This is a genomic window from Achromobacter piechaudii NBRC 102461, assembly GCF_001571245.1.
Classification (GTDB): domain Bacteria; phylum Pseudomonadota; class Gammaproteobacteria; order Burkholderiales; family Burkholderiaceae_B; genus Achromobacter; species Achromobacter piechaudii.
Genome location: NZ_BCTK01000006.1, coordinates 399,533 through 457,203 on the forward strand (window position 1 = coordinate 399,533; position 57,671 = coordinate 457,203).

At 65.4% G+C, this 57,671-nt stretch carries 46 protein-coding genes and 2 riboswitches (2 of these 48 running past the window's edge); of the genes, 21 read left to right on the top strand and 25 right to left on the bottom strand.

Translation table 11 applies throughout. The annotated features are described in order from the left end of the window. On the top strand, positions 1 to 90 hold the final stretch of the coding sequence (locus API01S_RS13960) for a WG repeat-containing protein (RefSeq protein ID WP_061304878.1). It extends 534 nt beyond the left edge of the window; the window shows 90 of its 624 coding nt (coding positions 535-624); its start codon lies beyond the left edge, outside the window; its stop codon occupies positions 88 to 90. Here the strand turns inward: API01S_RS13960 and API01S_RS13965 are convergent. From API01S_RS13965 to API01S_RS13975, 4 genes are read right to left on the bottom strand one after another with little or no spacing between them, the layout of a single operon-like run. Then, the gene (locus API01S_RS13965) at positions 87 to 1,499 is read right to left on the bottom strand and encodes an aminotransferase-like domain-containing protein (RefSeq protein WP_006221772.1); all 1,413 of its coding nucleotides are present in this window, start codon (positions 1,497 to 1,499) and stop codon (positions 87 to 89) included. The two genes, API01S_RS13960 and API01S_RS13965, sit on opposite strands and share 4 nt — an antisense overlap. Positions 1,500 to 1,557: 58 nt before the next feature. Further along, positions 1,558 to 1,728: a DUF2474 domain-containing protein gene (locus API01S_RS28845; protein WP_084802427.1), complete on the bottom strand. Its 171-nt coding sequence runs from the start codon at positions 1,726 to 1,728 to the stop codon at positions 1,558 to 1,560. Beyond that, positions 1,728 to 2,735: a cytochrome d ubiquinol oxidase subunit II gene (gene cydB / locus API01S_RS13970; protein WP_061304880.1), complete on the bottom strand. Its 1,008-nt coding sequence runs from the start codon at positions 2,733 to 2,735 to the stop codon at positions 1,728 to 1,730. The genes API01S_RS28845 and cydB overlap by 1 nt, the downstream gene beginning before the upstream one ends. A gap of 4 nt (positions 2,736 to 2,739) precedes the next feature. Further along, positions 2,740 to 4,176, bottom strand: a complete 1,437-nt coding sequence (locus API01S_RS13975; RefSeq protein ID WP_061304882.1) for a cytochrome ubiquinol oxidase subunit I — start codon at positions 4,174 to 4,176, stop codon at positions 2,740 to 2,742. Between the two features lie 314 nt (positions 4,177 to 4,490). Here API01S_RS13975 and API01S_RS13980 point away from each other — a divergent pair, with 314 nt between their 5' ends. Beyond that, a complete protein-coding gene (locus API01S_RS13980; protein WP_006221768.1) occupies positions 4,491 to 5,165 on the top strand; it encodes a GntR family transcriptional regulator in 675 nt (224 codons plus the stop codon). 122 nt (positions 5,166 to 5,287) lie between these two features. On the opposite strand, the gene phbB is transcribed toward API01S_RS13980, so the two are convergent. Both phbB and API01S_RS13990 read right to left on the bottom strand, forming a co-directional pair. Then, the gene (gene phbB / locus API01S_RS13985; protein WP_061304883.1) at positions 5,288 to 6,034 is read right to left on the bottom strand and encodes an acetoacetyl-CoA reductase; all 747 of its coding nucleotides are present in this window, start codon (positions 6,032 to 6,034) and stop codon (positions 5,288 to 5,290) included. Further along, positions 6,024 to 6,494, bottom strand: a complete 471-nt coding sequence (locus API01S_RS13990) for a hypothetical protein (RefSeq protein ID WP_006221766.1) — start codon at positions 6,492 to 6,494, stop codon at positions 6,024 to 6,026. Before API01S_RS13990 ends, phbB begins: the two co-directional genes overlap by 11 nt. Positions 6,495 to 6,755: 261 nt before the next feature. Between API01S_RS13990 and API01S_RS13995 the strand changes: the two genes are divergently transcribed. Beyond that, positions 6,756 to 8,375 carry an EAL domain-containing protein gene (locus tag API01S_RS13995; RefSeq protein WP_322788523.1) on the top strand — a complete coding sequence of 540 codons (1,620 nt, stop codon included), beginning with the start codon at positions 6,756 to 6,758 and terminating at the stop codon, positions 8,373 to 8,375. Between the two features lie 53 nt (positions 8,376 to 8,428). Here the strand turns inward: API01S_RS13995 and kch are convergent, their stop codons facing one another. Both kch and API01S_RS14005 read right to left on the bottom strand, forming a co-directional pair. Next, positions 8,429 to 9,640 carry a voltage-gated potassium channel protein gene (gene kch / locus API01S_RS14000; RefSeq protein ID WP_061304887.1) on the bottom strand — a complete coding sequence of 404 codons (1,212 nt, stop codon included), beginning with the start codon at positions 9,638 to 9,640 and terminating at the stop codon, positions 8,429 to 8,431. A 439-nt stretch (positions 9,641 to 10,079) separates the two neighbouring features. Next, the gene (locus tag API01S_RS14005; RefSeq protein ID WP_061304890.1) at positions 10,080 to 10,892 is read right to left on the bottom strand and encodes a winged helix-turn-helix domain-containing protein; all 813 of its coding nucleotides are present in this window, start codon (positions 10,890 to 10,892) and stop codon (positions 10,080 to 10,082) included. Between the two features lie 606 nt (positions 10,893 to 11,498). Here API01S_RS14005 and API01S_RS14010 point away from each other — a divergent pair. After that, positions 11,499 to 11,897: a helix-turn-helix domain-containing protein gene (locus tag API01S_RS14010; RefSeq protein ID WP_081451582.1), complete on the top strand. Its 399-nt coding sequence runs from the start codon at positions 11,499 to 11,501 to the stop codon at positions 11,895 to 11,897. Here the strand turns inward: API01S_RS14010 and API01S_RS14015 are convergent. Then, positions 11,878 to 13,041, bottom strand: coding sequence for an acyltransferase family protein (locus API01S_RS14015; RefSeq protein WP_050729573.1), 1,164 nt, complete (start codon positions 13,039 to 13,041; stop codon positions 11,878 to 11,880). The two genes, API01S_RS14010 and API01S_RS14015, sit on opposite strands and share 20 nt — an antisense overlap. A gap of 308 nt (positions 13,042 to 13,349) precedes the next feature. On the opposite strand from API01S_RS14015, the gene API01S_RS14020 reads away from it, so the two are divergent. The 3 genes from API01S_RS14020 to API01S_RS14030 all read left to right on the top strand — a co-directional run bounded on the left by API01S_RS14020 (position 13,350) and on the right by API01S_RS14030 (position 15,612). Further along, positions 13,350 to 13,880: an META domain-containing protein gene (locus tag API01S_RS14020; RefSeq protein WP_006221759.1), complete on the top strand. Its 531-nt coding sequence runs from the start codon at positions 13,350 to 13,352 to the stop codon at positions 13,878 to 13,880. A gap of 87 nt (positions 13,881 to 13,967) precedes the next feature. Further along, positions 13,968 to 14,765 carry an META and DUF4377 domain-containing protein gene (locus API01S_RS14025; RefSeq protein WP_061304891.1) on the top strand — a complete coding sequence of 266 codons (798 nt, stop codon included), beginning with the start codon at positions 13,968 to 13,970 and terminating at the stop codon, positions 14,763 to 14,765. Between the two features lie 109 nt (positions 14,766 to 14,874). Continuing rightward, a complete protein-coding gene (locus tag API01S_RS14030; RefSeq protein ID WP_006221755.1) occupies positions 14,875 to 15,612 on the top strand; it encodes a sulfurtransferase in 738 nt (245 codons plus the stop codon). Between the two features lie 60 nt (positions 15,613 to 15,672). On the opposite strand, the gene metG is transcribed toward API01S_RS14030, so the two are convergent. Beyond that, positions 15,673 to 17,793, bottom strand: a complete 2,121-nt coding sequence (gene metG, locus API01S_RS14035; protein ID WP_255221301.1) for a methionine--tRNA ligase — start codon at positions 17,791 to 17,793, stop codon at positions 15,673 to 15,675. 217 nt (positions 17,794 to 18,010) lie between these two features. After that, a complete protein-coding gene (locus API01S_RS14040) occupies positions 18,011 to 18,286 on the bottom strand; it encodes a hypothetical protein (protein WP_006221752.1) in 276 nt (91 codons plus the stop codon). Between the two features lie 101 nt (positions 18,287 to 18,387). On the opposite strand from API01S_RS14040, the gene apbC reads away from it, so the two are divergent. Genes apbC through dcd form a run of 4 tightly spaced genes read left to right on the top strand, consistent with a single transcriptional unit; the run spans position 18,388 to position 25,938 of the window. Further along, positions 18,388 to 19,476: an iron-sulfur cluster carrier protein ApbC gene (gene apbC, locus API01S_RS14045; protein WP_006221751.1), complete on the top strand. Its 1,089-nt coding sequence runs from the start codon at positions 18,388 to 18,390 to the stop codon at positions 19,474 to 19,476. A 3-nt stretch (positions 19,477 to 19,479) separates the two neighbouring features. Then, entirely contained in the window at positions 19,480 to 21,375 is a 1,896-nt protein-coding gene (locus API01S_RS14050; RefSeq protein ID WP_050729569.1) for an autotransporter assembly complex protein TamA, read from the top strand. A 2-nt stretch (positions 21,376 to 21,377) separates the two neighbouring features. Further along, positions 21,378 to 25,331, top strand: a complete 3,954-nt coding sequence (locus API01S_RS14055; protein ID WP_082306069.1) for a translocation/assembly module TamB domain-containing protein — start codon at positions 21,378 to 21,380, stop codon at positions 25,329 to 25,331. A gap of 43 nt (positions 25,332 to 25,374) precedes the next feature. Further along, positions 25,375 to 25,938, top strand: a complete 564-nt coding sequence (gene dcd, locus API01S_RS14060) for a dCTP deaminase (protein WP_006221748.1) — start codon at positions 25,375 to 25,377, stop codon at positions 25,936 to 25,938. 19 nt (positions 25,939 to 25,957) lie between these two features. Here dcd and API01S_RS14065 read toward each other — a convergent pair whose 3' ends face one another. Further along, positions 25,958 to 26,809 carry a GNAT family N-acetyltransferase gene (locus API01S_RS14065; RefSeq protein ID WP_061304896.1) on the bottom strand — a complete coding sequence of 284 codons (852 nt, stop codon included), beginning with the start codon at positions 26,807 to 26,809 and terminating at the stop codon, positions 25,958 to 25,960. Positions 26,810 to 26,971: 162 nt separating this feature from the next. Here API01S_RS14065 and API01S_RS14070 point away from each other — a divergent pair, with 162 nt between their 5' ends. Next, on the top strand, positions 26,972 to 28,213 hold the full coding sequence (locus tag API01S_RS14070) for a GGDEF domain-containing protein (protein WP_061305573.1): 1,242 nt from the start codon (positions 26,972 to 26,974) through the stop codon (positions 28,211 to 28,213). A gap of 156 nt (positions 28,214 to 28,369) precedes the next feature. Here API01S_RS14070 and API01S_RS14075 read toward each other — a convergent pair whose 3' ends face one another. Continuing rightward, positions 28,370 to 28,888 (bottom strand): GNAT family N-acetyltransferase, encoded by a 519-nt coding sequence (locus tag API01S_RS14075; protein WP_050729566.1) that lies wholly within the window; start codon positions 28,886 to 28,888, stop codon positions 28,370 to 28,372. Between the two features lie 113 nt (positions 28,889 to 29,001). Here API01S_RS14075 and API01S_RS14080 point away from each other — a divergent pair, with 113 nt between their 5' ends. The 8 genes from API01S_RS14080 to gcvP all read left to right on the top strand — a co-directional run bounded on the left by API01S_RS14080 (position 29,002) and on the right by gcvP (position 39,882). After that, positions 29,002 to 29,454: a hypothetical protein gene (locus API01S_RS14080; protein WP_050729565.1), complete on the top strand. Its 453-nt coding sequence runs from the start codon at positions 29,002 to 29,004 to the stop codon at positions 29,452 to 29,454. A 240-nt stretch (positions 29,455 to 29,694) separates the two neighbouring features. Continuing rightward, complete coding sequence (locus API01S_RS14085; RefSeq protein ID WP_006221743.1) at positions 29,695 to 31,956, top strand: arginine/lysine/ornithine decarboxylase; 2,262 nt, start codon at positions 29,695 to 29,697, stop codon at positions 31,954 to 31,956. A gap of 24 nt (positions 31,957 to 31,980) precedes the next feature. After that, positions 31,981 to 33,183, top strand: coding sequence for a BaiN/RdsA family NAD(P)/FAD-dependent oxidoreductase (locus API01S_RS14090; RefSeq protein ID WP_006221742.1), 1,203 nt, complete (start codon positions 31,981 to 31,983; stop codon positions 33,181 to 33,183). A gap of 201 nt (positions 33,184 to 33,384) precedes the next feature. Next, complete coding sequence (locus API01S_RS14095) at positions 33,385 to 33,999, top strand: superoxide dismutase (protein WP_061304898.1); 615 nt, start codon at positions 33,385 to 33,387, stop codon at positions 33,997 to 33,999. Between the two features lie 29 nt (positions 34,000 to 34,028). After that, positions 34,029 to 34,922 (top strand): ZIP family metal transporter, encoded by an 894-nt coding sequence (locus tag API01S_RS14100; protein ID WP_050729562.1) that lies wholly within the window; start codon positions 34,029 to 34,031, stop codon positions 34,920 to 34,922. Between the two features lie 91 nt (positions 34,923 to 35,013). Beyond that, positions 35,014 to 35,109: riboswitch (glycine riboswitch) on the top strand. A gap of 34 nt (positions 35,110 to 35,143) precedes the next feature. Then, a riboswitch (glycine riboswitch) is annotated at positions 35,144 to 35,265 on the top strand. A gap of 91 nt (positions 35,266 to 35,356) precedes the next feature. Beyond that, positions 35,357 to 36,457, top strand: a complete 1,101-nt coding sequence (gene gcvT, locus API01S_RS14105) for a glycine cleavage system aminomethyltransferase GcvT (RefSeq protein WP_061304900.1) — start codon at positions 35,357 to 35,359, stop codon at positions 36,455 to 36,457. 101 nt (positions 36,458 to 36,558) lie between these two features. Next, a complete protein-coding gene (gcvH, locus tag API01S_RS14110; protein WP_006221737.1) occupies positions 36,559 to 36,936 on the top strand; it encodes a glycine cleavage system protein GcvH in 378 nt (125 codons plus the stop codon). A gap of 72 nt (positions 36,937 to 37,008) precedes the next feature. After that, on the top strand, positions 37,009 to 39,882 hold the full coding sequence (gcvP, locus tag API01S_RS14115; RefSeq protein ID WP_061304902.1) for an aminomethyl-transferring glycine dehydrogenase: 2,874 nt from the start codon (positions 37,009 to 37,011) through the stop codon (positions 39,880 to 39,882). Positions 39,883 to 40,019: 137 nt separating this feature from the next. Here gcvP and API01S_RS14120 read toward each other — a convergent pair whose 3' ends face one another. The 10 genes from API01S_RS14120 to API01S_RS14165 form a co-directional block, all read right to left on the bottom strand. Continuing rightward, positions 40,020 to 41,981 carry a DUF945 family protein gene (locus API01S_RS14120; protein WP_061304904.1) on the bottom strand — a complete coding sequence of 654 codons (1,962 nt, stop codon included), beginning with the start codon at positions 41,979 to 41,981 and terminating at the stop codon, positions 40,020 to 40,022. A gap of 237 nt (positions 41,982 to 42,218) precedes the next feature. Next, on the bottom strand, positions 42,219 to 43,694 hold the full coding sequence (locus API01S_RS14125; RefSeq protein ID WP_061304905.1) for a M81 family metallopeptidase: 1,476 nt from the start codon (positions 43,692 to 43,694) through the stop codon (positions 42,219 to 42,221). 27 nt (positions 43,695 to 43,721) lie between these two features. Beyond that, the gene (locus API01S_RS14130; RefSeq protein WP_061304907.1) at positions 43,722 to 45,131 is read right to left on the bottom strand and encodes an amidase; all 1,410 of its coding nucleotides are present in this window, start codon (positions 45,129 to 45,131) and stop codon (positions 43,722 to 43,724) included. Positions 45,132 to 45,167: 36 nt separating this feature from the next. Next, complete coding sequence (locus API01S_RS14135) at positions 45,168 to 46,859, bottom strand: ABC transporter ATP-binding protein (RefSeq protein ID WP_061305575.1); 1,692 nt, start codon at positions 46,857 to 46,859, stop codon at positions 45,168 to 45,170. A 5-nt stretch (positions 46,860 to 46,864) separates the two neighbouring features. After that, a complete protein-coding gene (locus API01S_RS14140; RefSeq protein WP_061304909.1) occupies positions 46,865 to 47,770 on the bottom strand; it encodes an ABC transporter permease in 906 nt (301 codons plus the stop codon). 9 nt (positions 47,771 to 47,779) lie between these two features. Continuing rightward, complete coding sequence (locus API01S_RS14145) at positions 47,780 to 48,721, bottom strand: ABC transporter permease (protein ID WP_006221729.1); 942 nt, start codon at positions 48,719 to 48,721, stop codon at positions 47,780 to 47,782. A gap of 27 nt (positions 48,722 to 48,748) precedes the next feature. After that, a complete protein-coding gene (locus tag API01S_RS14150) occupies positions 48,749 to 50,314 on the bottom strand; it encodes an ABC transporter substrate-binding protein (protein WP_050729557.1) in 1,566 nt (521 codons plus the stop codon). An 81-nt stretch (positions 50,315 to 50,395) separates the two neighbouring features. After that, a complete protein-coding gene (locus API01S_RS14155) occupies positions 50,396 to 51,904 on the bottom strand; it encodes a M81 family metallopeptidase (protein WP_061304912.1) in 1,509 nt (502 codons plus the stop codon). Positions 51,905 to 52,041: 137 nt separating this feature from the next. Beyond that, the gene (locus tag API01S_RS14160) at positions 52,042 to 53,535 is read right to left on the bottom strand and encodes a CoA-acylating methylmalonate-semialdehyde dehydrogenase (protein ID WP_061304914.1); all 1,494 of its coding nucleotides are present in this window, start codon (positions 53,533 to 53,535) and stop codon (positions 52,042 to 52,044) included. A gap of 113 nt (positions 53,536 to 53,648) precedes the next feature. Beyond that, positions 53,649 to 54,974, bottom strand: coding sequence for an omega-aminotransferase AptA (locus tag API01S_RS14165; RefSeq protein WP_061304916.1), 1,326 nt, complete (start codon positions 54,972 to 54,974; stop codon positions 53,649 to 53,651). A gap of 159 nt (positions 54,975 to 55,133) precedes the next feature. Between API01S_RS14165 and API01S_RS14170 the strand changes: the two genes are divergently transcribed. Continuing rightward, the gene (locus API01S_RS14170) at positions 55,134 to 56,552 is read left to right on the top strand and encodes an aminotransferase-like domain-containing protein (RefSeq protein WP_061304918.1); all 1,419 of its coding nucleotides are present in this window, start codon (positions 55,134 to 55,136) and stop codon (positions 56,550 to 56,552) included. Between the two features lie 130 nt (positions 56,553 to 56,682). Here API01S_RS14170 and API01S_RS14175 read toward each other — a convergent pair whose 3' ends face one another. Beyond that, positions 56,683 to 57,165 carry a dihydrofolate reductase gene (locus API01S_RS14175; RefSeq protein WP_061305577.1) on the bottom strand — a complete coding sequence of 161 codons (483 nt, stop codon included), beginning with the start codon at positions 57,163 to 57,165 and terminating at the stop codon, positions 56,683 to 56,685. Positions 57,166 to 57,267: 102 nt separating this feature from the next. Next, on the bottom strand, positions 57,268 to 57,671 hold the final stretch of the coding sequence (locus API01S_RS14180; RefSeq protein WP_006221721.1) for a putative bifunctional diguanylate cyclase/phosphodiesterase. Its footprint extends 1,660 nt past the window's final position; the window shows 404 of its 2,064 coding nt (coding positions 1,661-2,064); its start codon lies off the right edge, out of view; the stop codon is at positions 57,268 to 57,270.

Sequence of the window (57,671 nt, forward strand, 5' to 3'; positions counted from 1 at the left end):
GGCGTATTGGTCATGCCCTTGCGCGCCGACGTCGCCAACCTGATGCGCGAGGTCGAAGCGGCGCGCGCGGATCGTGCAACAGGCGGCTAACCGCCCGCCATCAGCTTGCCCAGCGTCGCCATGCCTTGTTCCATGTCGCCGCTCCACGGATGGCCGTGGTTCAGCCGCAGGAAATTTCCGAAGGCCCCCGACGACGAGAACAGCGGCCCCGGCGCGATGCTGATGCCGTGATCCAGCGCCGCGCGATGCACTTTCAGCGTGTCGATGTGCGCGGGCAATTCCACCCATACGAAATAGCCGCCTGCCGGGCGCGTGGCGCGCGTGCCCCTGGGGAAGTAGCGCGCCACGGCCTGCAACAGCTCGGCCTGCTGCAAGGCCAGCGTCTGGCGGAACTGACGCAGGTGGCGGTCATAGCCGCCTTTTTCCAGATAGGCCGCGATGGCTGCCTGCGTGGGCGCGGCGGTGGCCAGGCTGGTGGTGAGCTTGTTGCGCATGATCTGCCGTGTGTAGCGGCCGCCCGCCACCCAGCCCACGCGATACCCCGGCGCCAGCGTTTTCGAGAACGATGAGCAGTGCATCACGATGCCTTCCTTGTCGAACGCCTTGGCCGGGCGCGGCCGGGTTTCGCCAAAGTACAGCTCGCCGTAGACGTCGTCTTCGATCAGCGCGACGCCGTGGCGCGTCAGCAGTTTGACCAGCGCTTCCTTCTTGCTGTCGGGCATGAGGCTGCCCATGGGATTCTGAAACGTAGTCATCAGCCAGCAGGCGCGCGGCCGGTGCTGCACGATGGCCTTTTCCAGCGCTTGCAGGTCGATGCCTTCGCGCGGATGCGTGGCCACTTCGATGGCATGCAGCTGGTTGCGTTCCAGCGATTGCAGCGCGGCATAGAACGTGGGCGATTCGACGATGACCGCATCGCCGGGCTGCGTGACCGCCGCCAGGCTGAGGTTCAACGCGTCCAGCGCGCCGTTGGTGATGATGATGTCGTCCACCGGCACGGTCAGGCCGTCGGCCAGGTAACGCAGCGCGATGGCGCGGCGCAGCGCCGCATCGCCCGGGCTGAGGTCGTCGATGGAACCCCAGGGATCCAGGCGCTGCGCCGCCGACGCCATGAATTTTCCCAGCCGCGCGTAGGGCAGCAGCGACGGGCTGGGAAAGGCCGATCCAAACGGCAGCATGTCGCGGCGCAAGGTGGCGTTGAGCACTTGCAGCACGTTGTCGCTGACGTCCACCGGGTGGCGGCCGGCGGCGGCGCTGGACAGGCCGTCCGGTTCAGGCAGCGCGGCGTGCGGCGCGCGCAGCACGTAATAGCCAGAGCGGTCGCGCGCGCGGATCAGGCCGCGCGCTTCCAGCAGGTAGTAGGCCTTGAACACCGTGGACGGGCTGACGCCCCGGCTGGCGCTGGTCTGCCGTACCGAGGGCAGGCGATCGCCCACTTGCAGCAAGCCCGAGCTTATTGAGGCGGTGATGTCTTCGGTCAGCCGTTCATAGCGCTTCATGGCGATTCCGTTTCAAGAAGAAGGGCGGGTGGCAGCAGAGTATTCATCGTGCGTGCGCTCACAAGGACATGCCGACGGCGCGCATCAGTAGCCGCAACGCGTAGGCGGCCACACCCAGCGTGGCGACGCTGGCGGCCCAGATCAGCGCAAGCCAGAGCAGGCGGCGGCGCCACGATGGCGTCGCGGGTTTGAAGCGATCAGCGCGGGTGGCGGTAGCGGAAGTCGACATCAATGGAACTCCTCGCCAGTGCGGACCTTGCCGCGAAACACGTAGTACGACCAGGCGGTGTAGACCAGGATAATCGGAATGATCAGCAGCGCGCCGACCAAAGCGAAACCCTGGCTTTGCGGCGGCGCGGACGCCGTCCAGATCGAGATGTCTGGCGGAATGATGGCGGGCCAGATGCTGATGCCCAGGCCGGTGTAGGCCAGGAACACCAGCGCCAGCGACAGCATGAACGGGCCGGACGCGGGCGTGCCGCGCACGCGCCGGATCAGGTCGAAGCCGGCGGCGGCCACCAGCACCGGCACGGGAAAGAACCAGAACATGTTGGGCAGGCTGAACCAGCGCTGTGCGATGTGCGGTTGCGCCAGCGGCGTCCAGACGCTCAACACCGCGATCACGGCCAGCAGCCCCAAGGTCAGCGGCCGCGCGATATCGCACATGTGGCGGTGCAGCCGGCCTTCGGTCTTCATGATGAGCCAGGTGCAGCCCAGCAGCGCGTAACCGGCAACCAGCCCTAAGCCCGTGAACATCGAGAACGGGCTGATCCAGTCCCACGCGCCGCCCTGATAGGCGCGCCCCACGACGGGGATGCCTTCGATATAGGCGCCCAGCGTCACGCCCTGGAAGAACGTCGCCGTGACCGAACCGAACACGAAGGCGCGGTCCCAGTACGGGCGATGGTGTTCGTCCGCCTTGAAGCGGAATTCAAACGCCACGCCACGAAACACCAGTCCCAGCAGCATGAACACCAGCGGCAGGTGCAGCGCGCTGAGAATCACCGAGTACGCCAGTGGAAACGCCGCCATCAGGCCAGCGCCGCCCAGCACCAGCCAGGTCTCGTTGCCGTCCCAGACGGGCGCCACGGTGTTGACCATGACGTCGCGTTCTTCGCGGTCGCGGATCAGCGGAAACAGGATGCCGATGCCAAGATCGAATCCATCCATGACCACGTACATCATCACGCCGAACAGGATGATGACGGCCCAAATCAAAGCAAGGTCGATGCCCATGGCGTCAGACTCCCGAAGGCTTGCGTGGCGCGGGTTCGATGCCCGCCTGGGTTGACGCGGCGGACAGCGGGCGCGACGGCTGGCGCGGTTCGCCAGGCCCGCCCGACAGCGGCGCGTGTCCCGGCGCGGGGCTGGGGCCCATGCGGATCAGACGCAGCATGTACGACACGCCCGCGCCGAACACCAACAGGTACACCGCGACGAACAAGGCCAGCGTCAGCGTCAGTTCTCCGACGCCGTGCGGCGTGGCCGCATCGGCCGTGCGCATCACGCCATAGACGATCCAGGGCTGCCGGCCGATCTCGGTCACGTACCAGCCCGCCAGCATCGCCACCATGCCCGACGGCCCCATCCACAACGCAAAGCGTTGCAGCGCGCGCGACTCATACAGCCGGCCGCGCCAGCGCGTCCACAGCGCCCAGCCGGCCAGCAGGATCATCAGCATGCCCAGTCCGGCCATGATGCGGAACGACCAGAACACCACTGTGGCGTTGGGGCGGTCTTCGGGCGGATACGACTTCAGGCCGGGAAACTGGCCGTCCCAGCTATGCGTCAGGATCAGGCTGCCCAGCCGGGGCACGTCCAGCGCAAAGCGCGTTTCTTCGCGCTCCATGTCGGGCCAGCCGAACAGCGTCAGGGGTACGCCCGCGCCAGGTTCGTTTTCCCAATGCCCTTCGATCGCGGCGATCTTGGCCGGCTGATGCTTCAGCGTATTCAAGCCGTGAAAGTCGCCCACCACCGCTTGCAGAGGCGCCACCAGCAACAGCATGCCCATCGCCATGGCGAACATCTTCTTCACGGCCGGGCTGCGGTCGCCGCGCAGCAAATGCCACGCGCCCGATGCGCCCACCATCAACGCGGTCGCAAGGAACGCGGCGATGCCCATGTGCGCCAGGCGGTAGGGGAACGAGGGGTTGAAGATCACCGCGAGCCAGTCGGTGGGCACGACTCGCCCGTCCAGGATCTCGTAGCCGGCAGGCGTCTGCATCCAGCTGTTGGACGCCAGGATCCAGGTGGCGGACACCAGCGTGCCCAGCGCCACCATGATGGTCGAGAAGAAATGCAGGCCGGGGCCCACGCGCGTCCAGCCGAACAACATCACGCCCAGGAAGCCGGCTTCCAGGAAGAATGCGGTGAGCACTTCATAGGCCAGCAGCGGTCCGGTCACGCTGCCGGCGAAGTCCGAGAAAAAGCTCCAGTTGGTGCCGAACTGGTAGGCCATCACCAGCCCGGATACGACGCCCATGCCGAAATTGACGGCGAAGATCTTGGTCCAGAAGTGATAGAGGTCTCGATAGACGGGCTTGGCGGTGCGCAGCCACAGCCCTTCGAGTACGGCCAGATAGCTGGCCAGGCCGATCGTGATGGCCGGAAATACGATGTGAAATGAAATGGTGAACCCGAACTGTATTCGGGCGAGCAATAGCGCGTCGCCATGCATAGTGGTCTTCCTGATGAACGTGTGTCCTACGCTGGCAACAGTAGATCCGGCAGGTCGAGTAGTACAGATTCAGAAACCGAATAAAAAAGCGGATCAGTTGGCGGGCGAAAGCGCTCAGAGCGAAGCAGCACAAGGGGAAGCGGCCCTGTACTCGATGGGGACAGCATCGCGCCGATGGCGTCATAAAACAGTACAGGGGACATAGTGGGGCGGCCGCGCGGAGGGCGGTTTTCGATTCCGCTTCCTGGGCTACGATGGGAGCCCGCCGTTGGATCCCCCTTCATCGACGTTCGCCGCATAGGCACCCAGGAGTCATGAGCATCACCCAATCAAAGGGCAGGCCAGATCAGGCCCAAGCCCTGCCGCACCGCATCCGCGACCAGTTGCGCTATGAAATCCTGACGGGCGCCTTGCCCGCGGGCACGCCGCTCAAGCAGGATGCGCTGGCCACGCGCTTTCAGGCCAGCCGCATCCCGGTGCGCGAAGCGCTACGCCAGCTGGAAACCGAGGGCCTGGTGGCCTATCGCCTGAACCGGGGCGCGGTCGTCATTCACATGGACGTGGACCAGATCTGCGAATTGCTGGACATTCGCATCGCGCTGGAAGGCTTTGCGGTGCGCGCGGCCGTGCCCAACATGGCGCGGGCCGATCTGGACGCGCTGCAAGCCATTCTCGATGCCTACGACGAGGCCGATACTGTCGCGCAATGGGCCGAGCTGAACCGCCGGTTTCATCTGGCGCTGTGCGCGCCGGCGAACAACGCGCGGCTGCGCCGGCTGATCGAGGAATACGGTCTGAACACCGACCGCTACACGCACGAGATGATGTCGCAGGCGAGCGGCAAGGAAGGCCCGCAATCGGATCACCGCCGCATCCTGGAAGCGTGCCGCCAGCAGGACGGCGCACTGGCCGCGCGCCTGGTGGAGGCGCACATCATCGAGACCAAGAAGACGCTGGTTGCGATGCATCGCATGCGCCAGGACGGGTGAAGCCCCGCAGCGGCGGCATTGCGCGCAACGCGCAGACCTCCCCGCGCCCGGCCGCTGCCCCGCACTGAGCCGTTGCAAGCGCCCCGCTCATCGGATTCGCGAGCGGGCCCGACGCACGCCGATCAATACATGTGCTGGCCGCCGTTGATGGCGACGTTGCTTCCCGTCATGAAGCCCGCGTGCTCGCTGCAAAGAAACGCCACCAGCGCGGCGACTTCCTCGGGTTGGCCCAGCCGTCCTACCGGTATCTGCGGCAGGATCTTTTCCTTCAACACGTCTTCGGGCAAGGCCTGCACCATGCGCGTGTCCAGATACCCGGGTGACACCGTGTTGACGGTAACGCCCTTGCTGGCCAATTCCAGCGCCAGCGCTTTGGTGAAGCCATGGATGCCGGCCTTGGACGCTGCGTAATTGGTCTGGCCGAACGCACCCTTGCTGCCATTGACGGACGAAATGTTGACGATGCGGCCCCAGCCCCGGTCCGCCATGCCGCCACACAGCGGCTGCGTCATGTGGAACATCGAGTCCAGGTTGCTGCGCAGGACCTCGTTCCAGTTTTCCAGGCTCATCTTGCGCAGCCGCGCATCGCGCGTGATGCCGGCATTGTTGATCAGGATGTCGATCTGGCGGCCATCGTGATCCAGCTTGCGCATCAGCGTCTGGCACGACGCGTAGTCGCCCACGTCCACGGGGTACAGCGTGAAGCGGCGGCCCTGCGACGCCTCTTCTTCGGCCCACGCGCGCGCGGCGCTTTCATTGGTGTGATAGGTGGCGATGACGTCGTGGCCGGCCTCTTGCAGCGCGATGGCGATGGCGCGGCCCAGGCCGCCAGCTCCGCCCGTCACGAGCGCGGTGCGTTTATCCGTCATGGCGGTCTCCGGGTTGGTTGGCCTCGCGCATGGCCGCGCAGGCAGCGGCCATCTGGTCGGTCATCGCCGTGAAGATCTGCGACATGGGGAAGGGGGCCGGCGTGATGCCGCCGCCCGTGGCCAGCTTGAACCAGCCGCTCATGGCTTCGCCCAGGCCGGCGGTCAGCGCGGCCTGCTCTTGCAGCGCGGCATGGGTGATGGCCTGGCTGGCTTCCAGCTGCGCCTGCCAGTGCTTGCGTGTGATGTCGCCCAACGCGGGGGCAAGCGATTGCCAGTCGCCGCCTTGTTGCAGCGGGGCCAGCGTGGATTGCGTGTTAGCGGTGTGTTGATCGGCCAGACGGCGGCCCAGTTCGAGCCAGCGTTGCTGGCTTTCCTGGGCAAGCTGGGCCAGGCGCTGGTAATAAGCGGCGTTGGCGCCCGCGATTCCCGAGGGCGGCGAGGTGGTAGGTTTCTTCATCATCCATCCTTCTCAAAGTGGTAAGGGGTAACGAATCAGTCCTGTAAGCCGTCGGGGGCGCGGTTGGCTGGGCCACGCGCACGGCGTGGATCAACAATAGCCCAGCGCGGACCCGCAATACCAGCCCGGTTGCGCCGCCTATTTGTGCCAGCAAAGTAACTTGACGTTACCCCCGCGCTTGGTGTGTCATGCGACGAAGCGGCATTGGCGCTGCTAAGACTACTGAGCGAGGCGGTTTTGGCCACATCAGGAATGACGGTTCGCGTGCCGTCCTGGCGGTACCTGCCCGTGGCGCTCGCCTTGGTGCTTCCCGCCCTGCTTTGCCTGGTGGGAACCTGGATACACGCCAAGAAGCAGCAGCGCGCCGAAGCGGAAGCCGCCGCGCAGATCGTGCGCGTGCAGGTCGAAAGCATATTGGCGCAAGCCTGGCCAGTGCTGGACGAAGTCGCGGAATTGACGCCGCAGCCTTGCGCGCAGGCACTGCCGCTGCTGCGCCGCTGGGGCACGCTGAACCCGTATTTCCGCGCCTTGATCCTTGCCAACGAGCGGCACATCTATTGCTCGTCGATCGTCGGCGAGGTGGACGCCGAGCTGGGCGATTTTCGAAAATGGCCCATCGAAGGCACACCCGAGCGCTGGATGTTTTCGGTGGCGGGTACGCCGATGGCGCCGGATCGTCCGGCGATCCTGCTGGGCAAGCCCGGCGCGCCGGGATACAGCGGTGCGGTCGCGCTGGACGGGCGCTACGTGCTGGACCTGCTCAACGCCGTGGGCACGCTGGGCGACTACCGCCTTGAACTGATCGTGGGCAAGGGCGCGCCCATTCAAAGCGACTCCTGGAAAGCCGACGACGCCGAAGTCGAGCCCGTGTATGACGAGATCACGCGCAATGATGGCCGCGTGGCGCTGACGATCAATGTCAGGGCGCCCACGGCCAGCATGATGCACGCGTGGCAGCAGTTGCTATGGAGCTATCTGCCCGCCACCTTGCTGATCGGCGCGGGGCTGGCCTTTGCCGCGTATCGGCTGCAACTGAACCGGCTGTCGTTCAAAGAGCAGTTGCGCCGCGCGATGCTGGCTAATGAGTTCCAGGTGTATTACCAGCCCGTGTATGGACAGTTGACCGGGCAGTGCGAAGGCGCCGAAGCGCTGATGCGGTGGAACCGTCCGGGCGTGGGCTTCGTGCGGCCCGACATCTTCATCGCCGCCGCCGAAGCGGAGGGCATGATCATTCCGCTGACGCAGCACTTGCTGCGCCTGATCGAACGCGACATGCGTAGCTGGACGACGTCGCCCGACTTTCACATCGGCGTGAACATCGCGCCCGAGCACCTGTCCAGCAACGTGCTCGTGCCCGACATGCAGACCTTCCTGGCAAACGTCGCCGCGCGTCGTCCCTTGCTGGTGCTGGAGATCACAGAGCGCAGCCTGATCCAGGACAGCGGGCAGGCGCGGCGCAACATCGATGCGTTGCGCGCGGCCGGCGTGCGCGTGGCCATCGATGATTTCGGCACCGGGCATTGTTCGCTGTCTTACTTGCAGAAGTTTCCGGTGGATTATCTGAAGATCGATAAAGGCTTCGTGCAATCGATCCTGCCCACGGGTGAAGAGGCGCCCGTGCTGGATGTGATCATCACCTTGTCGCATCGCCTGAATCTGGCGGTGGTGGCCGAAGGCGTTGAAACGCAGGTCCAGTTCGACTACCTGACGGCGCGTGGCGTGGCGTTCATTCAAGGCTATCTGTTTGCACGGCCGATGCCGGCCGCCGAGTTCATGCCGTGGTACGCGCAGCACTCGCCGCCTGGCGCGACGTCGGTGGTCGCCGGGGGCGCGAAAGTCGGCATGTTGACCGATACGCAGCCGCCGGCCGCGCCAGCGGCGTAAACACTAGCGGGTTGCTCTGGTCGGGGCTCGGGGCTATGTGGCCGATGACGCGATCAGGTCGCCTTGGCCTCGGGTTCCACCTTGGCAAAGAACAGGTCGGCAATGGCCTGGCCGTCCATCGGTTCGCCATTGATGGCGCGCGCCAGTAATTCAGCCCCGAGCAACTGCACTGAAAAGACCAGGTCCGGTTGCACGCGCCGGATCTTTTCCAGGTGCTTGCTGGTGTTGACGAGCGCTACCGTCTTGGCGCCGCCTTCGCCGGTGGCCTCTTTGGCCGCCAATACGATGAATGCGTTTTCCGCATCGTCCGCGCGCAGCGCCAGCACGTAGCGGGCGCGCGAGATGCCCGCGTTGCGCAGCACTTCCACGCTGGACGGATCGCCTTCGATCAGATCGGCGGCAGCGGGATATTCGTGCGGCATGCCGGGCGGCACGATGACCGTGACTTCGTCGCCACGCCGGCGCAAGCCGTCGTAGACACTGAGCGCAAGCGGTGTGGCGCCCGCAACGATGATGTGGTTTTTTCTCATGGCGGTGGAGAACCTGCCTTTGACCAGCCGTTTCAAGTTGCCGCCGATCACCGGCCCGGCGATGGCGCTGATGGACGTGGCGAACACGGTAATGCCCAGGATGATAATCGACGCGGTGAAGAGCCTGGCGTTGATGGTGTGCGGCGTGATGTCGCCGTAGCCCACCGTCGACATCGACACGATGGCGAAGTAGAACGCGGTGCCCGCGTCCGTGACGGGCGGGTTGAACTCCGCGCCCATGTACAGCGTGCCGAAGACGGCGTAGATCAGCAGCGACATGATGCTGACCAGTGCGAACAGTGAGCCGGCCGTCACGCTGGCGCGGTCGAAGCGGCGCCAATACACGGCCAGCGCAATCACCAGCACCATTGTGTAGACGCCCAGCCCCACGCCGCCCCGGTTATCAAGAATCGCAAAAGTCCCGATGCCGATCAGCAGCACCAGCGAGAACGCCCACGCGATACGCGCTTTGAGGATCAGGCCGATGGCAATGACCTGCAAGCCCACGCCCAGCACCAGGCGCGGAAACTCCAGCAGGCCCACCACGCGCATGACCTCATGCCAATTGTCCAGCGCCAGCCAGAACGAATATTCGCGCGCGCGAACCTCGCGCAGCACGGGATGCATGAAAGCGTAGCCATCCAGCGCCACCAGGATCGCGAGGCACCAGTTGGGAGGAAACAGCGCCAGCACTTTCTTGTGCAGGCGTAACAGCGATACGGAGATGGGGGGCATTGGACCTGTCCTTTAGTCCGCATTTTAGGACGATGACAAGAAGGGTTCTGCTATATCAAATATGTATAGAAGGCTATCAACAAAGAATTACTGGATTCGGGGCCCAAGTCATAAACTTCGTTCATCAAGCGGCTATCCAAGTGGGAAAACCGCTGATATGGGCGCTAGTCAGCCAGTAGTCGGGGCAGGGCCAGCATCCAGGCGTTGATCACGTTGCAGCTTTTGCGGGGACTAGAGACCGCGCAAAAGTTCACGGTCGGACCGTGCGTGAGCAGTATGAGGCACGAATGTTGGAATCGCGTGATCCAGGTAGAAGGCATCAGTGCCGGCTGATGACTCCGGGTTCACGTGTTGTTTTAGCGCGGCGTCTTACCTCTCGGGGGCAGCGCCGCGTTTTTTTGTCCGTTCAGTCTGAACGCACCAGGGCCTTGCGCCCCGATCAATTTGCCGCGCCGGCGTCCTCGGTTTCGCGGCGCCACTCTTCCAGGCCGTCCGGCCGACTCTCTTCGCCCGTTGCACGATAGTCAAGATCCAGCGCGATGTCGGCGGCGAACATATAGCCCCAGCCATGCACGGCCCGGATCGGCAAGGTCATCTGGTTGGCGGTCGCCTTGCGCCGCAAGCGGCTGATCATCACATCCACGAAGCGCCGGCGCGTAATGCCGCTATCCGCATCGTCCGCGCCGTCGGCGTAGAACGCGTCACGGCTGATCTTGCGATCGGGCGCCGTGACCAGCCGCGACAGGAAATCGCGTTCGCCCGTGGTCAGGCCCAGCGTGCGGCCGGTCGGGCTGATCAGCGTCCAGCCTTTGTTGGCCAGGCGCCAGCTTTCTTCGGCCGGTTCGTCCGCGTGCGACTCGGTCGCCGCTTCCATGCCGTCAAGGCCGACCGCCCGGCGTACCAGCGCCTGTAGTGCCGCCGCCAATTCCAGCCCGGTCACGTCCGGAGACAGGCAGGCGTCGGCGCCGCACAGCAGCGTGCGGATGCGGCTTTCGGCGTCGGCGAAAGCCGCGATGGCTACGATGCCCAGGCCCCTGTCCACCGCCCGCAAGCGCACGGCGGCGTTGTGGATGTCGGAAAGCGGCGCATCCAGCACGACCAGCGGACTGGGTCGGCGAGAATAGCGGTCATAGACTTCGATCAGGTCATGGCAGCGGCGCACGCAGAAACCCAGATGAGACAAGGCATCCACAAGCCTGGCGTGCTTGGCATCGTCACTGCCAAGGAAAATGACATCCAGCGTGTTATTCATTGATGCTTCCAATGAGGTGGCGCGGCAGGGGGCGTCGCGCCATGACGAGACCGTCTGGCGGTGTTTTTTTGAGAATGTGGGCACGGGTGCGGCCGGTCTTCTGTCCGACGCTGGCTGCCAGCGGCGATCAACCTTGCCGCCTTGAAGTCACGCCCGTGTTTCATTTAAACACGGGCGTGTTTTTTTGTGAAGATACGTTTCTGTAGTTTCTGATAGTAACTATCAGGAAGCCGGCATAGTGGGTTTGCCCTCTGTCGGCACAAGGCAGCGCGTCCGCATCGATAGATTATTAAGTATTACCGATACATTATTTTCTATTTTGCATACCGAAAAACCCATAAACTCATTCGTTTTTTTCTTCGGGCTTGTCGGGTTGCACCTGGTGCGACTACCCTTGCGTCGCGCCCTCGCGTTTTTCGGTAAGTCGGTGCCAGGCTTGAGGTTTTTTCGGTTGTCCGCGTCTTGGCCCAGGCCGGACGACAGCGGCGCCGGGGCGGCAAAGCACATGAGTATTGCGATTTACGGATTAACCCTGAAATTGGGGCGCAATCCGTTTATTTGGCGGCAGTATCGAGATGTTTTAATCAAATAAATAATTTCATATTAATGTCTCAGGTCGATCGATTGGACACGTTTAGCCATCGTCTGCGCAGCGCAAGAATGCTTCAGGGATGGACTCAAAAGGACCTGGCTGTCGCAAGCAACCTCTCGCAAAGCGCTATCGGCAACTACGAAAGCGGCCAGCGCCTGCGCCCTTCCAGCGATGCGCTCATCAAGCTGACCCGCGCATTGCGCGTCAGCCCGATGTGGTTGAGCACCGGCGAAGGCCCGATGCTCAATTCCGGCTATGGCGATGCGCCCGCCACCCTTGAGGGCGCTACGTCCCAGCCCTCCGGGTGGCCGTTCGAGTCGGTGTCCTACGCAACCTATTCACGCTTGAGCTCGCAGGAAAAACGCCAGATCGAGTTGGTGCTTGCGGCTTATATCAAGGCACGCGGTGAATAGACCCCATGGGTTGGGCCGGGCTGGGCGGGGCGGCGCTTTGCGGCCGGCGTTGAGCGTCCGTCGCCACGTCCTCGCCCGCCAGCGGCTTGCGGCGCAGGCGGCTGCGCAAGCGTTCGACAGGGTCGGCCACCAAGCCGTTCAACAGCGCTGAAAACCCGATACAGCCGGCAATCACCAACGCCGAGAACAACATGGGCTGGTGCATCTCGACGTCGTTCAGCAACCAGCTGAAGAACAGGATCACCAGCGAATGACAGATATAGATCGGGTAGCTGAGTTCGCCGATGGCCTTGTCCAGCCGATGTCGTGACTGGAACAGGAAGGCCAGGGGCAACAGCGCGGCGAACAGCAGCACGGCCAGCGCATCTCGCACCGTGTGGTTGATGCCGATTGAAAAGTGCAGCAGCGTGTAGACGAACAGCGCGGCGGTGCCCAATTCGGGCAGTCGATGAAAGCGCCGGGTCCAGGCCTTCACACGCGGCAGCAATACCTGGTGCGAGAGCGAGCCGATCAGGAACAAGGCGAGTTCGGTGGGGAAGAACCGATAGGTCCACGGATCCGTCAGGCCGATGCCGGTCACGATCAGGATGCCCCGCAACGCCAGCGAGGCGGCCAGCAAGGCCAACAGCCGGCGAGGCGATCCCAGCACGAAGGGCGCGACCAGGTAGAAGCTCATTTCCACACCGAGCGTCCAGGCTTGCGGCACCAGCAGCCCTTGGTAGAGCGGCACTTCGCTATGCGCGAAACTGCCCGTGAAGGCCAGCGCCGAATGCTCGATGCCGAAGAACATCAACCAGTCCTGTCCAAAGATGAACAGGTTGGACAGCACCAGGAAAAGGTCGGCGGAAAAGGGCAGGGCTTCATAGAAGCGGAAGAAGGCTCCGCCGCTCATGACATGAGCCAACAGCGTCAGGCCCGCCACGGCCAGATAGATCGGAAAGAGGCGCAGGAATCGGTTCGCGTAGAACTTGCCGGTGGCGCCCTGGTAGTTGTCCGTGGCCGTCAGCACATACGAAATCAAAAAGCCAGAAATGACGTAGAACAGCTGCACCGCAAGCCGGCCGCCGACAAGGTGATCGGCGTAGCCGCCGCCCAGGTGGTCCAGCACCACTGATAGCGCCAGTAAGGTTCTCAAGAAGCCCATCGCCGTGTCTCCTGCTAGTTTTCTTGTTGGAGGCCCAAAGGGGCCGGACACCCGCGTCGTTCGTTACATTCTTAATCAGCTTCTTTACCCTGTGCTGCCAGGGTGACCAAATGCGTGACCTGCAATGATTCTGCGCGTCGGCTTTGGGCGCCGCCATGCGGCATTCGATGCAGCACTCTGCATCTTCGGCGGGAGGGCCACCGATCCGGCGTGCTGCTTTTGGATACCGCTGTAGGCGGTAGTCAGCTGCGCGCCGTGGGCCCGCGCCGGTTACAGTTGGGGCTGTCAAACCCTGAGGAGACCTATTCATGCCTACCCATCTGTCTTCGCGTTGCCAGCTGCTGTGTGTCGGCCTGCTGGCCGTGGCATTGGCGGGTTGTGCGGGGTCCACCGGAGGCGCGCGTCCGCAGGGCGCCGCTGCGGCCAATGCCGCCACCAGCGCGGATTCCCTGGCGCAGACCAGTTGGGAATTGGTGCGCTGGACCCAGGCTGGCGGCGCGCTGCGCGACATCCCCCACGGCGACAATGGCGAGCCCGTGCAATTGACCTTTCTGGCGCAGGGCAAGCAGTACCGCGTGAACGGCTTTTCGGGCTGCAACCGCTACATGGGCTCGTACAAACTGCAAAGCGGCAAGCTGTTCATCGACGCCCCGGCCTCCACGCGCATGGCCTGCGTGCAGCCCGAACGCGCCAAGCTCGAAGCCGATTACCTGCGCGGTTTGACCGCCATCGACACCTTCACGCTGGACAGCGGCGGCGCGCCCCGCCACCTGACGTTCAACCTGCGCGGCGGCGACGTGCTGGAGTTCGAGCGTCGTCAGGATCCTCCGACTCCGTAAGTACCGGGCGGCGCGATAATGTGGCCTTGTCCGCGCCCGGCATCGCGCCGTGGCGCGGCTTGACTTGCTGATTTCGGGAGACCGCTCATGTCCTTTACCGCTTGCTGGCGCTGGCTTGGCGCCTGCGCGTTGTCTGTTGGCCTGGCCGCCTGCGCCAGCCCCTCGCATCGCACCGCCAGCGGACAGGATCCGCGTTTCCAACCGGCGTCGGCCTCCGACATCCTGGCGCAGACCAGCTGGGATCTGGCCCGCTGGACCTTGCCGGGCGGCGGCTTGCGCAGCATTCCTCACCCGTCCACGAACTCGCGGCCGCTGACCGCCAACTTCGTGCATGTGCAGGGCGCGCCGCGCCTGTCCGGCTTTGCGGGCTGCAACCAATACAACGCGCCTTACACCATCGCCAACGGCCAACTCATCGTGCAATCGAATCCGGTGGCGACGATGATGGCCTGCGCGCCGGAGAACATGAAGCTGGAACAGGATTTCCTGGCCGGCCTGACGCGCATTACGGCCACATCGCTGGACAACACCAACAACCCGCAGCGCATGACATGGGTGCTGGCCAGCGGCGATACGCTGGACTTCGGCCGTCGTGTGGACCCGGTGGCGGGCGGGCAGGCCGGCCCGTCCAAGCTGGTCTATGTGGATTCGGAACGCGTGCCTTGCAACGCGGGCGCGGGCCGCACGCTGTGCTATCAGGTGCGCGACAGCGCCTCGCAGCCCTGGCAGCTCTGGTATGGCGACATCACCGGTTTTCAGTTTCAGCCGGGCATCCGATACCGCCTGCGCGTCGTGGAAGTGACCGATCCCAACCCGCCTGCGGGCGGCGCGTCCGTGCGCTGGGTGCTGGACGCCGTGATCGAACAGGAAATCGTCAGCCGTTGATGCGGATCAAACCGACCGCATCGCTTCAAGCGCCGCGGCGCGTTCGACTGAGCGGCCGATCCGGCCCAGCGTTTACTATTACGGGCTTCGCCCACCGCTTTGCTTTGCCATGACTGCCGTCGTCAATATCGCCGCCTACAAATTCGTTTCGCTGGATCTGCTGCCCGATCTGCGCGCCCACCTGCTGACCGTGGCCGGGGACTGCGCGCTAAAGGGCACCATCCTGCTGGCCGAAGAAGGCATCAACCTGTTCCTGGCCGGCTCGGCCGAGGGCATCGACACCTTCCTGAAAACCCTGCGCGCCGATGCGCGGTTCGCCGACCTGGAAGTCAAATTCAGTCATAGCGAAGGCGTGCCGTTTCGCAAGCTGCTGGTCAAGATCAAGCGCGAAATCATCCGCATGGATCACCCTACGATCCGCCCCGAAGCAGGCCGCGCGCCGGGTGTAGACGCCAAGACGCTGGCGCGCTGGCTGGAGCAGGGCGTGGACGACGCGGGCCGGCCCGTGGTCATGCTGGATACGCGCAATGCGTTCGAAGTGGACGAAGGCACGTTCAAGAATGCGATCGATTGGCGCATCGAGCGCTTCACGCAATTTCCGGCGGCGGTCCAGGCGCATCGCGCTGAACTCGAAGGCAAGACTGTCGTCAGCTTCTGCACGGGCGGCATCCGCTGCGAAAAAGCCGCCATCTATATGAACGAGGCGGGCATCCAGAATGTGTACCAATTGGACGGCGGCATCCTCAAGTATTTCGAGGAAACCGGCGGCCCCGGATATGACGGCAAATGCTTCGTCTTCGACGAGCGCCATTCGCTGGACCCGGAGTTGGCGCCCAGCCAAGGTTGAGCAGCGCCCAACAGCAAAAAACCCGCCGAGGCGGGTTTTTTTGTGCAAGCGCGGGATCGATCAGCGCACGCGCATGCCGGGCTTGGCGCCGGGGAAGGGTTCCAGCACATAGATGCCGGCGTCCACCGCTTCGTCCGCGTGGCTGGCGGCCAGCACCATGCCTTCGGATACGCCGAACTTCATCTTGCGCGGCGCCAGGTTGGCCACCATGACCGTCAGCTTGCCGATCAGGTCTTCCGGCTTGTAGGCGGACTTGATGCCCGAGAACACGTTGCGGTGGCGGCCTTCGCCCACGTCCAGCGTCAGGCGCAGCAGCTTGGTCGAGCCTTCGACGTGTTCGCAGTTGACGATCTGTGCGATGCGCAGATCGACGCGGGCGAAGTCGTCGATGGAAATGGTTTCGGCGATGGGCTCGCCGCCGGGCACGACGACCGGTGCGGCCGGCGGTTCGAACAGGTCTTCCAGCATTTGCGGTTCAACGCGTTGCATCAAGTGCTTGAACGGCGCAACGCGTTGCGGCAGCACGGCGGCATCGGCCCAGGTGAACGGCGCTTGTGCGCCGAACAGTTCAAGCGCGACGCGCTCGGCCAGCGACGGCAGCACCGGCGCAAGCATCACCGACAAGGCCTTGAAGCCGGCCAGCGAGCGCGAGCAGATGTCTTGCAGCGCGGCCTTTTGCGCATCGTCGGCCGTGGCCAGGCCCTTGGCCAGCACCCACGGCTGGGCGGTGTCGAACGCCTGGTTGATGCGGTCGGCGTACGCCATGATTTCGCGGATGGCGCGGTTGTATTCGCGCGCTTCGAAGGCGGCGCGGATCGACTCGGCCTGCTCGGCGTATTCGGCGGACAGTGCTGCGGTGTCGCCCGAATAGCCCAACGCGCCGTCAAAGTGCTTGGTGATGAAGCTGGCGGCGCGGCTGGCGATGTTGACGTATTTGCCGACCAGGTCGCTGTTGACGCGGGCGATGAAATCTTCGGGGTTGAAGTCCACGTCTTCAACGCGGGCGTTGAGCTTGGCGGCGATGTAATAGCGCATCCATTCCGCATTCATGCCCAGTTCCAGATAGCGCAGCGGCGAAATGCCGGTGCCGCGGCTCTTGGACATTTTTTCACCGCTGACGGTGATGAAGCCGTGCACGTTCACCGCGTCCGGCGTCTTGCGGCCGGCGAACTTGAGCATGGCGGGCCAGAACAGGGCGTGGAAATACACGATGTCCTTGCCGATGAAATGCACTTGTTCGGTCGTGCCGTTGGGGTCGAGCAGGGCGTCGAAGTCCAGTCCCTTGACCGCGCAATACGACTTGAGCGAGGCCAGGTAGCCCACCGGCGCGTCCAGCCACACGTAGAAATACTTGCCCGGCGCATCCGGGATTTCAATGCCGAAGTAGGGCGCATCGCGCGAGATGTCCCAGTCGCCCAGCTTGGCCTCGCCGTCTTCGGCGCCCAGCCATTCGCGCGTCTTGGCCAGCATTTCGGGCTGCAGGTGCTTGCCGCCGTTGGCGTTGGAGCCCGTGGTCCATTGCTGCAGGAATTCCACGCAGCGCGGGTCGGACAGCTTGAAGAAGAAGTGGTCGGACGACTTCAGCACCGGCGTCGCGCCGGTCAGCGCCGAATACGGGTTGATGAGTTCGGTGGGCGCGTACACCGCGCCGCAGACCTCGCAGGAATCGCCGTATTGGTCCTTGGCGTGGCACTTGGGGCATTCGCCCTTGATGTAGCGGTCGGCCAGGAACATGCCCTTGACCGGATCGTAGAACTGCTCGATGGAGCGCGTTTCGATCAGGTTCTGCTCGCGCAGCGCGCGGTAGATGTCGTGCGACAGCGCAACGTTCTCGGCAGAGTCGGTGGAATGCCAGTGGTCGAAACGGATGTGGAAGCCGTTCAGGTACTGGGGGCGTTCAGCGGCGTAGCGGGCCACCAGCGCTTGCGGCGTGATGCCTTCTTTTTCGGCCTTCAACATGATCGGCGCGCCGTGCGCGTCATCGGCACCCACGAAATGCACCGTGTGGCCCGCCATTCGCATCGAACGCACCCAGATATCAGCCTGGATGTATTCCATGATGTGGCCGATGTGGAAGGATCCGTTGGCGTAGGGCAGCGCTGTGGTGACAAAAAGGGTGCGAGACATGGTTGTCGACAGAGGTTGAAGGAAAAAGGGATTGGCGGGCCATTTTAGGGCAATGGCGAAGCCTTGCCGGGGGCGCTGCCCGAAAACGACGCAACCCGCCTATCGCGGGAAGGCGATTCGGGCGGGTTGAAGGGGTAGCGGCCGATACGCGCTGGCGGCGCCTGCCGTTGACAGGCCGCGCGCGTCGCAAGCTGCAAACGGCCGTGCAAACGACTCGTGCAACGACAAACTTGCGCCGCGAGCGGCGCAAGTCTTGGCGAGATTGCCGCGGTTAGCGGACTTCTCGAGCTTCGACGTCGATCACATCGCCACGCGGTTGCGTGGCGAAGGGGGCGGTGGCGGTCTGGAAGGGTCCCGGTCGGGCGCCTTGGCGCTGGCTCCAGTAGGCGCGAACGCCGAAAGGTTTGCCGCGCACCTTGGCGACCACGTAAAGGATCGCCACGGCAAGCGCCGTGGACAGCATGAAGACCAGCGCCATCGCCATACCGATCAAGGCCAGGGCGGCGAAAAGGACGGCACGGAAGAAGCGGATAAGTGTGTTGGTCATGAAGGTCGGATGCAAAACGCAGCGAAAGGTTCCCGCGTATCCGCTATCCTTTAGGGGATGGCGGCCCGCAGAAGCCGCGCTGCCTACGGAACCATAGTGACATGAGTATAACGATAGAAAACATCCGCGCTGCATTGCGCGCCGCGCACGACCCGAACACGGGATTGGACCTGGGCGTTTCTGTAAAAGATCGTGACATTGACCTGAGCGGCGGCGGTGCTGCCGTGACGCTGGAGTTGGGTTATCCCGCCGACGGCGTGCGGGAACAGGTCGCCGCGGTGGCGGCGGCGGCGCTGGCCAAGGCCGGCGTGCCCGACGCCCGCATCACGATCACCTGGAAGATTGCCGCGCACGCCGTGCAGAAGGGCCTGAAGCCGCTGCCCAACGTGCGCAACATCATTGCAGTGGCCTCCGGCAAGGGCGGCGTGGGCAAGAGCACCACCGCCGTCAACCTGGCGCTGGCGCTGGCCGCCGAAGGCGCCAAGGTGGGCGTGCTGGATGCCGACATCTACGGCCCCAGCGTGCCGACGATGCTGGGCATCTCGGGCCGTCCCGAAAGCCTGGACAACAAAAGCATGGAGCCCCTGACCGGCCACGGTCTTCAGGCCAATTCCATCGGTTTCCTGATCGACGCCGACTCGCCCGCCATCTGGCGCGGCCCGATGGTGACGCAGGCGCTGGAGCAGTTGCTGCGGCAAACCAACTGGCGCGACCTGGATTACCTGATCGTCGACATGCCCCCGGGCACGGGCGACGTGGCGCTCACGCTGGCGCAGAAGGTGCCCGTGGTGGGCGCGGTCATCGTCACCACGCCGCAGGACGTGGCCTTGCTGGACGCGCGCAAGGGCCTGCGCATGTTCCAGAAGGTCGAAGTGCCGATTCTGGGCGTGGTCGAAAACATGGCCATCCATATCTGCTCGCAGTGCGGACACGCCGAACACATCTTTGGCGAAGGCGGCGGCCAGCGCATGGCCGAGCAGTACCAGACGCCTTGGCTGGGCAGCCTGCCCCTGACGCTGGCCATCCGGGAACAGACGGACGCCGGCACGCCCACCGTAGTGTCGGACGCAGGCAGCGAGGCGGCCGCGCTTTATCGCGGCATCGCCCGCAAGCTGGCGGCCGGGGTGGCGGCGTTGCCGCGTGACATGGCAGGTAAATTCCCGTCCATCGTCGTCCAGCAGCCGACCTGACTCATGCAATGGGCAGCCCGCGCCTTTTTGGCAGGACTATGCGTGTTTTCGGCCGAGGCGCTGGCCAAGCGCCCGGAAATCATCGTGGACCCGGGCGGCGTGCCGCCGGCCGCGCTCAAGGCGATTACCGAAGCGGTTGATGCCATCGCACGTCTGGCCGAAGACCAGGATGGCGGCGAAATCAACCGCTTGCGGCGTCGCGCGCGCGACGCCACGCTGGCCGCGCTGGCGACGCAAGGTTATTTTTCGCCGAAGGTCACGCTGGAATCCGGCACCGATATCGGCGGGGAAACCTGGGATATCGGCATCGTGCCGGGCAAGCGCACGACCGTCTCGTCCGTGGACCTGACCTTCACGGGCCGCATCACCCGGCCCGAATACGCGCAGCGTGTGCAGAAGCTGCGCGACGACTGGCAGCTCAAGGCGGGCCAGCCCTTCATCAACAGCGACTGGAACCGCGCCAAGTCGAACCTGCTGGACGAGATCTCCACGCGCGATTTCATGCTGGCGCGCATGACCGCTTCGCAGGCCGACATCATGGCCGACACGGCCTCGGCCGCGCTGCACGTCACCATCGACAGCGGGCCGCAGGTCCGCATGGGTGAACTGACCACCGAAGGCCTCAAGCGTGTGCCGGACAAGCTGGTGCAGCGTTACGTGCGTTATTCGGTCGGCGCCGCCTACGATCAGAACCGGCTGGACACCTGGCAGCAGGATCTGCAATCGACGGCGTTCTTCCGTGGCGCTTTCGTGTCGCTGGAACAGCCGGGCCTTACGCCGCCGCAGGCGTCCGAAGTGAACTCCGATCGCGCCCGCGCGCCCGGATCCACCGACCTGGCCGCCGCCACGCCCGCGGGCGATCCGTCCGTGTCCGGCGCCGTGCCGCCTCCGCCGCCCGTCTATGACTCGGACGGCGAAGTGACGTTGCCGGTGCAGGTTCGCGTGGTCGAGGCGCCGCCCAAGCGCTTCACCGCCTCGATCGGCGTGGATGACGAAGCGGGCGTGCGGGTGGAATCGCTGTACCGGCAGAACGTGGTCTTTGGCCAGCCGCTCACCATGGAAACCGGTTTCAGCGTGGACCGGCTGCGCCAACGCGCCTATGCCGACTTCCTGCTGCCGCCGACCGAGCGCGGCTACAAGGATTCGTTTGGCGTGCTGGCCGACCATTCCGACATCCAGGGGCTGGACGTGACCCGCTATGCGCTGGGCGCGACCCGCCTGCAAGAGCGCAAGGGCGCGGGCGACAGCCGCGTCGAATACGAAACGCGCTGGGGCCTGCTGCTGGCGCAGGACCACGTGAAGATCGACGGCGGCGACGAATACACCCTGCCGACGCTGACCGCCACCGCCGAATGGCTGCGCCGCGACGTCGACAACAAATACGACCCGCGCGAAGGCAACCTGATCGCCGTGGGCGGCGGCGTGGGCGTGACGTTGGACACCGGCGAGCCCTACACCCGCGCCCGCCTGCGCGCGCAGAAGTGGTGGCCCATCGGCAAGCTCGACGTGCTGACCGTGCGTGGCGAGGTGGGACGCGTGTGGTCCAGCAGCAAGGTGCAGGTGCCGGACGACTTCGGTTTCCGCACAGGCGGTGCGCGCTCCATTCGGGGTTACCGCTACCAAAGCATCGGCCTGCAACGCGACAACGCGGTGGTCGGCGCGCCCACGCTGGTGGTGGGCAGCGTGGAATACGACCATTACTTCAATGAACGCTGGGGCATGGGCGTGTTCGTGGATGCGGGCGATGCCGCCGAGTCCTTCGGCGACATGTCGCTGGCCGTGGGTTACGGCGTCGGGGCGCGCGTGCGCACGCCTGCCGGCCCCCTGTTCCTGGACGTGGCGTACGGTCAGCGCGAGCGCGACCTGCGTCTGCACTTCTCCTTGGGGATCGCGTTTTGACCATGTTGCGCAAATTCCTGCGCCATGTGCTGGTGTGGTGGCTGCCGGGTTTGGCGATGCTGCTGTTGCTGGCCGCCGGCTTTCTGTTCTGGCTGCTGGCGTCGCAAAATGGCACGCGTCTGCTGCTGACTACGGCTGCCCAGCAGCTGGACGGCCAGGCGCTGAATGTGCGCGGATCGGTGCTGCGCGGCATGTCAGTCGGCCAACTGGATCTGAACGTGGCAGGCACCCGCGTCCAGGTCAGCGATCTGCATCTGAATGTGCATTGGCGCGAGCTGGGCAACCGCCTGCTGCACGTGCGGGACGTATCTGCGAGCTCGGTGCGCGTGGCGCTGGCGCCTGCCGCCGACGACGCGCCCGCGACTCCTGACAGCAACGAGCCCTTCACGCTGCCGTCCTTGCCCGTCGATATCGCCGTGGACCGCCTGGCGCTGGGCGAGTTTCATCTGGAGCAGGACGGCCAGCCGCTGCCGGTCACGCTGGGCGACCTTAGCGCGACCTTCGCGGCGGGCAAGCAGCAGGCGCAGTTGCGCATCGCGTCGTTGCGAATCGGCCATCAGATGGGCGAGGCGCAAGTGTCCGGCGAGGCCCAGGTGCAAGACTTGGCCGATCCCTGGCCCTTCGCCGCGCGCCTGGACGTGACCGCGCGCGGATCCGGCCCCGACTCGCCCTTGTGCCAGGCCGACAAGTTCAGCGGCGTGTTCGCTGCCGCGCCTGGCAAGCAGGACGAGGCCAAATCGTCGGCGCGGCCGGCTGCCGGAGCCGATGCCCGCCAGCCGACGTCGCAAGGCAAATCCGCACCCAAGGCCGACGCCAAAGGCGCGCCGGCTTCCGGCAGCAAGTCCGACGCCAAGAGCGCGGCGGCTTCCGGCGCCAAGGCCGACGCCAAGAGCGCGGCGGCTTCCGGCACCAAGTCCGACGCCAAAACCGCGCCGGCACTCAGCACCAAAGTCGACATCAACGCCGCCGCTGCGGCCGAGATCAGCGGCCCACCCGCGCCCGCCTGTCAGGTGGTGTTGCGCGCCGATGCGGCGGGTTCGATGGACGGCATCCAGGCCAAGCTGGATGGCGAGGGCTCCGGCCTGCTGCTCGATGTGGTGGCCGATCTGGCCCCTCGGACCGCGCTGATCCTGCGCAGCGCCCGCGCCAATGCCCAATTGCCCGACAAATCGTCGCTGACTGCCCAGTTCGATCTGCAACCGGCTCCCGACCAACCTGCCGGACGCGACCGCATAAGCGGCACGATCAGCGCGCAGCGTCTGGATCTGGCTCCCTGGCTGGGCAAGGCCATTCCCCCGGCGATCTTGACGGTGCGCGGCGACGTCCAGGCCGACATCGAAAATCTCAGCCAATTGCGCCACGCTGCGGTCGACCTGCGTTTTGAAGAAGGCACCCGCTGGAACAAGCAGCCGCTGACCGGAAGCGTCAAGGCGCAGGTGGATATCGCCGCTACGGCTGCCAGCGCTGCCACCGGCTCCAACGCTACCAACAACGCTGCCAGCCCCAGCGGCGCCGGCGCGACCCCTGCGGCCACGCCCGCTCCCCCCGCTGGCAACCCGCCTGCCGCGACTCCGTCCGCATCCCCAATGTCGCCGGAGGCCGACCCGCTTTCCGGCCTGCGCATCCACGGCCTCGCGGTGGACTTGAAACTGGGCCGCAACCGCATCCAGGCATCCGGAGAGCTGGACGCCGACGACGGCGCGCTGACCCTGGACGCGCAAGCGCCGCAGTTGGACGCCTTCTGGCCGGGCATTCCCGGTGGCGCCGAACTCAAGGGCAAGCTGGCCGGCAAGGTGGCCGCCCATCGCGGCGAACTGAATGCCAGCTATACGCCCGCCAAGCCCCGCGCCGGCGTACTGGGCGAAGCGCCGGCCAAGGCCAGCATTGTCTTTGCCGGTGGCTGGGGCAAAGGCCCTTCCGGCCAACCCGATGCGGCACTGGTGGGTTGGCGCGGCAGCTTCTCGCGGTTGACGGCCGATAGCGCCGGGTTCGCCGTGGCGGCCGAGCGGCCGGTCACCCTGGCCTTCCTGCCCGACGCCGTGCACCCGCAGTGGCAATGGCAGGTCGGCCAGACCGTACTGAGCATCACGCTGCCCGGCAAGGAACGCCTGACCGTGGCGCATCAAGGCTCGCGCGGCGGCGGCAAGCGCTGGGAAACCGCTGGCCAGGCCGATAACCTCGTCATCACGGCCGCCATGGCCCGCCAGGTGATCGGGGCTGTGGACCCCGAGGCAGCCGCCAAGCTCGCCAAAGGCCCCTCGCGCGTGAACGCCATGGTGCCCGATGGCCAGCGCCGTATTGCGCTGGACGTGCTGTGGGACCTGAAGTTCGACGGCCGGCTGGCGGGCAAGGCGCGCATCGCCCGTCGCGAGGGCGACCTGTTGATTCCGGGCGATCCGCCGATTCCGCTGGGGCTCAAAGCGCTGGTGCTGGACCTGACCGCCACGCCCACGTCCGCCAACGCCAGCCGCCTGGACGCCAAGATCGATCTGGCCACCAACAAGATGGGCAGCATCAGCGGCACCGGCACGGCCGTGCTGCGGGTGGATGCCCAGGGCGGCATGGCGCTGGACGAACGCCAGGCGCTGCGCGCCAAGCTGGACGCCGATATTGCCGACCTGGCCTGGGTCGGCCTGTTCGTGGGCGACTCGATGGAAGTGGGCGGCGCGGTCAAGGCCAATATCGAGGTGCAAGGCACGCTGGCCGGCAAATGGTCGGCCACGGGCAACATCCGGGGCGACAAGCTGCGCGTCGTGCGCATCGACGACGGCGTGCGCCTGATCGACGGCACGCTGTCCGCGCGCATGGACGGGCAGCGCCTGGTGCTGGACAGCCTGCGCTTTCCGGCCTCGCTGCGCGTCATGCCGGCCGAATGGCGCACCAAGGAATGGATCACGACCAGTCCCGACGCCAAGGGCGGATACGCCGAGGCCCGCGGGCAGTGGAACATCATGGACGGGGGCGGCGACATCAAGTTGACCCTGTACCGCTTCCCGGCGCTGCAACGCTCGGACCGCTACGCCATGGTCTCGGGCACGATCACCCTGACCGCCGCCATGCCGCGCATCGATATCGTCGGCGACCTGAAAGCGGACGCCGGCTGGTTCAGCCTGGAAATTCTGCAGGGCGTGCCCTCGCTGGATGAGGACGTGAAAGTCATCCACGCCGGCCAGGACCGCGCCACGGTGTCGACGCCGCTGCAAACCAGCATGAACCTGAAGTTCGACATGGGGCCGCGCTTCTACATCACCGGCATGGGGCTGGACGCGGGGCTGCTCGGTTCCATCCAGATCCTGCTGAACGATGGCCGGCTGACCGGCGTGGGCGCGCTGCGCACGCGCGGCGGCGGCATCGAGGCCTACGGCCAGAAGCTGCGCCTCAGCCGCGGCACGCTGACCTTCCAGGGCCGGCTGGACAACCCGCTGCTGGATATCGAGGCGCTGCGCACGGGCGAACAGGTCGAGGCCGGCGTCAAGGTGGTCGGCACCGCGCAACGTCCGCGCATCGACCTGGTTTCCTATCCCGATGTCAGTGACGTGGAAAAGCTGTCGTGGCTGCTGCTGGGCCGGGGGCCGGACGAAAGCGGCAGCGACGCCGCCTTGCTGGTATCGGTGGGCACGGCGCTGCTCGGGGGCGGGCAACCGTTCTACAAGCAGTTCGGGCTGGACGACGTCAGCGTGCGCACGGGCAATATCGGCAGCTCGGGCAGCATCCTGCCGGACCGCACCGTGGCCGGCGACGTAAATCGGGACAGTGACAGCCAGTTGGCGACGCAATTCCTGGTCGCCAGCAAGTCGTTCGCCAATGGCATCACCCTGAGCGTCGAGCAGGCGCTGGCGGGTAGCGATACCGTGGGCCGGGCCAGTTACCGGCTGGCGCGCGGGCTGTCGGTCGACCTGAAGGGCGGGTCGGTCAACGGCATCGCGCTGGTGTACCGGACGTTCTGGGGGAACTGAGTAAAATAAGCGCCACTTCATCCCCTTTAGCACCATTCCCACCATGAGCATCAAAAGCGACCGCTGGATCCGCCGTCAGGCCGACGCCGGCATGATCGAACCCTTCGAACCGGGTCAGGTGCGCACGGCCAATGGCGGGCGCATCGTCAGTTACGGCACCAGCAGCTACGGTTACGACGTGCGCTGCGCCGACGAATTCAAGATCTTCACCAACATCAATTCCACCATCGTCGATCCCAAGAATTTCGACGAAGGCTCGTTCGTGGACTTCAAGGGCGACGTCTGCATCATCCCGCCGAACTCGTTTGCCCTGGCCCGCACGGTGGAATACTTCCGTATTCCGCGCAGCGTCCTGACCATCTGCCTGGGCAAGAGCACCTACGCGCGCTGCGGCATCATCGTCAACGTGACGCCGCTGGAACCCGAATGGGAAGGCCACGTCACGCTGGAATTCTCGAACACCACGCCGCTGCCCGCCAAGATCTATGCCGGCGAAGGCTGCGCGCAGATGCTGTTCCTGGAAAGCGATGAAGTGTGCGAAACCTCGTACGCGGATCGTGGCGGCAAGTACCAGGGCCAGCGCGGCGTCACGCTGCCGCGCACCTGATGGGTTTGCGCTGCCCGGTTCAGCGCGTGGTCGCTGGCGCCGGGCGCAGGTAGTCGATATCCCACTCGGCCTCGGCCGTCTGCACGAAGCCGTGGCGGCGATAGAAGCGGTTGGAATCGCTGCCACGCAGCGCACCCACGCTGACCGGCAGCCCTCGGCTGTCGGCATCCCTCAAGATGGTTTGCAGGACTCGGCCTCCCAGGCCCTGGCCCTGCGCGGCGGGCGCCACGTACAGGTGGTCCAGCCGCAAGCCCGGGCCGTCTGGCCGCAGGGTATAGAACCCCACCCGTTGTCCGCCGCGTTCGATCCACCAGGTACAGTCCGGGTGGAAATTGGCCGCAAGCCGGGCGCGGGAGCGTTCGGGATCGTAGCGGCCCACCCGTTCAAGGCTCTCGCGCATCGCCTGCGCGCGGATATCGGCCAGCGCGTCGAAATCCGATGCGGCCGCTGGCGTATAGCGCTCGTCGTCGTTCGCGATTTCGTCATAGCCCCGGCCCAGGAATTGCAGGATGCAGATGCCATGGCCGTAGGGGTCGGCCAGATGCGCGATCCGGCCCCAGGCGTGGGTGGCGATGGCGTCTTCCAGTCGGGCGCCCGCTGCGACGGCCTGCTCGACGGCGCGGTCCACGTCCGCCACCACCACGTCCAGATGCATGGGGGTCCAGTGGCGAGCGTAGTCGCGCCGCTGCGCCGTGGCGCTGGTCGCGGGCGAGCCGGCGGCCTTTTCCAGCAGGTAGATGGGGGCATTGGCGCCCTGCATTTCCGCCACTTTCGGCCCCAGCCGCCGCTGTAGCGTCAGGCCGAAAGCGCGCTGATAGAAGTCGATGGCGTGTTCAAGGTCGGGAACATCGATGTTGACGAGCAGTTGCATGGCGGCGTTCCTTCGGCGCGGGATCAAAACATATCACGCGTGCCGCAGGCCGGGCCATTGTGCGGTGGCGGCGCTAAAGAACCCACGCCCGTGACCGTAAAAAGAATATATGTGTTTGCCGATTTGGCGACGTCATCTCTGCAAGCGAGCAAGGCCCCGACCGTGCGTTACCCCCACATTCCCTGGCTGCCCCTGTTGTTCTACCCCGCGCTGCCAGTGGTGGCCGCAGTGGGCCTGATGCTGTGGCAGGAATGGCCGCCCGCGCTGACGCTGATCGTGCCGTTCGTGCCCTGGGTGATGGCGCTGATCGGCGCGGCGATCTGCCTGATGTACCAACGATCGCAAACGATGGCGCTGATGTTGTGCGTGCTGGCCGCCACGGCGCTGTGGCCGACGCTTGCGCGCGAGGCGCCCTGGGCCTTGGGCCCGGCGCTGGCCTGGTGGGCCATCGCCTACACCATCAACGCGCTGTGGGCCGAACGGTCCAGCATGCTGCTGGATCTGGCGCTGCGCATCGGCCTGATGGCGCTCGGCGTGGCGGGTATTGCGCTGATCGGCAAAGACGGTCTGGTCGAGGTGTTTGGCACGCTTGCCTTGCAGGGCAAGCTTGCGCGGTTGGGCGTGCCGGTCGAGGCGCTGGTGGCGCTTCTGGCCACCGGCCTGACGCTGACCCTGTTGCTGCTGCGCTATGGGCGTCCGCAGCAGGCCGGGCAGTGGCTGGGTTTTGTCTGCATGGCGTGGGCGCTGCCGCGCGGCGCGCAGCATCCGATTGAACTTGCCCTGATGTCGGCTGCCGCGCTGACGGCGCTGTCCATCTCGCTGGCGCACGAAGGCTTTCACATGGCGTTTCGTGACGAGCTGACCGGCTTGCCGGGCCGGCGCGCCTTGAATGAACGCTTGCAGCGCATGGGCCGCGTGTACACGCTGGCGATGGCCGACGTCGATCACTTCAAGGCGTTCAACGATACGCATGGACACGACGTGGGCGATCAGGTGCTGCGCATGGTGGCCTCGCAGTTGCGGCGCGTGCCGGGCGGTGGTCAGGCGTATCGCTACGGCGGTGAAGAATTCACGCTGGTGTTCCCAGGCAAGACGGCGGCGGAAAGCCTGCCGCATCTGGAAACCGTCCGGCGCGCTATCGAGGCTTACCAGATGCGCCTGCGCGACAAACCCGCGCGGCCCAAGGCGGACCAGCTTGGCCAGCGCCGCCGTGGGGTGCGCGGGGGACGTAATTCGCGTCCGCTGCGGGTGACGGTAAGCATCGGGCTGGCTGAACGCGGCGACGCACTGCGCGCGCCCGACGCGGTGATCAAGGCAGCCGACCAGGCGCTGTACAAAGCGAAGGACGGCGGCCGCAACCAGGTGTGCGCCTATGGCGCCCGTCGGCGCGGCGCGCCGGCTTGATCGAACCTGGCGCGGCGCGGTAGCGGAGCAGGGGGGCGAGATCGCGCGGGAGATATCTGCGCGGTGGCAGCCACGCAGTCACGCAACCGTGAACGCGCCAACACTGCTCTTAGCCGCGCGTCCGTCAGCCCCATATCAAATCCGCTATCTGCCGGCTTACTTTTCCTCGATTGGCAGCGCCATCAGCGTTTCGTCGTAAAGCTGACCGTTGACGCACAGCGCCTCGCGTTCGCGCCCGTATTCCTCGAAGCCCAGGCTGGCATACAGCGTGGCGGCCGATGTGTTGTTGGCCGTGACGCTCAACTGCACCTGGCGGATGCCGCGCATGGTGCGCGCATGCGCGATGGCCGCCTGCATCAGCAGCCGCGCCAGCCCCCGGCCGCGCTGCGCCGGCGCCACGTAGACGCTCCAGATGTGCGCCTTGTGCCGCATCTTCAGCTTGCGCTGGCGGCCCACGCCGATGATGCCGACAAGCGCCTCTTCCACGAACACACCGAACATCGCGCCGTCATCGGTGGGGGTGATCCACTTTTCGATGTCCTCGCGTGTCAGCGTGTGTTCCTCTTCGTAACTCGATCCGAACGATTCGGGCGTTTCGACCAGCGCGTCCAGGCGCAGACGTCGCAGGGACGGGGCATCGGGGGCGGTCAGACGTCTGACTAGCGGTAAATTCATGAGCGGCGAGTGTTGGGAATAGGAAACGTTGACGGGGTTTCGGGGCAGTATAGGCAACGCGCTTGCCTATAATCGACCTGTTGCCGCTTGCGGTTTTCACAAAGGAGCCAACGATGTTCGGTTTCCTCAAGATAAACCAGGACGCCAATTTCGATGAAGTGCAGGACGCTTTTGTCGAACGAGTGGCGGACGCCGCGCAAGACTTTGTCCAAGCCGCCGAATCCACCGGCGCCGTACTGGACTACTCCCTGTCCAGCCTTCATGCGCTGGATACCGCGCTCGAAGCCGCCCATCTGGGCACTTTGCCGCTTACCCCCATGCAAACCGTTGGCGCTGCTGCCTACCTCTACGAGGTCGGACGCCGGGCACACGGCGGCTTGTACGAGGTCTGCGACGACGACGACCCGGTCGTGCTCGTCTGCGGCGAACCCGGGGCCGAAGTCTGCTTTGGCGCCATCGCCAAGGTCGAACGCCGGATCCGGGACGGGGCCACCGAATCCATCCCCGCCTACTTCGAGCAGTTCACCTCGGCCCTGCAAGCCGGTGAGGCCTGCACCATCCGCTAGGTTTGCTCCGCCCGGCCGTTGCTGTCGCTGTGTTGAAAGCCCCGCTTTTGGCGCGATGACAACGGCCGTTCGGGCCATCTGGGGATTTCCCGTAGGACTGAAAGAAAAACGGCCCTACAATTCCGCCATTCCCGCCTGTCGGCGGGGGCTCGCGCCGTCTGTCATCAGGCGGATTTTTACTAGCAGTACACTCGCGCCGCGTTACGCGTCCGAACCCGCCATGCCCCCAGGAGCGCCTGCATGAAATTTCGCTTCCCCATATTCATCATCGACGAGGACTACCGTTCCGAGAACGCGTCCGGTTTGGGTATTCGTGCCTTATCTGAAGCGATCGAGGCCGAGGGCGTCGAGGTGATCGGGGTGACCAGCTATGGCGACCTGAGTTCGTTTGCGCAACAGCAAAGCCGCGCCAGCGCCTTCATCCTGTCGATCGACGATGAAGAGTTCGACGTGGATTCGCCCGAAGACGTGGCCAGCGCGATCAAGAACCTGCGCATGTTCATCGGCGAACTGCGGTTCCGCAACGCCGACATCCCCATTTATCTGTATGGCGAGACGCGCACGTCGGAACACATTCCGAACGACATCCTGCGCGAGCTGCACGGCTTCATCCACATGTTCGAGGACACCCCCGAATTCGTGGCGCGCCACATCATCCGCGAAGCGCGCAGCTACGTGGATTCGCTGCCGCCGCCGTTCTTCCGCGAGCTGGTCAAGTACGCGCAGGACGGATCGTATTCCTGGCACTGCCCGGGCCACTCGGGCGGGGTCGCGTTCCTCAAGAGCCCCGTGGGCCGCATGTTCCACCAGTTCTTCGGTGAAAACATGCTGCGCGCCGACGTCTGCAACGCCGTGGACGAACTGGGCCAGCTGCTGGACCACACCGGCCCGGTCGCCGAATCGGAACTGAACGCCGCGCGCATCTTCCATGCCGACCACTGCTTCTTCGTGACCAACGGCACGTCCACGTCCAACAAGGTCGTGTGGCACGCCAACGTGGCCGCCGGCGACGTGGTGGTCGTGGACCGCAACTGCCACAAGTCGATCCTGCACGCCATCACGATGACGGGCGCGATTCCGGTGTTCCTGCGCCCCACGCGCAACCACCTGGGCATCATCGGCCCGATTCCGCTGGAAGAATTCCACCCGGACAACATCCGCAAGAAGATCGAAGCCAACCCCTTCGCGCGCGAAGCGGTGAACAAGAATCCGCGCATCCTGACGCTGACGCAAAGTACGTACGACGGCGTCATCTACAACGTGGAAATGATCAAGGAACAACTGGGCAGCTACGTCGATACGCTGCACTTTGACGAAGCCTGGCTGCCCCACGCCTCGTTCCACGAGTTCTACAAAGACATGCACGCGATCGGCCTGGACCGTCCGCGCAGCCAGGACGCGATGGTCTTCGCCACGCACTCCACGCACAAGCTCTTGGCCGGCATCTCGCAGGCCTCGCAGATCATCGTGCAGGAATCCGAGACCCGCAAGCTGGACCGCAACGTCTTCAACGAGGCGTACCTGATGCACACGTCGACCTCGCCGCAGTACGCGATCATTGCGTCCTGCGACGTGGCGGCCGCCATGATGGAGCCGCCGGGCGGCACCGCGCTGGTCGAGGAAAGCATCCGCGAAGCGCTGGACTTCCGCCGCGCCATGCGCAAGGTGGAATCCGAATTCGGCAAGAACGACTGGTGGTTCAAGGTCTGGGGCCCGAACCGCCTGGTGTCCGAAGGCATCGGCAACCGCGACGAATGGATCCTGGAAGCCAACGACCATTGGCACGGCTTCGGCGAAATGGCCGAAGGCTTCAACATGCTGGACCCGATCAAGGCCACCGTCATCACGCCGGGGCTGGACATGTCGGGCAGCTTTGGCGAAACGGGCATCCCGGCCGCGCTGGTCTCCAAGTACCTGACCGAGCACGGCGTGGTGGTCGAAAAGACCGGCCTGTATTCGTTCTTCATCCTGTTCACCATCGGCATCACCAAGGGCCGCTGGAACACGCTGCTGACCGCGTTGCAGCAGTTCAAGGACGACTACGACCGCAACCAGCCGCTGTGGCGCATCCTGCCCGACTTCTGCCGGGTGCATCGCCGCTACGAGCGCATGGGCCTGCGCGATCTGTGCCAGGAAATCCACGAAGCCTATCGCGCGCGTGACGTCGCGCGCCTGACCACCGAGATGTACCTGAGCGACATGGTGCCGGCCCTCAAGCCGTCGGACGCCTTTGCCCGCATGGCGCACCGCGAAGTCGAGCGTGTCGACATCGACAAGCTGGAAGGCCGCGTCACGGGCGTGCTGTTGACGCCGTATCCCCCGGGCATTCCGCTGTTGATTCCGGGCGAGCGCTTCAACCGCACCATCGTGCAATACCTGCAATTCGCGCGTGAATTCAACGAGCGCTTCCCCGGCTTCGAAACCTACATCCACGGCCTGGCCGATGAAGTGGGTCCGGATGGCGAAAAGCGCTATTACGTTGATTGCCTGATTGAAGAATAAAGGCCCGGCGGGCCTGGAGTCCTGATGTTTGATGTAGCCGTACTCGGCGCCGGCGCCGCTGGCATGATGTGTGCAGCGGTGGCCGGTCAGCGCGGCTTGCGCGTGGTGCTGGTCGATCACGCCGACCGCCTGGCGGAGAAGATCCGCATCTCGGGCGGGGGCCGCTGCAACTTCACCAACATCGGGGCCGGGCCCGCCAACTTCCTGTCCGACAATCCGCACTTCTGCCGCTCGGCGCTGTCGGCCTACACGCCGCAGGATTTCCTGGCGCTGATGAAGCGCCACCATATCGCCTGGCACGAAAAGCACCGTGGCCAGCTGTTCTGCAACGACTCCAGCGAATCCATCATCGACATGCTGCGCGCCGAGTGCGACGCCGGCAATGTGCAATGGCGCATGGGATGCTCGGTGGCAGAAATCGGCCATGGCGAGGAAGGCTTCGAACTGCGTACGAGCCAGGGCGCGATACGCGCGGCCAAGCTGGTCGTGGCCACGGGCGGCATGGCGATCCCGCAATTGGGCGCCACCGACTTCGGCTTGAAAATCGCGCGCCAATTCGGCCTGAAGGTGGTCGAGCCCCGGCCCGCGCTGGTACCGCTGACTTTCGACCCCGTGCAATGGCAACCGCTGTCGGAACTGTCTGGCGTGGCGCTGGAAGTGGCGCTGCACACGGGGCAGGGCAAGACGCGCGGTGAATTCCTGGAAGACCTGCTGTTCACCCACCGGGGCCTATCCGGCCCGGCGATCCTTCAGATCTCCAGTTACTGGAAGCCGGGCGAGCCCATCGTGATCGATCTGGCGCCCGGGCGCGACCTGGCCGAAGAACTGCTGGCGTCGAAGTCCGGCAACCGGCAGCAGCTGCATACCGTGCTGGCCGGGCTCTGGCCCAAGCGCCTGGCCGACAGGTGGCTGCATCTGGCGGAGCAGGGCGGCAAGCCCGGCCTGGCCGCGATGCGACTGGCCGACGCGCCGGACAAGACGCTGCGCGCGCTGGCGGCCGATATCCATCAATGGACGCTCGTGCCCAGTGGCACTGCGGGCTACAAGAAAGCCGAAGTGATGCGCGGCGGCGTGGACACGCGCGGGCTGGACCAGAAATCCATGCAGGCCAAGACCACCGCCGGCCTGTACTTCATCGGCGAAGCAGTGGACGTGACCGGCTGGTTGGGCGGCTACAACTTCCAATGGGCCTGGGCTTCGGGCGTGGCCTGCGGCAAAGCGCTGTAGATCCGAGTCTGCGTAGGCGGCGGCGGGCTGTCGGCTCGCCGTGGCGAGGCCGCGTCGCGGGCTGAAGCGCTGATATGCGCCTTGCTTATCGGCAGCACCAAAAGCCCCCATTGTTTTATCAAATAAAAATACATATCATTTATGTTTTCGATATCGATCTGCGCCTTGCGTGAACAAGGGGCGGGTCTCAAGGAGACATGCATGCCTTACACCCTGCCGACGCTGCCCTACGCCTATGACGCGCTGGAGCCTCACATCGACGCGATGACGATGGAGATCCACTACAGCAAACATCATCAAACCTACGTCACCAGCCTGAACGCGGCGCTCGATGGGGCGGGAATCAACACCGACGAACCCGTCGAAACCCTGGTCGCTCGGCTGGATCAATTGCCCGAAGCCATACGCGGCGCGGTGCGCAACCATGGTGGCGGCCACGCCAACCACAGCCTGTTCTGGTCCGTGATGTCGCCCGAAGGGGGCGGCGAGCCCGATGGCGCGCTGGCAGCCGCCATCGAATCTGATCTGGGCGGCCTCGCCGCTTTCCGCGACGCGTTCACCAAAGCCGCGCTGACGCGCTTTGGCAGCGGCTGGGCCTGGCTGTCGGTGACGCCGGCCGGCAAGCTGGTCATCGAGAGCAGCGCCAACCAGGACAGCCCCCTGATGCACGGCAACACGCCGATCCTGGGCCTGGACGTGTGGGAACACGCCTACTACCTCAAGTATCAGAACCGCCGCCCTGAATACATCGGCGCCTTCTACAATGTCGTCCATTGGCCCGAGGTGGCTCGCCGCTATGCGGCCGCGAAGGGTTAAGCCCGCTTTGTGATGGAGGCATCCGCCCCATGAACACATTCAGCCGTCACCGCGTGCGTCCCGCGGCCACCAGCATCAGCGTGTGGACCCTGGCCGTTCTGGTGTCCTGCCTGGCGATGCACCAGCTGTGGGCCTACCTGGACGTGCGCGCGCCCCACGTCGCCGATGCCCTGTTGGGCGGGCTGGTGGCGGCAGCCGCCACGGCGCTGGGCACCGTGCCCATCCTGTTCGCCCGCACGATTCCGCAGAAGGTCCAGGACAGCATGTTCGGCTTCGGCGCGGGCGTCATGCTCGCGGCCAGCGCGTTTTCGCTGGTGGCGCCAGGCATCGAGGCGGCCAAGAGCCAGGGCATGGGTCCCTGGGGCGCGGGGCTGACGGTAGGGGCGGCCATCCTGCTGGGCGCGGCGGTGCTGCTGATCATGGACCGCACCTTGCCGCACGAACACTTCATCAAAGGGCGCGAGGGCATCGAGGCACGCCGGCTGCGTCGCGCGTGGCTGTTCGTCATCGCCATCACCCTGCACAACCTGCCCGAGGGCCTGGCCATCGGCGTGGGCTACGCGGGCAACGACCCGGTGCGCGGCACGGCGCTGGCCACCGGCATCGCCATCCAGGACGTGCCGGAGGGGCTGGTGGTGGCGGTGGCGCTGCTGGCGGCCGGCTACAAGCGTGCGTTCGCCGTGGCGCTGGGCATGTTGTCGGGTCTGGTCGAGCCGCTGGGGGCGGTGCTGGGCGCGGCCATCGTCGGCTGGTCGCTGCTGCTGCTGCCCTGGGGCCTGGGCTTTGCCGCCGGCGCCATGTTGTTTGTCATCAGCCACGAAATCATTCCCGAATCGCACCGCAAGGGTCACGAGGTCTACGCCACCTGCGGCTTGATGCTGGGCTTCGTGCTGATGATGTTGCTGGATACCGCGCTGGGCTAGGGCTAGGGCTGGCGCGGTTCGGCCGGCCGGCGGCCTCGGAAATCGCGCTTTTCCGGTGCTTGTTTTCGTTGTATGCTTGGCGCCGCTGTCACGCATGTCTGCGGGAGAGAGCGCCCCTTTTTCAGGGTCGCCGCCGAAGGCGCAATTCGCCCAGAATCGCTCAGGTAACCGATACCGCACATGCTTGCCCCGTCCCGGTTTTTCAACCGGTCGATAGGGCAAAACAGTACTCTGGAGAGACCTGGCGCCGCCCCGAATTCGGGACACAGCGAGCAGCCCAGGCGCCGAAGGTGCAAACCCGCAACGCGGGGCAACTCTCAGGCAAAAGGACAGAGGGGCGGAAGATTCAGCCGTGGCCGTGTGGGCGCAAGCGCTCGTCACGACCGGCATTCCGTAACCCTGGCAAGCCATTGCCGTCCCGGAGTTTTTCGCGCATGTCCGCAACCCTCAAACGCACCCCGCTGGCCGACGAACACATCGCCTCTGGCGCCCGAATGGTCGATTTCGGCGGCTGGGACATGCCCCTGGCCTACGGCTCGCAGCTTGAGGAACACCACGCGGTGCGCCAGGACGCCGGCATGTTCGACGTTTCCCACATGCTGAACGTGGACGTCGCCGGCCCGGACGCCTTCGCCTTTCTGCAACGCCTGGTCGCCAACGACGTGGCCAAGCTGACCGTGCCCGGCAAGGCGCTGTATTCGTGCATGCTGAACCCGCAGGGCGGCGTCATCGATGACCTGATCATCTATTTCTTCGCGGCCGACGAATGGCGCGTGGTGGTCAATGCCGGCACCGCCGACAAAGACGTCGCCTGGATGCAGCGCGTGAAGCAGGCCGGCAATTTCGACGTCGCCATCACCCCGCGCCGCGATCTGGCCATGGTGGCCGTGCAGGGCCCGAACGCTCGCGCCAAGGTCTGGGCCGCGCGCCCCGCATGGCAGGCCGCCACCGAAGCACTGACCCCGTTCGTCGCCGCCCGCATCGACGGCGACACGCTGGTCGCGCGCACGGGCTACACCGGCGAAGACGGTTTTGAAATCGTCCTGCCCGCGGCAGACGTGGTGCAACTGTGGCGCGACCTTGCCGCCCAGGGCGTGCGCCCGGCCGGCCTGGGCGCGCGCGACACGCTGCGCCTGGAAGCCGGCATGAACCTGTACGGCCAGGACATGGACGAACTGACCCAGCCCGACCAGGCCGGCCTGACCTGGACCGTCTCTTTGAAAAACGCCGAACGCCGCTTCATCGGCCGCGACGCGCTGGAGCAATTCGCCTCCCCGGCCGCCTTTGTCGGCCTGAAGCTGCAAGAGCGCGGCGTGATGCGCGCCCACATGGCCGTGCGCTGCGCGGGCGGCACGGGCGAACTCACCAGCGGCACCATGTCGCCCACGCTGGGCGTGTCGATCGGCTTTGCCCGCCTGCCGCAAGGCGTGCGTCCGGGCGATACGGTCGAGGTCGACATCCGTGGCAAATGGGTGCCCGCGCTGGTCTGCAAACTGCCCTTCGTCCGTAACGGCAAAGCCGTCGAACACTCGTAAACTCGAAGCTTCGCGCGAACGCCGGCCCCTTGCGGGCGCCTGCCGTTCACGCGAGGCGCGCAACACCATTCATCTACCCCGTATTCCCTAGAGGATTTCCCATGAGCCTGCCCACCGATCGCAAGTACACCCAGTCCCACGAATGGGTCAAAGCCGAAGGCGACGTGTTCGTCGTCGGCATCACCGACACCGCCCAGGACCAATTGGGCGACCTGGTTTTCGTTGGCGACGTCAAGGTCGGCGCCAAGTTGAACGCGGGCGAAACCGCTGGCGTGGTCGAATCGGTCAAGGCCGCTTCCGACATCTACGCACCCGTCGCCGGCGAAATCGTTGCCTTCAACGACGAACTGGAAAACAACCCCAGCCTGATCAACGAATCGGCCTTCACCGCCTGGATCTTCAAGATCAAGCCGGTCAACGCCGCCGATGCCGACAAGCTGCTTGACGCTGCCGGCTACGAAGCCGTCGCCAACGGTTAAGCCGGTCCGAGCCGGGCGCGCCGACCTCGTGGCGCGCCGGCTTGCACGATGCACCACCACCCGAGATTGCCCATGTCGCGCGCCCTAGACACCCATACCGACTTCATTCCCCGCCACATCGGCCCGTCCGACGCCGATCAGGCCGCCATGCTCCAAGTGATTGGCAGCAGCAGCCTGGACGCCCTCATCGAGGAAGTCGTTCCCGCCAAGATCCGCAGCCAGGCCCCGCTGGCGCTGCCGCCCTCGCGCAGCGAAACCGACGTGCTGGCCGAACTGAAGCAGATCGCGGGCCGCAACAAGGTCTTTCGCAACTACATCGGCCAGGGCTACTACGGCACGCAGACGCCCAACGTCGTACTGCGCAACATTCTTGAGAACCCCGCCTGGTACACGGCCTACACGCCTTACCAGCCGGAGATCTCGCAGGGCCGTCTTGAAGCCCTGCTGAACTACCAGACCATGGTTGCCGACCTGACCGGGCTGGACATCTCCAACGCCTCGCTGCTGGACGAAAGCACCGCCGCCGCTGAAGCCATGACGCTGGCTCGCCGGGGCGCCAAGTCGCAAAGCCCGGTGTTCTTCATTTCGCGCCACGTGCACCCGCAAACCATCGAAGTCGTGCGCACGCGCGCCGAAGGCCTGGGTCTGGAAATCACGGTGGGTGACGAGGCCCAGGGCCTGCCCGAGTGCTTTGGCGTGCTGCTGCAATACCCGCACAGCACCGGCTCGGTGTCCGACTACCGCAAGCTGGCCGAAGCCGCCCACGCGCAAGGCGCGGTGGTCGCTTGCGCCACCGACCTGCTGGCGCTGGCGCTCTTGGCCGCCCCGGGCGAGTGGGGCGCGGACATCGCCATCGGATCGGCGCAACGCTTTGGCGTGCCGTTCGGCTTTGGCGGCCCGCACGCCGGCTTCATGGCCTGCAAGGATGCCTTCAAGCGCAACATGGCCGGCCGTCTGGTTGGCGTGTCCAAGGACGCGCAAGGCAATCCGGCGATGCGCCTGGCGCTGCAAACGCGCGAACAGCACATCCGCCGCGAGAAAGCCACGTCCAACATCTGCACCGCGCAGGTGCTGCTGGCCGTGATGGCCGGCATGTACGCCGTGTGGCACGGCCCGCAAGGCATCCGCCGCATCGCCGAGCGCGTGCAGCGCAGCACCGCCATCCTGCGTGGCGAACTCATCAAGCTGGGCGTGAAGGTCGTGAACGACACGTTCTTCGACACGCTGTTGCTGGAAACCGGCGCCGCCACTCCGGCCATCCTGACGGCCGCCGAGTGCGAACACATCAACCTGCGCCGCGTCGACGGCGCGCGCTTGGCGGTGTCGCTGGACGAAACGGTCACCGTGGACGACCTGCAAGCGCTGGTCAACGTCTTCGCCGCCGGCCTGGAACGCGATGACGTCGAACTGGACATCGACGCGCTGGACGCCGCCGCCGCTGGCGGCATCCCCGCATCGGTCGCGCGCGAAAGCGCCATCCTGAAGCACCCCATCTTCTCCAGTGTGCAATCCGAAACCGACATGCTGCGCTACCTGCGCAAGCTGGCCGACAAGGACCTGGCGCTGGACCGCACGATGATCCCGCTGGGTTCGTGCACGATGAAGCTGAACGCCACCGCCGAGATGATCCCGATCACCTGGCCCGAGTTCGCGCTGATCCACCCGTTCGCGCCCGCCTCGCAAAGCCAGGGCTACAACGAACTGATCGATCGCCTGTCGGCCGCGTTGTGCGAAATCACCGGCTACGACAACATCAGCCTGCAACCGAATTCCGGCGCGCAGGGCGAATACGCCGGCCTGCTGGCGATTCGCGGCTACCACCAGGCCAACGGCCAGCATCAGCGCAACGTCTGCCTGATCCCGTCGTCGGCGCACGGCACCAACCCCGCGTCGGCCCAGTTGGCCGGCATGGACGTGGTGGTGGTGGCCTCCGACAGCAACGGCAACGTCGATCTGGCCGACCTGCGCGCCAAGATTGCGCAAGTGGGCGACAAGCTCGCCGCGCTGATGATCACCTATCCGTCCACGCACGGCGTGTTCGAGGAAGCCGTCACCGAAATCTGCGATCTGGTCCATCAGGCCGGCGGCCAGGTCTACCTGGACGGCGCCAACATGAACGCGATGGTCGGCGTGGCACAGCCCGGCAAGTTCGGTTCCGACGTGTCCCACCTGAACCTGCACAAGACGTTCTGCATTCCGCACGGCGGCGGCGGCCCCGGCGTGGGCCCCGTGGCGGTGCGCGCGCATCTGGCGCCGTATCTGCCGGGCGTGGTGAACGAACAAGGCAAGCTGCCTGGCGAGGCCAAGGTCGGCCCGGTCTCGGCCGCGCCGTTCGGCTCGGCCGGCATCCTGCCGATCCCGTTCGTGTACATCGCGCTGATGGGCGCCGACGGCCTGCGCCGCGCGACCGAAGTGGCCATCCTGAACGCCAACTACATCGCCACCCGCCTGCGCGACCACTACCCCGTGCTGTACGCGGGCCGCAATGGCCGCGTGGCGCACGAGTGCATCCTGGATGTGCGTCCGTTGAAGGAAACCAGCGGCATCAGCGCCGAAGACATCGCCAAGCGCCTGATGGACTACGGCTTCCACGCGCCGACCATGAGCTTCCCGGTGGCTGGCACCTTGATGGTCGAGCCCACCGAATCCGAAGGCGTGGCCGAGCTTGACCGCTTCATCGACGCGATGATCTCCATCCGCGAAGAAATCGCCCAGGTCGAACGCGGCGAACGCGACCGCGAGGACAACGTCCTGAAGAACGCGCCGCACACCGCGCAGATGCTGCTGGCCGAAGAATGGCTGCACGACTACCCGCGCCAGCAGGCCGCCTACCCGGTCGCCTCGCTGCGCGAAGCCAAGTACTGGCCGCCGGTTGCGCGTGTGGACAACGCCTACGGCGACCGCAACCTGGTCTGCGCCTGCCTGCCGATCGAAGCCTACGCCTGACGCGGGCACGTGGCGTCGGGCCTCGGTCCGGCGCCTCTTGCTCTTGTGGCAAGGCAATGAAAAATGCCTCCATCTTGCGATGGAGGCATTTTTTTATCGGCGCAGGCGGCGAATCGTGCGCCGCGTACTGGGTCCGCTTACTTCGCCGGTGCGGCCTGCGCCGCCGCGTTGAAGTCTTCGGCGATGCTGATGAAAGTGTTCAGCAGGATTTGCAGGTTGTCCTTGCCAATCCCGCCTTCGGCGTTCATGTCCATTTGCAGCACGGCCTGGTTGTTGTTGTCCAGGTAGGCGCGGGTCCAGCGGTATTCCTGGTTCCAGCTGTTGATCGCCTTCAAGGACATCGGCTTCTTGGTCTTGTACGTGGCCGTCATGACCAGGTCCAGGCACTTTTCAGTGAAGTCGTTGCACAGGAATTCCAGGCGCAGATCGCTGGCGCCGGTGGTGCCCGGGTCGAGCACCAGCACGGGGCCTTCATCGCCGTCCTGCTTGTTGGCGGTGATGCCCATGTCGTCCAGCAGGCTGCTGACGGTGTCCAGGCTGAAGTCCTGCATCACGCCCGTGGCGGCAGGCGTGGCGCCTTCGGCCGGTTCTTCCTGGCCCATGCCGGGCATGGGTTCGTCTGCGTCATCGCCCATGGAGCCCATGCCGGCAGCGCCGAGCAGGCCGCTGAACAGTTCGTCGGCGGGGATTTCCTTGCCGTTCAGGTTGCCCATGCCGTCCGCGTACGTGAACTTGCCGACGATGTTGTCGCCGTCGTTCTTGCCCACGTTGAACATTTCGGCCATGCCCGACATCTGGCGCACGGTCTGGTCGGCGTCTTCGGCGGCCTTCTCGGGGGTCAGCCCTTCCTTCTTGACGGCGTATTGCGCAACCAGGTCCTGCACCATCGGCTTGGAAATGATGAGCGTGGCGTCGATGCGCTTGATGGCCTTGGCGGCGATCTCTTGCGGCGTCAGGTTCTTGGCGTCGGGCGGGTTGGCCAGATCCAGCGTGAAGTTCAGCTTGCTTTCGCCCTTGGCGGTCTTCCAGCTGATCGGATCGATGCTGAACGACGGATTGCCCGCCAGCAGCTTGCCGGCGCTATCGAGCATGGTCTGGAACTGTTCGTCCTTCAGGCCTTCGTCTTCGGTCTGCGCCATGTATTGGCGCATCAGCTGGTTGTACGTGTCCGACAACTGCTTGACGGCCTGGCCGTCAAGCTTGGCCAGCTTGATCACGGCCTGGCCGTTGCCCAGCGCCACGTCGTTGACGGTGATGTCGCCCGTTTGATAGGCAGCTTGCACGTTGATCGACTTGTCGTCTTCGGACAGCTTCACGCCATAGCTGAAATTGTCCAGCGACAGCTTGACGTCATCCTGCTTGCGCGTGACGTCGATGCGCTTGATCTTCAAGCCCGAATCGCCCATCGACACGCCGAACTTGCCCATGTGGCTGTTCACGTCCATCGTCAGGCCGGTGATCGCCATGACCACCGGGTCATTGCTTTTCGTGCCGTCGATGGCCAGCTTGTCCATCACGCCCTGTGCGGTGACGCCTTGCAGCTCGCGGTCGAACGAGCCGGTGATCTGCATGCCGCTGAAGTCGATCGTGTTGCCTTGCAGCGAGGTCGAGACCGGCGCGATCTTCGACGTGGAAGTCGTCGTGCCGCTGTAGCTGACCATCGCGTCGCTGATGAGCGGCGATACGTCCTTGGTCAGCGCGAACACTTCCTTCAGGTTGTCGGTCTTGGCGACCTCGGCGTGCACGAAGGCCAGCTTGGGGGCGAGCGCGCCGCGCGACAGCGCGGTCTTGGGGAACGGGCCGTGTTCGATGACGGCATCGAATTCGATCATGCCGGCAGGCATGGCGTCCGGGCTCTTGTCGTTCTTGACCAGCGACAGGCCGTAGCGCGCCTGGGTCGAGAACAGGCTGCGGTCGTACTTGAGCTGATCGATGCGCAGGCCGAACAGCGGGGTCAGCTTGGCCAGCTTTTCGTTGGCTTCTGCCAAGTGGCGTTGCGAGCTTTCCTCAATGCGCTTGCCGGTATACCACGTGGCGCCTACCCAGCTTCCCGCTCCCACTATGACCACGCCGAGGGTGATCGCTACGCTCTTTTTCATCGTTCTGCTTTTTCGTTGATTATCGAGTCATATCCGGCAGACGGGGCATTGCACCGTCGCGGCTGGTTTCCCAGGCGCGGCTGCCGGCATACACGCATTCATCGGCCTGTAAGGGCCCGCGCCGGAGTATACCGATGGGTTACGACACCCGACCGTGCGCGCAGTTACTGAAGATTTCAAAATGAAAAACCGGCGATCTGCGCCGGTTTTTTGTCGACAATTTGCCGAATGCGCCGCCTACAGCGGATCCAGCGGGTAGATCGGTCGGCGCACATGCTTGAATTCAAGCTGGCCGTAGTCGGACGTGGTCACGCCCACGCCGGTGCATTCGATCACCTCGGTCGCCATGTCCGAGAAGCCGGCGCGCCAGTGCACGCGGCTTTTCAGCACCACGTAGCGCTTTTGCAGCGGGTCGATGCCGGCGGACAACAGGCAGTTGATGTCGAAGGGTTCCTGGTGGCGCGAGACCACCACGATCTCGACCCGGCCGGTGTCGATCACCACGGTCAGGCCCGTGTCGTTGCGCACGCCTCGATACATGGGGCCCCGATTCAGGTACACGCCATCGAACACCAGCTTGACGCGGCCCGTCACTTCCAACGGTTCGCTCGGCTGCTTGATCGCAGGCATGGGCAGCTTGCCGCCCAGCTTCAAGGTGATGGTCTTGCCCACGCCCGCCGCGGCGGCTTCGGTGGCGGCCTGGGGGTCGCAGATGGCGTAGAACACCACGTTGTCCAATTCCTGGCGCAGCACTTCGGCCAGCACGGCCGTGGTGTCCATGGTGCCGCCCGAGCCGGTGTTGTCGAAGTGGTCCAGCAGCACCACCGGGCCTTGCTCGATCTGCTTGGCCCGGGCGATGGTCGGAGCCAGCGGTTCGGGGTGGAACACCCAGTCGGCGCGGCCCGTCCAGGCGCGCTCCAGCAGTTCGTCGCGGTGGCGTTCGGCCTCTTGCAGGTTGCCGTCGGTACAGACCACGGCGCTCAGGCCCGCTTCGCGGATGTCCGCATGCGGAAAGCCCACGAAGACCGAGGCGGCCAGCACGCCGCCCGCTTCCAGTTCCTTGCAGCGTTCTTGTAAGGGCTTGTTGGGCGCGGCGTGGGTGCCCTGGCACATGATGTGCGGCAGCATGGGCTTGTTGGCCCAGCTCATGACGGGTTTGATTTCGCCCTTGAGGGTGCGCACGATGACATTGGCCGCGCGCACGCCGGCTTCCCGGATATCCACGTGGGGATACGTGTGAAAGCCGCTGATGACGGTCGCGTTCTTGACGATGTCGTCATAGATGTTGGCGTGCATGTCCAGCGTGACCGCCACGGGCGTGGTCGGGTCGATTTCGCGCAGGCGGCGCAGCAGGTCGCCCTCGGCGTCCTCGACGCCTTCGGCGACCATCGCGCCATGCAGATCCAGCAGGATGGCGTCGAAGCCGCCCAGCTTGACCTGGTCCAGCACCAGCGTGCACAAGCGCTCATGCGTGTCGGCGCTGGTGGGGCCGCTGGGCCAGGACTCGGCCGCTACAGGCACGACCATTTCCGCGCCCTCGCGGCGCGCCACTTCGATGTACCCGCCCAGGCCGCTGTCGGTGTTCTCGTAGGCCTTGATGGCGCGGTCGCCAGCCAGGATCTCGGGACTGCCTCGGAAAAAACGTTCAAGCGGGGTCGGCACGGGCGAATAGGTATTCGTCTCGTGCTTGATCATTGCCAATAGCCAACGCATGGGAATTCCTGTGGTTGCTGTGGAAAGTCAGATCGGTTTGGGAGGCTGCGGCCACGGGAGCTGGGCGGGGCGCATCTGTTCCCAGGCGCGCGCCACGCGCAGTACGCCCAGGTCGTCAAAGCGCGCGCCGGCGATTTGCAGGCCGATGGGCAGCCCGGCTCGCGTGTAGCCGCAATTGACGGAGGCGGCGGGCTGCTCGCTCATGTTGAAAGGCAGCGTGTAGCCGATGTGGTGCATGGTCGTGGCCACTTCGTTGGTGGGCGAAGGCCATTCGGCGTTGTACGCCACCACGGGCGCGACCGGCGACAGCACGTAGTCGAAGGGAGCGCAGGCGGCCACGGTCTTGGCGCGCACGTTCAAGGTTTCGTAGTAGCTCTTGAAGACGGCCTCGCCGCTTTGGCCGCCGCCGCTTTCCGCCCAGGTGCGGATGAAGGGCAGGATCTTTGCGCGGCGTGCTTCGGGCAGCGCGGCCAGGTCGATGGCCGAGCGCGTGCGCCAGAAGCGGTCCACGCCCTCCAGCATGTCGGGCGTCATCCAGGGCAGCATCGGCGTGACGATGGCGCCGGCGGCTTCGAAGGCTTGCGCGGCGTCTTGCACGGCTTCGCGCACTTCGGGGTCCAGCGGCAGGCCGCAGCCCGCATCCATCAGCAGGCCGATGCGCAAGCCTTTGAGGTCTTGCGTCAGGTTCAGCCAGTCGAAGTCCTGGAAGGGCAAGCTCATGTGGTCGCGCGCATCGGGCTGCGACAGCACGCCCATCATCAGCGCGGTGTCGGTGATCGTGCGCGTCATGGGACCGGCGCAGCGGCCCATGAACGGCGGGTCGATGGGAATGCGGCCCAGGCTGGGCTTGAGCGTGGCGATGCCGCACCATGCAGCCGGCAGTCGGACCGAACCGCCGATGTCGGTGCCGATATGCAGCGGGCCATAACCTGCTGCCGCCGCCGCGCCCGCGCCCGCGCTGGAGCCGCCCGGGTTCTTGCTCAGGTCCCAGGGGTTGCGCGTCAATTCGTGAAAGCTGGACAGGCCCGAGGACAGCATGCCGAAGTCCGGCATGGTGGTTTTGCCCAACAGCACCGCGCCGGCTTCGCGCATGCGGGCGGCAGGCGGGGCGTCGGCGGCGGCGGGCGTCAGTTCGGTGGCGGCGGTGCCCAGCGGCACGGGCGTGCCGCGCGTGGCGATGTTTTCCTTGATGGTGGCGGGCACGCCATCCAGGCTATAGCCGCCCGCCGCTTGCGGCTCGCCTTTCATCCAGCGGGCTTCGGATTGCCGCGCCTGCGCCAGCGCACCCTCGGGGTCCAGCGCATAGGTGGCCTTCAGGTGCGGTTCCCAGCGCTCGATGTGTTCGAGCACCGAGCGCGTGGCTTCCACGGGCGACAAAGTCTTGTCGCGATAGGCTTGCAGCAGTTCCTGGGCGGACAGTTCGTACGGTTGTGACATCTCGGTTCCAGTGTTGCGAAGGCGGCAATCAGACGGTCAGGGCGCGGTGGCTTGCGCCAGCGTGGCCGCGACGGGACGGAAGTTGCGGAAGTCCCAGTCGCGCCCGGGCGCCGCGTCGATCAGCGCGCGCGTGTACTCGTGGCGCGGCTCGGTCAACACGGTTTCGGCCGAACCGGTTTCCACCACCTTGCCGCGTTGCATGACCATGATGGTGTCGCAGATCTGCGCGGCCACGCGCAAGTCGTGCGTGATGAACAGCACGCCCACGCCGGTGCGTTGGCGCACTTGTTCCAGCAGTTCCAGCACTTGCGCCTGCACGGATACGTCCAGCGCCGACACGGCTTCATCGGCCACCAGAATTTCCGGGTCCATGACGAGCGCGCGCGCGATGCAGATGCGCTGGCGCTGTCCGCCCGAAAACTGATGCGGGTAGCGCCGCATGGCGTCGGGGCTCAGGCCCACGACGGTCAGCGTTTCGCCCGCGCGCTTCAGCGCCTGGTCGCGCGGCATGCCGAAGTTGAGCAGCCCTTCGATGATGGATTCGCCCACGGTGCGGCGCGGGTTCAACGAGCGGTAGGGGTCCTGGAACACGATCTGGATGCGGCGGCGCACGGGGCGCAGCGCCGAGCCGGACAAGGTGCTGAGGTCTTCGCCGCCCATCATCATGTGGCCGGCCGTGGGTTCGATCAGGCGCACGATGCAACGCGCCACCGTCGACTTGCCCGAACCGGACTCGCCGACGATGCCCAGGATCTCGCCCTTGCGCAGCGTCAGGTTGACGTCGGTAGCGGCCACGACGTGTTGCGCCGCGCGCCGCGAAAACATCGAGCTCTTGCCCGCGTAGGTGCGGCCCAGGCCCTTGACGTGCAGCACCGGCTGGCCGTCCGGCGCGTCGCGGCGCGTGGGCACCAGGCTGGGCACGGAAGACACCAACCGGCGCGTATAGGACTGCTTGGGTTCGGCCAGGATCTCGTTGCGCGTGCCGCTTTCGATAAGGTCGCCCCGGTTCATCACCACGATGCGATCCGAGATTTCGGCCACCACGCCGAAGTCGTGCGTGATGAACAGCACGGCGGTCTTGTGCTTGACCTGAAGTTCCTTGATGAGCGCCAGGATCTGCTTTTGCGTCGTCACGTCCAGCGCGGTGGTGGGCTCGTCGGCGATCAGCAGCTTGGGTTCGAGAATCAGCGCCATCGCAATCACGATGCGCTGGCGCTGGCCGCCTGACAGTTGATGCGGGTAGGCTTCGAAGATACGTTCGACGTCGGGCAGATGCACCGACTGGAACATGTCCAGCACCTTGGCGCGGCGCTCGGCGGCGCTCATGCCCTTGCGGTGCAGGCGCAGCACCTCGTCAACCTGCTTGCCCACGGTATGCACCGGGTTCAGCGCGGTCATCGGTTCCTGGAACACCATGGCCATGCGGGTCGCGCGCATCTCGCGCAGCCGCCGCTGCGATGCGGTGGCGACGTCTTCGCCTTCGACGCGGATCGAGCCCGCGCTGATGGACAGGATGCCCTGGGGCAGCAGGCCCATCACAGCCAGCGACGTCACTGATTTGCCAGAACCGGATTCGCCAACCACGCACACCGTTTCGCCGGCGTGCACGTCCAGGCTCAGGTTGCGCACGACGCGGTTGCCCGCGCCGGCCACTTCCACGGACAGGTTGCGAATGGCCAGGATGGCGGACGAGGTATCGCCCGCGGGGGGAGTAGGGGAGTAGGTCATCGGCATCAGATCCTGCGCACCATTTTCGGGTCCAGCGCATCGCGCAGGGCGTCACCCAGGATGTTCACACTGAGCACAGTCAGCGACAGGAACAGGCCGGGAAAGAGAATCAGGCCGGGCAGCATGCGGAAGTACATGCGGCCTTCGGACATGATGTTGCTCCACGACGCGATCTCGGGCGGGATGCCCGCACCCAGGAAGCTGAGGATGGCCTCGGTCAGCATCGCCGAGGCGAACACGTAGGTGCCCTGCACCGTCAGCGGCGCGATGGTGCTGGGCACCATGTGGCGCCAGAGCAGCAGCGGCAGCGGCGTACCCAGCGCCAGCGCGGCTTCCACATAGGGCTCGCCGCGCACCGTCAGGATCTGCCCGCGCACCAGCCGCACCACCCGGGGAATCTCCGGGATGGTGATGGCGACGAGCACGGTCGTGATGCTGGCGCCGGTGACGGAAACCAGGGCAATCGCCAGCAGGATGCCGGGTATCGCCATGATGGCGTCCATCGTGCGCATGATCAGCCCGTCCAGCGAACGGAACCAGCCGGCGATGACGCCGATGACCAGCCCGATGACGACGCTGACGACCGCCGCGCCCAGGCCCGCGATCAGCGAGATGCGCGCGCCGTAGGCCACACGCGACCAGACGTCACGACCGAAGGCGTCGGTGCCGAACAGATAGTCGGTGAACGGTTGTTTCAGCCGTGAACCGGGGTTGATGAGCGTGGGATCGACCGTGCCCAGCAGCGGCGCGAACACGGCGATGGCGACGATGGTGACCAGCACCACCAGCGCCAGCATGACCGGCCAGCTTTTCAGGCCCTGGCGCACTTGCCGCCAGGCGGTGACTTGAGGATTGCCGCCTCCGGGGAGGTCGGCGGCCGCCTGCGCGGCGGCATCGGTTGGCGTGTGCATGGCTCTTCCCTAGTAGCGGATGCGCGGGTCGAACACCGTGTAGGCGCAATCGACAACCAGATTGATGAACACGTAGACGAACGCGAAGAACAGCGTCAGTCCCTGGATGACGGGGTAGTCGCGCGCCAGCACGGCTTCGACCACCAACCGGCCCAGGCCGGGGATGTTGAACACCGATTCGGTCACGACCACGCCGCTGATCAGCAGCGCGATGCCCAGGCCCACCACCGTGGCGATGGGCACCGCCGCGTTGCGCAGCGCATGGCCCAGCAGCACGCCGGTTTCGCCCAGCCCCTTGGAGCGCGCCGTGCGGATGAAGTCCTCGCCCATGACTTCGATGACGCTGGTGCGCGTGATGCGCGCGATCAACGCCACGTAGACCGTGGACAGGGCCAGCGACGGCAGGATGAGCCGGTGCAGATACGGCCAGAAGCCCTTGGCCAGCGGCGCATAGCCCTGCACGTTGAACCAGCCCAGCTTGATGGAGAACAGCCAGATCAACAGGTAGCCCGTGACGAAGACCGGGACGGAGAAGCCCAGCACCGAAAAGCCCATCACCGCGCGGTCCAGCAGCTTGCCCTGCCGCCACGCCGCCAGGATGCCCAGCGGAATGGCGACCAGCAGCGTGAAGACCAGGGTCAGCACCGCCAGGCTCAACGACGGTTCAAGGCGTTGCGCGATCAGCTTGGTGACCGGCACGCCGGACATGAGCGAGGTGCCCAGATCGCCTTGCAGGAGCTTGCCGCCCCAGATGAAGAACTGCTTGATGACCGGTTGGTCCAGGCCCATCGTCTGGCGTATCTGGACGATACGTTCAGGCGTGGCGCCGTCGCCCGCCATGATGATGGCCGGATCGCCCGGGCTGAAACGCAATATCGCGAAGACCACCACCGCGACCATCACCAGAACGGGGATGGTCGCGAGGAGCCGGCGTGAGACAAATGCCAGCATGTATTTCCCCCTGAACTGCTTGCCCCTTTAAGGAGCTTTTTTGACGTTCCAGAACGCAAAGACCGGTGCGTGCACCAGGCCGGAGAGCTTGGTCGAGTAGACGGTGGGCACGGACATCTGGCCCAGCGGCACGTACAGGCCTTCGTCGATGCCGATGCGCTGGAGCTCGTCGGCGATCTTCTTTTGCTCGGCGGGGTCGGAGGTCAGCGCGAACTTGGTGCGCAATTCTTCGACCTGCGGCATGTCGGGCCAGCCGAACCAGGCGTTGTCGCCGTTGGCGGCGGCAGGCGCGGAACGGACCGGGTCCATCACGTCGGTGGCATACCAGTTGGTGTTGTGGATGTTCCAGCCGCCTTCAGCCGGCGCCGCCTTCGAGGCGCGGCGCGTGGCCACGCTTTGCCAGTCCATCGCGGCCAGGTTGACGTTGAAGCCTGCCTTGCGCAGCGCCTGCGCCATCACCACCGGCTGGGCGGACAGCGTGCCCACGTCGGTCGCGTGCATGAGCAGCACGGGCGTGTTGTCGTAGCCGGCTTCCTTGAGCAGGGCCTTGGCCTTCTCGATGTTCGACGGCACGACGACGTCCTTGCCGATGTCGCTTTCGAACGGCGTGCCGCAGCCCCACAGCGATGCGCAGGTCTTCCAGTACTTGGGATTGCCCACCAGCGCCTTCATCACGTCTTCCTGGCCGATGGCGTACATCGCGGCCTGGCGGATCTTCTTGTTGTTGAAGGGCGGGTACTTGAAGTTGAAGCGGTACATCGTGAAGTAGCCGACCGGACTGAGCGACTCTTCTTTCAGGTCCGTGTTGCCTTCGATCATCGGCAGCAGGTCATACGGGAACTGTTCGACGAAATCGATTTCGCCGCCCAGCAGCGCGTTGGCGGTGGTCAGCGCGTCGGGCATGACGTCCCATTCGACCTTGTCCACGTTCACGACCTTGCCGCCGGCCAGGCCGCTTGCCGGCTCTTTGCGCGGCACGTAGTCGGCGTTCTTGGCATACACCGTTTTCACGCCGGGCTTGAATTCGATGACCTTGAACGGGCCCGAACCGGTCATGTCGGTGATGGGCTGGCCGATGGCTTGTTCGGCGATGCGCTTGGGCATCATGAAGGGTGCGGTGCCGGTGGGCTTGGACAGCGCGCGCAGCGCGAGGTCCGTGGGCTCTTTCATGACGATGCGGAAGTTCTTGTCGTCGATGACTTCGATTTTGTCGGTGAACTTGAGCAGCGTGCGGCCCATGCCGTCGCCGGCGGCCCAGCGCTTGATCGATGCGACGCAGTCTTCGGACGTGACGGGCTTGCCGTCATGCCATTTCTGGCCGTCGCGCAAGGTCATCGTGTAGGTCTTGCCGTCCGGCGAGACTTCCCACTTCTCAAGCATTTGCGGCTGGATCTTGTTGTCGGCGTCGGTGGCCAGCAAGGTGTCGTAGATCATGTAGCCGTGCCACGTCGTGATGTACGCGGTGGTGGCGTGCGGGTCGGTCAAACGCAAGGGCGAGTGCATCACGGACTTGATGACGGTCTCGGCGTAGGCGCCGTGAGCCATCATCAACGTTGCACCGGCCAGCGCGGCCGCTCGGACAAACTTGAGCATGGAGATTCCCCTTGAAGCGGTGTGAGCGGCGCGGTTGGCCGCTACGTCGTTAACGCGCCGCTCGATGGCGGCGTGGGAGGGTCAGGCGGTTGCGGCCCGCCCCGAAAACACGGGTCCGCAAGGCGCCATTCTGATGCCGGGACGCAACCGTGTCCATGGTTGTTTTGCCGCATCCATCAGCATGGAGCCGGGCGCGGCGCACACCAGGATCGTTTGCGCGATGTCGGTGAAATCCGCGCGGAAATGCGCGGAACTCTTCACCACCAGAATCGCGGCGCGCGTGGGTTCGACGCCCGCGAAACGGAACATCTCCTGGTCGGCCATCTGCACCTTGTTAGAGGCGACGATGATGCGTACGCCACCGATGCGCAGGCAGGCGCTGGGGCCCAGGTCCATGTGGAATCCACGGTAGAACGCACCGTGCGTATCGAAGCGTCCGTCCGACGTTTTTTCTACGATGAATTCGCTGTCCAGCGGTTCGTCGTCGGGAATACCCGAGTGTCCACCTAGTGCAATCCGTACCTTGTTTCCGACGCCCGCGCGGTGCGCGGCAAGCGCGGCGGCGGGATCGACGATCAGGCCGATGGCGGTGTCGCGCGCGTCATGGCGGATCAGCGCGCGCAGCACGCCAGTGGTGTCAGAGCTGCCGCCCGCGCCGGGGTTGTCTTGTGCATCCGCGATAACGACCGGCTTGTCTGAGCTGTGCGCGATTCGCATCGCTTCCTGCACGGCTTCATCGGGCGTGTAGAGCTTGCCGCCGAAGTCGCGTTCGGCGTTCAGCACGGCGCGCGCCATCTCGGCTGCGGCGGCGTCCGCTTCGGCTTGCGTCGTGCCATACGCCCACACGGTCGGCGCGCATTCGGGAAAATCGGCGGCGGGAAAGCCGGTAGCGAAAGACAGGCTGGTGGCGCCGCGCGATTCGATTTCGCCCACCAGCGCATACAGGCTGCGCGAGGGTTCGATGTCGGTCGATTGCCAGCACAGCGAAATCAGGTAGGGCAGGGCGCGCAGCGAGGCATAGGGGCGCGGCATGCCGGCCAGCCGCAAGGCCAGCAGCGCGGCGGCGCGCTGGCCGGTTTCGGCCATGTCGATGTGGGGATACGTGCGATAGCAGACCAGCGCGTCGGCATGGCGCACCATGGCGCGCGTGACGTTGGCGTGCAGGTCCAGGCTGGCGACCACAGGCACGTCGGGACCGACCAGCTCGCGTACGCGCTTGAGCAATTCGCCCTCGCCGTCGTCCAGGTGTTCGGTGACCATCGCACCATGCAGGTCCAAGTAGACCCCGTCCAGCGGCAGGGCGTCGGACAAGCCTTGCAGGATCAGCGCGCTGATGCGTTCAAAAGCGTCTTTGGTGACCAGGCCGGACGGGCTGGCCGCCGCCCAGGTGGTGGGCACGAGCGTGTGCTGGCTCATGGCTTCGATGAAGCCCGCCACGGGAATGTTAGCGCCTGCTACGGCAGGGAACATCGCGGGGCCACTGACCAGCTTGGGCCAGCCGCCGCCTTTCTCGGCAAAATCTTCCCACGTTGCGCGCGAGGGCGCGAACGTATTGGTTTCGTGCTGAAAGCCGCCTATACCGATGCGCATCAGGCATCCCCTTGTGTTGTGTGATGTTGCTGTGTCGTGGTGCTATCCGGGCGCGGCCGAAGCCGCGCCCACTGCGAAAGCCGGGTAATGCGTCCTTGCTTGAATGCGGTTGATGGTAAGCCTTGAAGCGCGAAGGCTTACTTGGCCACGGGCATGGTGAATTCCGCGCCCTTGGCGATGCTGTCTGGCCAGCGCTGCATCACGCTCTTGTAGCGCGAGTAGAAGCGGATGCCTTCTTCGCCGTAGGCGTGGTGGTCGCCGAACAGCGAACGCTTCCAGCCGCCGAACGAATGCCATGCCATGGGCACGGGGATCGGCACGTTGATGCCGACCATGCCGACCTTGATCTGGCGGGCGAAGGCGCGGGCGACGCCGCCGTCCGACGTGAAGCAGGCCACGCCGTTGCCGAACTCGTGCGCGTTGATGAGTTCAACCGCGCTGGCGAAGTCGGGCACGCGCACGATGCACAGCACCGGGCCGAAGATTTCTTCGCGATAGATGTTCATTGCGGGCTTGACGTTGTCAAACAGCGTGCCGCCCAGGAAATAGCCCTTTTCGTTGCCAGCCACTTTCAGGCCGCGACCGTCGACGACCAGGTCCGCGCCTGCCGCGATGCCGTCTTCGATGTAGCCCATCACCTTGTTGCGGTGCTGCGCCGTGACCAGCGGACCCATTTCGGCGTCGGCGTTCATGCCGTCCTTGACGATCAGCGCCTTCACGCGCGGGGTCAGGCGTTCGACGACCTTGTCGGCCACGTCGCCAACCGCTACGGCAACCGAGATCGCCATGCAGCGCTCGCCGGCCGAGCCGTAGGCCGCGCCCATCAGCGCGTCGGTGACCTGGTCCAGGTCGGCGTCGGGCATGACGACCAGATGGTTCTTGGCGCCGCCCAGCGCCTGCACGCGCTTGCCGCGCTTGGTGCCTTCGGCGTAGATGTATTCGGCGATGGGCGTGGAGCCCACGAACGACAGCGCTTCCACATCCGGGTGCGAGATCAGGGCGTCAACGGCCAGCTTGTCGCCATGCACGACGTTGAAGACGCCAGGGGGCAGGCCGGCTTCGGTCAGCAGTTCGGCCAGGCGCAGGGACGCCGACGGATCGCGTTCGGAAGGCTTGAGCACGAAGGTGTTGCCGCAGGCGATGGCCACCGGGAACATCCAGCACGGCACCATCATCGGGAAGTTGAACGGCGTGATGCCGGCCACCACGCCCAGGGCCTGGCGCATGCTCCAGTTGTCGATGCCGCCGCCGATCTGGTCGGAATACTGGCCCTTGAGCAGTTGCGGAATGCCGCAGGCGAATTCGACGATCTCGATGCCGCGCATGACTTCGCCCTTGGCGTCAGAGAACACCTTGCCGTGTTCGCGCGTGATGAGCTCGGCCAGTTCGTCCTGGTGCTGATCCAGCAGCGCCTTGAAGTTGAACAGGATGCGCGCGCGCTTGAGCGCGGGGGTTTCGGACCAGGCCGGGAATGCGGCCTTGGCGGCGGCCACGGCCAGCGCCACGTCTTCGTTGGACGCCAGCGGAATGGACGAGGTGATTTCGCCGGTGGCCGGGTTGAAACCGTCTGCGTAGCGGCTGCTGCGGCCATCGAAATGCTGGCCGTTGATGAAATGGGGGATCTTCTTCATGGTGCGGAGCTCTGGGCGGGAATCTTCAAAAACCTCTTGCGGGCGGCACATGGCCGCCCGCAAGAGGTGTCATTGGTTGCGGCGGGGCCGCGAGGGCTGCGTCGTCATCGGACTCAGGCTACCTCTTTCAGGATCTTTCCGATCTGGTCGAAGATCTGGCCGATCTGGTCTTCTTCGATGATGAGCGGGGGCGACACGGCGATGATATCGCCGGTATAGCGCACCATCAGGCCGCTGTCGAAGCACTTCTGGAAGACTTCGCCAGCGCGTGCGCCCGGCGCGCCGGCACGCGGCGACAGTTCGATGCCGGCCACCAGGCCCAGGTTGCGCACGTCGATGACGTGGGGCGCGCCCTTCAGGCTGTGCGCGGCTTCCTGGAAGGCGCCCGACAGCTTGCGCGCGCGGCCGAACAGGTCTTCGCGGCGATAGATGTCCAGCGTGGCCAGGATGGCGGCGGCGGCCAGCGGGTGGGCTGAATAGGTGTAGCCGTGGAAGAATTCGATGCCGCCCGCCGGGCCGTTGACGATGGCGTCGTGCACTTCGCGCTTGACCGCGACCGCGCCGGCCGGCACGGCGGCGTTGCTGACGCCCTTGGCCATGGCGATGATGTCCGGCGTGACGCCGAAGAATTCAGACGCGGTGGCTGCGCCCAGGCGGCCGTAGGCGGTGATGACTTCGTCAAAAATCAGCAGGATGCCGTGCTTGGACGTAATTTCGCGCAGCTTTTCCAGATAGCCCTTGGGCGGGATCAGCACGCCGGTCGAGCCGGCCATGGGTTCGACGATCACGGCGGCGATGGTGGACGCGTCGTGCAGCGCGACGATGCGTTCCAGTTCTTCGGCCAGATTCGCACCCCAGGCGGGTTGGCCCTTGGAATAGGCGTTGTGTTCCAGGTTGTGCGTGTGCGGCAGGTGATCGACGGCGGGCAGCAACGCGCCCGAGAACGTCTTGCGGTTGGTCGAGATGCCGCCCACCGAAATGCCGCCAAAGCCCACGCCGTGGTAGCCACGTTCACGGCCGATCAGGCGGGTGCGCTGCCCTTCGCCGCGCGCGCGGTGGTAGGCCAGTGCGATTTTCAGGGAAGTGTCGACGGATTCGGAACCGGAGTTGGTGAAGAACACGCGGTCCAGGCCTTGCGGCATCAGGCTGGCCACGGCGGTGGCGGCTTGGAAAGCCAGCGGATGGCCCAGTTGGAATCCCGGGGCGTAATCCATGATGCCGGCCTGGCGGGAAATCGCCTCGACGATTTCCTGGCGGCCGTGGCCGGCGTTGACGCACCACAGGCCGGCGGTGCCGTCCAGGATCTGGCGGCCATCGGCCGACGTGTAATACATGCCTTTGGCCGTTGCCAGCATGCGCGGGTGCGCCTTGAACTGCTTGTTGGCAGTGAAGGGCATCCAGAGATGGGACAAGTCGGGCAAATTGGCGGGGGCGTTCATGGCGGCTCCAGGGAGAACGAAACGGCTGCGCCGCAAGAGGGAAGCGCGGCCGCCGGGATTCGATGATTCTGGTCCGTCCTTTCGGGAATGAAAATATACGATCTGCGCAAAGGCCGCTAACTGTATAGTCACGAGTGGCACAACTGTACAGTTATCTACGTGATCGATTTCCAGCCCAACCGCGCGCGTGGCGCGGGGCCCACCCTGGTCGAGCAACTGGTCGCGGCCATCTTGCGCGCCATCGAGGAACAGGTTCTGCGTCCGGGTATGTCCCTACCCTCGGTGCGCGAGTTCGCGCGCCAATACGGTGTCAGCACCTTCACGGTGGCAAGCGCCTACAGCCGGCTGGTGTCGCTGGGTTGGCTGGCGGCGCGGCCGGGGGCGGGGTATCGGGTGGCGTCTCCGGATGCGCCGGCCCGCCGGGGCGAGGCGCTGTCCTGGGAGCCGCCGCGCCTGAACGCGGGCTGGCTGCTGTCGGACATCTTTGCCGATCACTCCATCCCCATCAAATCCGGCTGCGGCTGGCTGCCCGGCGAATGGCTCAACGAAGAAGGCCTGCACGTGGCGCTGCGCCACATGGGGCGCGTGCCGGCGATGCGCATCGCCAACTACGGGCATCCCTATGGGTATGCGCCGCTGCGCGAGACCATCGCGGCCAGCCTCAGCGCGCAAGGCATGGAAGTGGACGTCTCGCAGGTGCTGCTGACGCAAGGCGTGACGCATGGCCTGGACATGGTGATCCGCACCTTGCTGCGGCCGGGCGATACCGTCGTGGTCGAGCAGCCGGCCTATGCCAACCTGTTGCAGATGCTGCGGCTGGCGGGCCTGCGCGTGGTGGCCGTGCCGCGCACGGTGGACGGGCTGGATTGCGAGGCGCTGGAGCGCGTGGCGGCCCAGCATCGGCCGCGCGCGCTATTCATCAACACGGTATTGCAGAACCCGTCCGGCGCCAGCATCGGTATGGCCAACGCGTTTCGCATTCTGCAGGCCGCCGAGCGCCACGGGCTATGGGTGATCGAAGACGATATCTCGCGCGAACTGGCGCCGGGCGTGACGCCCATGCTGGCCGCGCTGGATGGCGGCCACCGGGTGGTCTACCTGGGCGGCTATTCCAAGGTCATCAGCCCGTCGGTGCGGGTGGGCTACGTGGTGGCGCACCGTGACCTGGTCCGCGACATCGCGCGCACCAAGATGGCGGTGGGGCTGACGTCGCCCGAGATCATGGAGCGCATCGTGCACCAGGTGATCCGCGAAGGCCGCTACCGCGCGCACATTGCCCGCACCCGCGAACGGCTGGCCCAGGCGCACGGGGTGGTGGCCGAGCAGATGCGGCAACACGGATTCGAGATTCATGGGCGGCCCCAAGGTGGCCTGTTCCTGTGGGCAAAGGTGTCGGGGGCATGGCGCGAACGCGGCGCCAACGGCCTGGCGGAGCTGGCGCTCAAGGATGGCATCTGGCTGGCGCCGGGATCCTATTTCGAAGCGGACGAAGCCGACACGCCCTGGGTGCGCTTCAACGTGGCGTATTCCGAGGCGCCGGCGTTGTGGCGCTTCATGAGGAATGCGGGCGCGGCCTGACCGGGGGCGAACGCGATTGCGACACGGGTAGCTTGAGCGCGAGGCGCGCTACCCGTTGCCCGTCGGTATGCGTGTTGCGCGCGAGGCGCTTGAAACGGTATGCCGGACAGCGCGGAAAGACGCGCGGACCTTATCGCTGGTACGTCACGAAATCGTAGTCGTAGCCGTTTTCGGCAGGCTGCGGTTCGCGCGAGATTTCCTTCCATTGAAACGACGGCAGCAACGGAAAGAACGCGTCGCCTTCCACATCGGCATGCACTTCAGTGGCCAGCACGCGTTGCGCCAGCGGCAGCGCTTGCGCATAGATCTGCGCGCCGCCGATCACGAACGCTTCCGCCACATCGCCACAGGCGTCGATGGCGGCTTGCAGCGTGGGCACGACGGTGGCGCCAGCAGCGGTGAAATCGGGGTTGCGGCTGATGACGATGTTGGCGCGGCCGGGCAGCGGGCGGCCCAGCGAATCCCAGGTCTTGCGGCCCATGATGATCGGATGGCCCAGCGTGCTGCGCTTGAAATGCGCCAGGTCGCCCGGCAGCTTCCAGGGCAGGGCGTTGTCGCGGCCGATGGCGCGATTGGTGGAGTAGGCGACGATCAGGGTGAGGCTGGCGGGCATGCGCAAAGTTACGGTGGGTGCGCGGCCGGGGGTCGGCGCGCAACGGCGTAAGCGTAGCAAATTCGGGCGCTGGCCTGTGGGCCGGCGCCACGGTCGCGCGAGTCAGCCCGCCGCGTGTTCCAGGAATTCGGTGGCGGGCATCGGCCGGCCCAGCAAAAAGCCTTGCAGCGAATCGCAACCGAGGCCGGTCAGGAATTTTTGCTGTGCGGCGGTCTCCACGCCTTCGGCCACGATGCGCAGGTTCAATTGCTGGGCAAGCGCCACGATCGCCGACACGATGGCCGCGTCTTCGTTGTCGTTTTCCAGCTGGTTCACGAAGCCCCGGTCGATCTTCAATTCGGTGGCCGGCAGGCGCTTCAGGTACAGCAGGCTGGAATAGCCAGTGCCGAAGTCGTCGATGGAAATGGTGACTCCAAGCCCGGACAGCCGCTTGAGCACGGCCAGGCTGGCTTCGGCATCGCGCATGGCGGTCGATTCGGTCACTTCCAGCGTCAGGCAGGCGGGCG

Bases quoted from the DNA above. Each gene is read 5' to 3' on its own strand.
- API01S_RS13965 (WP_006221772.1), bottom strand. From the start codon at position 1,499: ATGAAGCGCTATGAACGGCTGACCGAAGACATCACCGCCTCAATAAGC.
- API01S_RS28845 (WP_084802427.1), bottom strand. From the start codon at position 1,728: ATGTCGACTTCCGCTACCGCCACCCGCGCTGATCGCTTCAAACCCGCG.
- cydB (WP_061304880.1), bottom strand. From the start codon at position 2,735: ATGGGCATCGACCTTGCTTTGATTTGGGCCGTCATCATCCTGTTCGGC.
- API01S_RS13975 (WP_061304882.1), bottom strand. From the start codon at position 4,176: ATGCATGGCGACGCGCTATTGCTCGCCCGAATACAGTTCGGGTTCACC.
- API01S_RS13980 (WP_006221768.1), top strand. From the start codon at position 4,491: ATGAGCATCACCCAATCAAAGGGCAGGCCAGATCAGGCCCAAGCCCTG.
- phbB (WP_061304883.1), bottom strand. From the start codon at position 6,034: ATGACGGATAAACGCACCGCGCTCGTGACGGGCGGAGCTGGCGGCCTG.
- API01S_RS13990 (WP_006221766.1), bottom strand. From the start codon at position 6,494: ATGATGAAGAAACCTACCACCTCGCCGCCCTCGGGAATCGCGGGCGCC.
- kch (WP_061304887.1), bottom strand. From the start codon at position 9,640: ATGCCCCCCATCTCCGTATCGCTGTTACGCCTGCACAAGAAAGTGCTG.
- API01S_RS14005 (WP_061304890.1), bottom strand. From the start codon at position 10,892: ATGAATAACACGCTGGATGTCATTTTCCTTGGCAGTGACGATGCCAAG.
- API01S_RS14010 (WP_081451582.1), top strand. From the start codon at position 11,499: ATGTCTCAGGTCGATCGATTGGACACGTTTAGCCATCGTCTGCGCAGC.
- API01S_RS14015 (WP_050729573.1), bottom strand. From the start codon at position 13,041: ATGGGCTTCTTGAGAACCTTACTGGCGCTATCAGTGGTGCTGGACCAC.
- API01S_RS14020 (WP_006221759.1), top strand. From the start codon at position 13,350: ATGCCTACCCATCTGTCTTCGCGTTGCCAGCTGCTGTGTGTCGGCCTG.
- API01S_RS14025 (WP_061304891.1), top strand. From the start codon at position 13,968: ATGTCCTTTACCGCTTGCTGGCGCTGGCTTGGCGCCTGCGCGTTGTCT.
- API01S_RS14030 (WP_006221755.1), top strand. From the start codon at position 14,875: ATGACTGCCGTCGTCAATATCGCCGCCTACAAATTCGTTTCGCTGGAT.
- API01S_RS14040 (WP_006221752.1), bottom strand. From the start codon at position 18,286: ATGACCAACACACTTATCCGCTTCTTCCGTGCCGTCCTTTTCGCCGCC.
- apbC (WP_006221751.1), top strand. From the start codon at position 18,388: ATGAGTATAACGATAGAAAACATCCGCGCTGCATTGCGCGCCGCGCAC.
- API01S_RS14050 (WP_050729569.1), top strand. From the start codon at position 19,480: ATGCAATGGGCAGCCCGCGCCTTTTTGGCAGGACTATGCGTGTTTTCG.
- API01S_RS14055 (WP_082306069.1), top strand. From the start codon at position 21,378: ATGTTGCGCAAATTCCTGCGCCATGTGCTGGTGTGGTGGCTGCCGGGT.
- dcd (WP_006221748.1), top strand. From the start codon at position 25,375: ATGAGCATCAAAAGCGACCGCTGGATCCGCCGTCAGGCCGACGCCGGC.
- API01S_RS14065 (WP_061304896.1), bottom strand. From the start codon at position 26,809: ATGCAACTGCTCGTCAACATCGATGTTCCCGACCTTGAACACGCCATC.
- API01S_RS14075 (WP_050729566.1), bottom strand. From the start codon at position 28,888: ATGAATTTACCGCTAGTCAGACGTCTGACCGCCCCCGATGCCCCGTCC.
- API01S_RS14080 (WP_050729565.1), top strand. From the start codon at position 29,002: ATGTTCGGTTTCCTCAAGATAAACCAGGACGCCAATTTCGATGAAGTG.
- API01S_RS14085 (WP_006221743.1), top strand. From the start codon at position 29,695: ATGAAATTTCGCTTCCCCATATTCATCATCGACGAGGACTACCGTTCC.
- API01S_RS14090 (WP_006221742.1), top strand. From the start codon at position 31,981: ATGTTTGATGTAGCCGTACTCGGCGCCGGCGCCGCTGGCATGATGTGT.
- API01S_RS14095 (WP_061304898.1), top strand. From the start codon at position 33,385: ATGCCTTACACCCTGCCGACGCTGCCCTACGCCTATGACGCGCTGGAG.
- API01S_RS14100 (WP_050729562.1), top strand. From the start codon at position 34,029: ATGAACACATTCAGCCGTCACCGCGTGCGTCCCGCGGCCACCAGCATC.
- gcvT (WP_061304900.1), top strand. From the start codon at position 35,357: ATGTCCGCAACCCTCAAACGCACCCCGCTGGCCGACGAACACATCGCC.
- gcvH (WP_006221737.1), top strand. From the start codon at position 36,559: ATGAGCCTGCCCACCGATCGCAAGTACACCCAGTCCCACGAATGGGTC.
- gcvP (WP_061304902.1), top strand. From the start codon at position 37,009: ATGTCGCGCGCCCTAGACACCCATACCGACTTCATTCCCCGCCACATC.
- API01S_RS14120 (WP_061304904.1), bottom strand. From the start codon at position 41,981: ATGAAAAAGAGCGTAGCGATCACCCTCGGCGTGGTCATAGTGGGAGCG.
- API01S_RS14125 (WP_061304905.1), bottom strand. From the start codon at position 43,694: ATGCGTTGGCTATTGGCAATGATCAAGCACGAGACGAATACCTATTCG.
- API01S_RS14130 (WP_061304907.1), bottom strand. From the start codon at position 45,131: ATGTCACAACCGTACGAACTGTCCGCCCAGGAACTGCTGCAAGCCTAT.
- API01S_RS14135 (WP_061305575.1), bottom strand. From the start codon at position 46,859: ATGACCTACTCCCCTACTCCCCCCGCGGGCGATACCTCGTCCGCCATC.
- API01S_RS14140 (WP_061304909.1), bottom strand. From the start codon at position 47,770: ATGCACACGCCAACCGATGCCGCCGCGCAGGCGGCCGCCGACCTCCCC.
- API01S_RS14145 (WP_006221729.1), bottom strand. From the start codon at position 48,721: ATGCTGGCATTTGTCTCACGCCGGCTCCTCGCGACCATCCCCGTTCTG.
- API01S_RS14150 (WP_050729557.1), bottom strand. From the start codon at position 50,314: ATGCTCAAGTTTGTCCGAGCGGCCGCGCTGGCCGGTGCAACGTTGATG.
- API01S_RS14155 (WP_061304912.1), bottom strand. From the start codon at position 51,904: ATGCGCATCGGTATAGGCGGCTTTCAGCACGAAACCAATACGTTCGCG.
- API01S_RS14160 (WP_061304914.1), bottom strand. From the start codon at position 53,535: ATGAAGAAGATCCCCCATTTCATCAACGGCCAGCATTTCGATGGCCGC.
- API01S_RS14165 (WP_061304916.1), bottom strand. From the start codon at position 54,974: ATGAACGCCCCCGCCAATTTGCCCGACTTGTCCCATCTCTGGATGCCC.
- API01S_RS14175 (WP_061305577.1), bottom strand. From the start codon at position 57,165: ATGCCCGCCAGCCTCACCCTGATCGTCGCCTACTCCACCAATCGCGCC.